Below are 44,858 nucleotides of genomic sequence, written 5' to 3'. Positions count from 1 at the left end.
GAGCCGTACGCCGGGGGTCTCGAGACGGTCGCCAGGGCGACCTCCTCGACCACCGGGGGTGCCGAGGAGCCGTACGCCGGGGGTCTCGAGACGGTCGCCAGGGCGACCTCCTCGACCACCGGGGGTGGCGTCGCCGTGCCTTCGTCGTACGACGCGGCCACCTACCTCCGCGTGCTCCAGGACCTCGGCTGCGAGGTGGACGCGTGGGAGACGACGTACCTCCACGTGCTCCACGGCGAGGACCCCGTGTTCGCCTGGGTGTCCGCAACCGGTGCGCGCCCGACCCTGCAGGCGCTGCCCGACGACCTGCGCCCTCGGTTCGAGGCGGAGTTCAAGCGCCGGCTGCGCGCGGCCTACCCCGACGACGGCCGCGGCGTCGTGCTGCCGTTCCGCCGGATCTTCGCGGTGGCGAAGAAGGCGTCGACGTGAGGCTCCATCGGGAACGGTCGTCGTTCGAGGGCTACCAGCGCTGCCACGCCTTCGACGGTGCGGGCAGCCGGGTCGAGGTGCTCGCTCCCGCGTGACGTGGCTCTCGGGCGAGGGGGTTGTGGCGCGTTGTTACCCACGAGTAATGTCACGCCCATGAGCCAGGTGGAAAAGCTGTGGAAGACGGTCTCCGGCCTCCCTGTCGTCGGTGACTCGGTCGGCAAGCGGGCCTTCTCGATCGCGTTCAGCCAGAAGGCGCCGTACTTCGCGACGATCCACCCGCGCTTCACGATCGTGGAGCCCAACCACGTCGAGCTGGTGATCCCGAAGCGGCGCAGCGTGCAGAACCACATCGGCACCGTGCACGCCATCGCCCTCTGCAACGGTCTCGAGGCCGCGATGGGCGCGCTGGCCGAGGTGACCATCCCCAAGGACAAGCGCTGGATCCCCAAGGGGATGGAGGTCGCCTACACCGCCAAGGCGAGCAGCGACATCACCTGCGTCGCCGAGACCGACCAGGCGCAGTGGGACACAGCCGACGGCGACCTCGCGGTCCGGGTCAAGGGCGTGCGCGACGACGGCACCGTCGTCGTCGAGGGCGAGATCCGGCTGTGGGTCACGCCCAAGTCGAAGTAGCCGCTACTTCACCGGCCCCTACTTCACCGGTGCAGCGCTCGGGTCTCCTTCGCCGACCATCGACACCTCGAGCACCTTCTTCTCGCCGACGAACTTCCTCTGCACCCAGGTGGCGATCACGGTGAGGATCAGGTTGAGCAGGACGTAGATCCCTCCGATCACGATGACGGTCGGGATCTGGTTCTGGCCGTGATCGGGGTTGGCGTAGATCAGTCGCATCACGAACGTGAGTCCGGGCGCCAGTACGACGTACCCGAGGGCCGTGTCCTTGAGCGCGACGACGCACTGGCTGATCAGTGCGGGCAGCATGATCTTGACCGCCTGAGGCAGCTGGATGGCCAGCATCACCTGGCTCTTGCGCATGCCGACGGCGTACGCCGCCTCCACCTGGCCCTTGGGCACGGCGTTGATGCCGGCGCGGAAGACCTCCGCCAGCACGGCGCCGTTGTAGAGCATGAGGGCGATGACGACCGCCCAGTAGCGGTTGGTGGTGCTGTCCAGGCCGAGCAGGATGCCGAAGAAGATGATGTTCAGCAGCACGGGGACGGCTCGCCAGAACTCCACGACCGCCCAGCACGGCCAGCGGACCCAACCGTGCTCGGAGAGCTTGCCGATGCCGAACAACACGCCGAACCCGACCGCGAGCAGGATCGCCGAGAACGCCATCTTGAGGGTCTCGAGGACCCCGTCCACCAGGATCGTCTCGATGAAGACCGGGCTGACGAACGGCTCCCACTTCTGGTACTCGAACTGGCCGTTCTGCTGGAGCCGCAGCACGGCGTACGCGAGCAGTGCCAGCAGCCCGACGCTCGCGATCACCGTGTAGACCCGGTGCCGGGCGATCGTCCGCGGCCCCGGAGCGTCGTACAGAACGCTTCCGCTCATGCGACCCTCACTCTCCGCTCGAGCCGGTTGGCGACGAACGACAGCACCTCGACCAGGACCACGAAGATGGCCGCGAACGCGATGAACAGGCTGATCCGGGCCGTGGGGTTGTCGTTGAGCAGCCCGCGCATCCTGATGAACGCCTCCGAGACGCCGAGCGCGCCGGCGACCGTGGTGTTCTTGAGCAGCGCGATCTGCACGTTGGCGAGCGGGGGGATCGATGCGCGGAACGCCTGGGGGAGCACGACGTAGCGCATCACCCCGGCGAACGGCATGCCGATCGCTCGCGCGGCCTCCGCCTGACCCAGGGGGACGGCGTTGACACCCGACCGCAGGGCCTCGCACACGAACGCCGCCGTGTAGACGGTGAGGCCGACGGTGCACGCCGCGAAGATGTTGTTGATCCGCACATCGCCGACCGTGGTCGGCAGGACGACATCGACGAAGTCGAACCTCAGGTCCATCTTCGGCGCGGCGAGCCGGAAGAAGAAGATGACGATGAGCAGCGGTGTGTTGCGCACCAGCGTCACGTAGATCGCTGCCGCCCAGCGGAGGACCTTGATCGGGCCGACCCGCATCGCGGTGAGCAGGGTGCCGCCGATGAGCGAGCCGACGCCCGCGAAGACGAACAGGAGCACCGTGTAGGCGAACGCAAGCGCGATCGCCTCACGGTGCTCCCATACGACGTCCACCCTTGCTCAGGCCTGGCACTCGTCCAGCGTGGGCGGCTCGGGGGCTTCTTCGTCCTCCGAGCTGAGGTGTGCGTTGAAGGACTCCTCCCAGGTGCCGTCCTCGAACGCCTCGGTGAGGACCTCGTTGATCCACTCGCACATCTCCGGGTAGTCCTTCGAGTAGCCGATGCCGATCCGCTCCTCGGAGAACTCGGGACCGACCACCTTCACCTCGCCCTCGTACTGCTGGGCGAGCCCGCGGAGGATCGAGCCGTCGGTCGACATCGCCGGGACCGTGCCGTTGACGACGTCCTCGGCGCACTGGCCGTAGTTCGCCGCAGGCACGCCGACGGCGCCGGCCGTGTTGATGTTCTCGAGGGACGTGGAGCCCTCGGCAGCGCAGACCTCCTCGCCCTGGAGGTCGTCGATCGACTCGACGTCGGAGTCGATCGGGACCAGGACCTGCTGGCCGGTGATCATGTACGGCCCGGCCTGGCCGACCAGCTGGCGACGGTCGTCGGTGATGGAGTACGACGCGGCCACCAGGTCGACGACGCCGTCCTGGAGGAACTGCTCCCGCTGCTCGGACACGGCCTCGGTCCACTCGACCGCGTCCGACTCGGGGTCGATGCACAGGTCGGCGATGAGCAGCTTCGCCATGTCGATGTCGAAGCCCTCCGGCACCGAGTCGGGGGTGTCCTGCTGGCCGAGGCCAGGCTGGTCGACACGGTTGCCGATTGCGATCTCGCCTGCGTCAGAGAGCTCGGCCATCCGCGAGCCCTCCTCGAACTTGTCGTCACAGTCGGACTCGGCCTCGACCTCGGGGGCGTCGTCATCCTCTCCGGCGTCTCCGCACGCCGTCAGCGATCCGGCAAGGAGAACCGCAACCGCGGCCATCCCGAGCTTCATCCTGCGCATATCCCTACTCCTTAGTGTTTGAGGATCTTGCCGAGGAAGTCCTTGGCACGATCGCTCTCGGGGTTGGTGAAGAAGGTCTCGGGGTCGGCCGACTCGACGATGGCGCCGTCGGCCATGAAGACGACCCGGTTGGCCGCCGTACGGGCGAAGCCCATCTCGTGCGTGACCACGATCATCGTCATGCCTCGCTCGGCGAGGTCGACCATGACGTCGAGGACCTCCTTGATCATCTCCGGGTCCAGGGCCGAGGTCGGCTCGTCGAAGAGCATGACCTTCGGGTCCATCGCGAGCGCCCGGGCGATCGCGACCCGCTGCTGCTGGCCGCCGGAGAGCTGGGCGGGGTACTTGGCTGCCTGGTGGGCGACACCGACCCGCTCGAGGAGCTCCTTGGCGCGTGTCTCGGCCTCGGCCTTCGACTTCTTGCGGACCTTGATCGGTCCGAGGGTGACGTTCTCGAGCACGGTCTTGTGGGCGAAGAGGTTGAAGCTCTGGAAGACCATGCCGACGTCGGCCCGCAGTCGGGCGAGGCCCTTGCCCTCCGCGGGCAGCGGCTCGCCGTCGAGGAGGATCTCGCCCTCGTCGATCGTCTCGAGCCGGTTGATCGCACGGCACAACGTGGACTTGCCGGCGCCCGAGGGGCCGATCACCACGACGACCTCGCCGCGGGCGACGTCGAGGTCGATGTCCTTCAGCACGTGCAGGTTGCCGTAGTGCTTCTGCACGCCGGCCAGGCGCACGAGCGCCTGGCCGGCGCCATTGGTAGGCGCGGCCTCGGCCCCCCGGTGAACCGTCATGCAGGGGACGCTAGCGCTGCTCTAGACCATTCGGCTAGACCAGTGGAGATCGCTGCGCCAATCTGTGACCTTGCCGGGACCCTCTCAGGTGGTCGTCGTCGTGGTGGTTTCTCGCATGCCACCGACGTCGCGCATGCCGAGCCCGATGAGGATGAACAGCACGCCCATCGCGATGGCCATCGCCGCGACGCCGTAGGCGACCACGGAGGTGAAGAGCGAGGCCTGGAGGAAGGCGCTGTTCATGGCGGTCTCGCGCAGCGGGTCCTCGCGGTCGAGCTCGGCGTAGGTCTTGCCGCCGGTGGTGTCGAGGGTGTGCTTGTCGATGATCTTCGCCTCGCAGTAGGCGGAGAACGGCCCGTTGACGTCGTCCTCGGCGAGGCAGTCGGCGTCCTCGGCAACCGTGATGTTCTGGTCGGAGAGGGTGTTGGTGACGACGAACCAGGTGGCGACGCCACCGATGATCATGATGGCGCCCAGGACGATGGCGACGAGAGAAGCGATCTTGCGCATCTGTTCCTCCGTGTTGGTCGAGCTCGTGGGGTCGAGCCGTCCCTGGTGACGCTAGCCCTCCGCGGCCTGCTTGTGTGCGATTGAGAAGCGGGGTCAGAGCGGGTCGCACGGAGCGAGGTTGTCGGGCTCGTGGGCGATCTGCGGGGCGAGGAGCTGGTTGAGCCGGTCGAAGGCCCACTTGTTGTAGAGGCCGACGGTCACCTGGTCCGACATCGAGCCGCCGCCCCCGTTGCCCCAGTCGTCGGAGCCGAGCCAGGCGGCGTACCGGGTCTTGCCGTCCTCGACCCAGGTCGCCGTCATCTCCTTGTCGTGGGTGTACGCGTACGGACGGGAGCGGCTGCCGGTCCGCCAGCAGCCGTCCTCCATCCGGGCGCCCGCGTTGCGCAGGGTCCGTACGACGGACGCGTCGACGTCGGGTCCGACGACGACGGTCAGGCGCGAGCCTGCGTTGACCATCCTGGCCAACCTCTGGGCCAGCCAGGCGCCCCGGTAGCCCTGCCAGGAGTACATCGAGATCACCATCCTGGTGCCCGGACCGCTGCGGATCGCCCTGAGCCGGTCCATCACCGGATCGTTGTCCCGGGTGATGGGCAGCGACGGCATGAAGTAGGCGTCCCACCCCTCGCCGGAGACGCGGCGCTGCGGGTTGCCGGGTGGCTTGCGGTCCTTGGCGGACTGCAGGAAGACCCGCTGGACGTCGTCGTACAGCTGGGGCAACGCCACCGTCACCATCGCGGAGTAGGCGCGGGCGTCGGCCGCATCGCTGTTGTTGTACGAGCCGATCATCGTGACCTTGCGGGTGCGACCGACTCTCGAGAACTGCCAGACCTTCGCATGCATCGTGGTCTTGCCGTCCCTGCCGCGGGCGGAGTTCTTGGTCCACACCACCCACGACCCCCGGCGTCCGTTCGCCCGTCCCTGCTGGATCAGCTTGGTGAGCTTCACGCCCCCGGAGGACACCCCCGAGAGCGGCTTCCCGGCCGGTCCGCCGTAGAAGATCGCGTGGATGTCGACGCCCCGCTCGTAGGCCGCCTTCAGCGCCGGCCAGGTGATGGACGACGCCATGTAGAACGACATGATCGAGATCGTGGCGCCGCGCGGCGTGTGCTTGATGAACGTCCGTAGCTGCCGCGCCACCTGGCCGCGGTTGTGGGTCGGGTCGTTCATCGACATCGCCCGGGTGACGGTGAAGGCAGCCTGCGCCCTCGGGAGCTCGCGTGAACCAGGGGAATCGCTGGCGGCGGGGGACGACGTCGAGCTCACGAGAACGACGAGCAGTGTCACGACTGCCGCTGCCACGCGGATCACAGCGGTGAGACTACGGCGCCGTACCCTTGAGCGGTCATGAATGCAGCCAGAACCTACGAGGTCCGCACCTACGGGTGCCAGATGAACGTCCACGACTCCGAGCGCCTGTCCGGGCTGCTGGAGGACGCGGGCTACGTCGCCTTCCGACCTAGCGCCGCGGGGGACCAGGCGGGCTGTGCTGACGTGGTCGTGTTCAACACGTGCGCCGTGCGCGAGAACGCGGACAACAAGCTCTACGGCAACCTGTCGCACCTGGCGCCGATCAAGGCCGCCAACCCCAGCATGCAGATCGCGGTGGGCGGCTGCCTGGCGCAGAAGGACCGCGCGACCATCACCGCGAAGGCGCCGTACGTCGACGTGGTGTTCGGCACCCACAACATCGGCTCGCTGCCGGTGCTGCTGGAGCGGGCGCGGGTGCAGGAGGAGGCGCAGGTCGAGATCCTCGAGTCGCTCGAGGTCTTCCCGTCGACGCTGCCGACCAAGCGGGAGTCGGCGTACGCCGCCTGGGTGTCGGTGTCGGTCGGGTGCAACAACACCTGCACGTTCTGCATCGTCCCGAGCCTGCGGGGCAAGGAGAAGGACCGCCGGCCGGGGGAGATCCTGGCCGAGATCGAGGCACTGGTGGCGGAGGGCGTCTCCGAGGTCACCCTGCTGGGGCAGAACGTCAACAGCTACGGCGTCGAGTTCGGCGACCGGCAGGCGTTCTCGAAGCTGCTCCGCGCCTGTGGCGGGATCGACGGGCTCGAGCGGGTGCGCTTCACCTCGCCGCACCCGGCGGAGTTCACCGACGACGTCATCGAGGCGATGGCCGAGACGCCGAACGTGATGCCGCAGCTCCACATGCCGCTGCAGTCGGGCTCGGACCGGATCCTCAAGGCGATGCGCCGGTCCTACCGGCAGTCGAAGTACCTCGGGATCATCGACCGGGTGCGGGCCGCGATGCCGGAGGCCGCGATCACCACCGACATCATCATCGGCTTCCCCGGCGAGACCGAGGACGACTTCCAGGCGACCCTCGACGTGGTGCGCCAGGCGCGGTTCGCCGGAGCATTCACGTTCCAGTACTCCAAGCGGCCCGGCACCCCGGCCGCCACGCTCGACGATCAGGTCGCGCCTGCGGTCGTCACCGATCGCTACAACCGGCTCGTCGAGCTGGTCAACGCCATCGCGTGGGACGAGGGCAAGCGACTCGTGGGCCGCGAGGTCGAGCTGATGGTCTCCGAGGGCGAGGGCCGCAAGGACCCCGCGACCCACCGGCTCTCGGGCCGTGGACCCGACAACCGGCTGGTCCACTTCGAGGCCGACTTCAGCCAGGTGGTCTCGACAGGCTCGACCTACGAGGGGGCGCGACCCGGCGACCTGGTCACGGTCGGCATCACGTACGCCGCCCCCCATCACCTGGTCGCCGACGGACCCGTGCGCGCGCTGCGTCGTACTCGCTCGGGCGACGCGTGGGAGCGGCGGACGGTTGCCCCTCCGACCGGTGTCACCCTCGGCATGCCGAGCGTCGGCGTTCCGGCGCCGCTGCCCGCCGCGCCCGCCTGCACCTGACGCAGACCCCTTTCGAAGGGGCGGCCCCGGTGCTGTCGATCGGGGCTGGGCGGGGGGCTGTGGATGGAGAGCTGGGGAGGCCGGCCTGCGATGGCAACCTGTCGTCGTGTCTCCCTTCGTCCGGCCAGACTCCGCCCGCCTCGACGAGATGCTCGCCGACGGGGCGGTCGCGCTCCTGCGCGATCGGAGCGTGGATGCGCTGAACGTCAGCGCGCTGGCGCGGTGGATGGGCGTGACGAGGCAGGCGCTGAGCGAGCGGCTCTGGTCCTCGGGCGGGACGCGGCGCCGGATCCTTCAGCTGACGGTGGTGGCCTTCGCGGATCGATGGGCCGGCTGGGTGCAGGCGGCACTTCTCGAGGACCCGCCGGTGCCCGCGCTTCCGCGCTCGGCGGAGGAGGTGCACGGGCTCAGGGTGTGGGCGGCGCTGGTCGAGCTCGCCCGCGGCGAGCTTGCGCGCGGGAACCCGGACCCCGCTGCCGCGATCGTCGCGACCCGTGAGCTCGAGCGCGAGGTGATGCGGGATCGGACCACGAGCTGGCTCGGCACGGACGTCTCGGATCAGGACGTGCTCGAGCTGGGCGCGCTGGCGGACGGACTCCGCGCGGACCTGATCCTCTCGGTGCCGCGATCGTCGTTCGACGACGCCCACCGGCTGCTCAGCCGACGCCTGGAAGCGATCCGCGTCTCGACCACCGGGATCGAGCAGCAGTGAGCTGGACGAGGGCGGCGAGGACGGCGAGGCGGCGGCCGTGGGGTTCTCGGATCCGCACCTTGCAGGACGTCAAGCAGCCAGGGTGTCCTGCTTGACAGCGCGCAGGGGCCCCGCCCAGGCGGCAGCCTGCAGGACGTCAAGCAGCCAAGGTGTCCTGCTTGACAGCACGCAGGGTCCGCCAGGCGGCAGCAGCCTGCAGGACGTCAAGCAGGCACGCTGCCCTGCTTGACAGCATGCAGGAGCGCTGCGCGGCCCCCGGGTGGCAGGATCGACAGGTGCCTGCTGACGCTCCCACGATCCTGGCCACCTCCGGTGGCGCCGTGCCCAGCGACCGGATCCGGTGGTCGGTCGGACCGCTGACCGACTACGCGGTCGAGCTGTCGGGCGTGTCCGGCCGGGCGCCGCGGGTGTGCTTCCTCGCCACCGCCTGCGGCGACAACCCGCAGGTGGTGCGCGACTTCTACGACATGGCGCAGGAGGCCGGCTTCCACGGCACCCACCTGCAGCTCTTCACGATGCCCAACGTCGACGACATGCGCGAGCTCCTGCTCGGCCAGGACGTGATCTGGGTGTGGGGCGGCAGCGTCGCCGGCCTGCTCGCGATGTGGCAGCTGCACGGGGTGGACGACCTGATGCGCGAGGCGTGGGAGGCCGGTGTCGTGCTGACCGGAGTTTCGGCCGGGTCGATCTGCTGGCACGTCGGCGGCACGACCGACTCGTTCGGCCCGGACCTGCGACCGATCACCAACGGGCTCGCGCTGGTGCCCTTCTCCAACGGCGTCCACTACGACTCTGAGGAGCAGCGGCGGCCGCTCTTCCAGTCGCTGATCGCCGACGGCACCCTCCCCGCCGGCTACGCGACCGACGACGGGGTCGGGGTGCACTACCGCGGCACCGAGTTCGTGGAGGCGCTGACCGAGCGGAAGGGCAAGGCCGCCTACCTCGTCGAGCGTGGCCCGGACGGGGCGGTCGAGACCCGCCTCGAGACCCGGCTCCTCGGCTGATGGACCCTTTCCTCGCCGCCGGCGCGTCGCTGACGCCGCTGGACGGCGGCTGGTCCGGTGAGACGTTCCTGGCCGAGGCGGGCGGGGAGCGGACCGTCGTACGCATCTACGCGGACCCGCGGCACCCCGCGCACGCGGCCGAGATCGCCGCGTCGCTGCTGCGGCTGGTGCGCGGGCTGCTCCCGGTGCCGCAGGTCCGGGAGGTACGACGAGCCGACCCCGACGCGGGCACACCGGCGCTCCTCGTCACCGAGCTGCTGCCGGGCACGCGGGGAGACCTGCTGCTGCCGACGCTCGACGACGCAGGGCTGCGCCGGCTCGGTGAAGGCGTGGGAGAGGTCGCCACCGTACTGGCGGGGATGCCGACGCTGCGGGGCGGCAGGTTCGCCGACGGCGAGCTGACCATCGAACCGTTCGAGATCGACCTCCCGGGCTGGGTCGAACGGAACCGGGCCGGCCTCGAGCGTCAGGACTGGTCGGCGGGCGACCTCGACCGGCTCACGACGATCGCCGGGCGCGCGCAGGCCCGGCTCGACTCCGTCGACCGCACCAGCCTCGTGCACTCCGACCTCAACCCGAAGAACCTGCTCCTCGACCCGGACACCTTGGCAGTCACCGGCGTGCTCGACTGGGAGTTCGCGCACAGCGGCCACCCCTTCACCGACCTCGGCAACCTGCTCCGCTTCGACCGCGAGCCCGCCTACCAGGCCGGGGTGCTCGCGTCCTGGACGTCCCGCTTCGGCACCGCCGCCGCCGAGGCGACCGACCTCGCCCGCTGCGCCGACCTCGCCGCACTCGTCGATCTCGCCGTCCGCAGCGGCTCCAACCCGGTCGCCACCCGGGCCGAGGCCCAGCTGCGCGCGATCGTCCGCGACAACGACTGGCACGCCACGTCGGACGCACCAGGGCCGCTCAGCCGCTAGCGATCGAACCCGAACTGCGTCAGCGGCGGTACGACGCCCTCCCGCAGCGCCTCGAGCACGGTGAGCTCGTGCGGCACCACCGGGTCGGGCAGGGCGTCGAGCGGGAACCAGCGCAGGTCGGCGCACTTGGCGGGCTCGACGATGCGCGGCTCCCCGCTCCACGAGCGCGCGGCGAAGAAGAAGTCGATCCGCTCGTCGATCGGCAGGTCGTGGGCGGTGCGCTGCATCGAGGTCAGGAACTCCAGCTCGACGTCGGTGAGGTCGACCTCCTCGGCCGCCTCGCGCGCCGCCGCAGCCGCGGCGCTCTCGCCCCGCTCGACGTGGCCGGCGGCGGCCGCTGCCCAGTGGTCGTCCATGTAGCCCGTGCCGCGGCGCAGCTGCAGCAGCACCTCCGTGCCGGCCGCACCGTCCGACCGCAGGAAGAAGACGTACGACGCCGGGACCACCACGAAGCGCTCGGCGCCGGTCTCGGGGTCCTGCACGGTCAAGGGAGGTGGGCCTTTCGTCGGTTCGTCCGTGAGCTGGCGGGTTGGTCCGGAGCGGGGCGCGACCTCAGCGGATGTCGTCGTTCTTGCCGTCGAGCCCGTCGAGGACGTCCTTGGCCTTGTCGGCACCCTTGTCGATCTGGTCGCTGTGCTTGCCGCCGGTCTTGTCGTCGACGAGGTCGGCGGCCTTGTCGAGGCCGTCGCCGATCTTGTCGCCCGAGCTGTCGACCGCCTTGGTCACCTTGCTCTTCACGCTGTCGAAGAAGCCCACGAGAAACCCCTTGCTGGATGGCCGGCCCCGCGGTGGGGCGCGTCCGATCCAACCTATACCGGTTGGCAGACTGCGCCCATGGACGAGCGCGGCGCCCCCCGGTCGGTGACCCCGATCGTCGCGATCGTCGGGCCGACCGCAGCCGGCAAGACCGGCCTGTCGCTCGATCTCGCGGAGCGGCTGCACGGCGAGATCGTCAACACCGACGCGATGCAGCTCTACCGCGGCATGGACATCGGTACGGCGAAGCTGCCGATCGCTGAGCGCCGCGGGATCCCGCACCACCTGCTCGACGTGCTGTCGGTGCGCGACCCGGCGACGGTGGCGGAGTTCCAGGGCTGGGCCCGGGAGGTGATGGCGGCGCTGCGTGCCGCCGGGAAGTCGCCGGTGCTGGTCGGCGGCTCGGCGCTCTACACCCGGGCCGTGCTCGACCGCTTCGAGTTCCCGGGCACCGACCCGGAGCTGCGCGCCCGGTGGGAGGCCGAGCTCGCCGTCCGCGGTGCGCCGGCGCTGCACACCCTCCTCGCCGAGCGCGACCCCGACGCCGCGGCCCGGATCCTGCCCGACAACGGCCGCCGGATCGTGCGGGCGCTGGAGGTCATCGAGCTCACCGGCCGGCCGTTCTCGGCGACCCTCCCGCAGCAGGAGTACGTCGATCCCGCCACGGTCCAGATCGGCATCCGGATCGACCGCGAGCTGCTCGAGCAACGGGTGGAGCAGCGGGTCGCCGAGATGTTCGAGGCGGGCCTGGTCGACGAGGTGCGCCGGCTGCTCGACGACGGTCTCGCCGAGGGCCGTACGGCGTCGCGGGCGATCGGCTACCAGCAGGTGATCGCGCACCTGGCCGGCGAGCTGACCCTCGACGAGGCCCGCGAGCGCACCGTGATCGCCACCCGCCAGTTCGCCCGCCGCCAGCTGGCCTGGTGGAAGGACGACCCCCGGATCACCTGGATCGAGCACGACGCCCCCGACCGCGTCGACCAGGCCCTTGCCGCGATTGCTTCGGTCGGGAGCTCGTAGGTCGAGGAGCTCGCTCTGGCGAGCGTCACGAGACCCGTTTCCGCCGCAGGTCTCGTGACGGCTGCTGCGCAACCTCCTCGACCAACGGAGCGGAGCAAGAACGGTCAGGCGCCGACCGGCGATCCCGGGTGAGACTGTCTGCATGGCCGACACTCCGCGCGACCGACTGCGCGAGCTGCTCGACGCCGTGCTCGACGAGGACCACCACACGCTCGACGAGATGGCGGGCGGCGCCTACGCGTCGCCGTACCACTTCAACCGGCTGCTCTCCCGCAACGCCTACGAGGCGCCGGTCGCGATGCGGCGGCGGGTGATGCTCGAGCGGGCGGCGTGGCAGATCCAGCAGGGGACGAGCGTCACCGACGCGGCGTGGGCGGCGGGCTACGGGTCCGTCGAGGGCTTCAGCCGCGCCTTCACCCGCGCGTTCGGCCGCCCCCCGAGCTCGCCCGCGACCACTCACTGGCTGCCGGCGAGGAACGGCATCCACTTCCATCCGCCCATGTCGCTGTGGGTGCACACCACGGAGCAGCCGATGAACCCACTGACCGAACAGCTCGTCGGGCACGACCTCGACGACACCCGCCGACTGCTCGAGATCGCCAAGGGCCTGCCGGACGAGGAGTACCGCAAGGAGCGGTTCCCCGCCCACACGGTGCTCCGCTGGGACGGCGAGGACTCCTCCATCGTCAACGTCCTCGAGCACCAGGTGTTCACCAAGGAGGTGTGGCTCGCGGCGATCGAGGGCACCGACTTCCCGCAGGACCGGGGCGACGACCCCGCCACCCTGCTCGAGCGGCACGACGCGGTCGCCGCGCGCTGGCTGGGCTTCGTCCGCGACACCGAGAGCCGCGGAGCCTGGGACGACCGCTTGATCGACGCGCTCTGCGACCCGCCCGAGAGCTTCCAGATGGGGAGCGTCGTCGCCCACGTGCTGACCTTCGCGTCCCACCGGCGCCAGCTGGTGCGGCAGATGCTGCGCGGCGCCGGCGTCGACCCTGCATTGTTTGGCGACGGCGACCCGATCAGTTGGCTGCGCGCCAAGCGCGGCGAGGACGCGGGGGCAGGGGCATGACAAAGCTGACCTACTACACGGCGACCACGCTCGACGGCTACATCGCCGATCCCGACGACTCGCTCGACTGGCTGTTCCGGCAGGACCAGGACGAGCAGGGCCCGCTCAACTACGAGGAGTTCATCAAGGACATCGGAGCGATCGTGATGGGCTCCACGACGTACGAGTGGATCCTGAACCACGAGCCCGACAAGTGGTTCTACCCGATGCCCGCCTGGGTGATGACCCACCGGGACCTGCCGCTGCCGTCCGTCGAAGGAGCGGACGTGCGGTTCGCGACCGGAAGCGTCCAGGAGGTGTACGACGCCATGGTGGCCGCCGCGGGTGGCACGGACCTGTGGGTGGTCGGCGGGGGAGACCTGGTCGGCCAGTTCGCCGACGCGGGCCTGCTCGACGAGGTGGTCACCTACATCGCGCCCGTCACCCTCGGCGCCGGCCGCCCGATCCTGCCGCGCCGCCTCGACCTCGAGCTGGTCGAGGCGACGCAGAACAAGGCGTTCATCGCCGCCCGCTACCGCTTCGTCGGTCCCCTGACCGAGGACCGCGCCTGAGTGCCTTGGTTTCGAGGCTCGCTGCGCTCGCACCTCAACCAGCGGCGGGGCTGCGGTGCGCTCGCACCTCAACCAGCGGCGGGCTGTGCTTGCGCTCGCACCTCAACCAGCGGCGGGCTGTGCTTGCGCTCGCACCTCAACCAGCGGCGGGGTCCATGCGAACCGTCGGTGTGCCGCCGCTGGTTGAGGTGCGACGAGCGCAGCGAGGAGCCTCGAAACCAAGGCCACCCTCTACCCTTGAGCAGTGACCGCCTGGACCGAGATCACCACCGCCGACGAGCTGAGCGCGCTGCTCGGCGAGCCCGCGGCGGCGGCGGTGGCCAAGGAGCGGTCCGAGCTGACCGACGTCGACCGCGACTGGCTGGCGGCCTCCCCGTTCTGCTTCGTCGCGACCGCTGACGCCGACGGCAACCTCGACGTCTCGCCGAAGGGCGACCCGGCCGGGATGCTGGCCCACGTCGTCGACGCCACGACGATCGCGATCGCCGAGCGGCCCGGCAACCGGCGGGCCGACGGCTACCGCAACATCCTCGCCAATCCGCGGGTCGGCCTGAACTTCCTGATCCCGGGTCGTGGCGACACCCTCCGCATCAACGGCCGGGCGCGGCTGGTCAGCGAGGCGCCGTTCTTCGACGCGATGGTCGTCAAGGGACACCGCCCGCTGCTCGCGGTGGTCGTCGACATCGACACCATCTTCTTCCACTGCGCGAAGGCGTTCCTGCGGTCGAAGCTGTGGGATCCCCAGACCTGGGACCCCGATGGCATCGTCCCCCGCCGGGCGGTCCTCTCCCACCAGCTGGAGAAGCCGGACCAGAGCATCGCCGAGCTCGACGAGTACTACGGCGCGAGCTACGAGAGGGGTCTCTATGAGCAGCGCTGAGACCTCGTCGGTCGAGGAGGTCGCGCAGCGACCGTCACGAGACCCGTACGCCTTCCTCAAGGGGCACGGCACGCAGAACGACTTCGTGCTGCTGCCCGACCACGACGGCACGGTGCACGGCGAGCTCGGCGCCGAGCGGGTGCGCGCGCTGTGCGACCGCCGGGCCGGGATCGGCGGCGACGGCGTGCTGCGGGTGATCCGGACCGCCGCCATCGACGCGGGTCGGGGTCAGCAGGCCGAGTGGTTCATGGACTACCGCAACGCCGACGGGTCGCTCTCGGAGATGTGCGGCAACGGGATCCGGGTGTTCGCGCGCCACCTCGCGCTCGAGGGGCTCGTCGATCCGACCGGTCCGGTGCCGATCGGCAGCCGCGACGGCGTGAAGACCCTGACCTTCGCCGGCGGCGTGGCCGAGGGCGAGATCACCGTCGACATGGGTTCGCCGAAGGTGCTGGAGGAGACCGAGGTCTGGGTCGAGGTCGCCGGGATCGAGCGGGAGTGGACCGCCCTCCACGTCGGCATGGGCAACCCGCACGCGGTGGCGTTCGTCGAGGACCTGGCCGACGTCGGTCCGCTGACCGACCCGCCGGCGTACCGCGAGGAGATCTACCCGGACGGGGTCAACGTCGAGTTCGTCGTACGACGGGGGCCGGGCCACGTCGCGATGCGGGTGCACGAGCGCGGCTCGGGCGAGACCCGCTCGTGCGGCACCGGTGCCTGCGCCGTGATGGTGGCCGCCGCCCTCGCCGACCGAGCGCCCCGCGACACCGACTACCGGATCGACCTCCCGGGCGGCACGCTGCGGATCAGCTGGACGGCCGACGACCGGATCCTCATGACCGGACCCGCCGTCCTCGTCGCGGCGGGCACCACCAGCCTGTAGGTCGACCAGGGACTTTGGTCCCAAGGCCCCTCGTTTCCGGGACGGGCGGTCGGGACCGCTGCGACCATCGAGAGCGGCACTGGGAGGTGCTGTGGCCGTCCGACTGGTGGGCGGTCGGGAGGGAAGCACATGAGTGCCATGGGGAGTGCTCGCTGGGCGTACATCGCGCTCGGGGGAGGGCTGTTGATCATCGCGCTGTTCGGCGTGTTGATCGACACCGCCGCGGGCTCTGTCGTCTACCTGCTGGGTGGGCTGTACGGCACGCTGCTGTCAGTGGTTGCGGCGTGGCGGATGCCGCCCGCGCGACGACGCATCTGGTGGGCGTTCGCGGTCGGGCAGGTGATGTGCCTGATCGGTGACTCGCTGTTCACGCTCTTCGAGGACGTGCTGCACATCGAGCCGTTCCCCTCGGTGGCCGACGTGGCCTACCTGGCGCAGTACCCCGCACTGGCGGTGGGCCTGCTGTGGCTGATCCGCAAGCAGCGCCGAGGTCGCGACCGCGCCGCCTTCCTGGACGCCGCGATCTTCACGACCGGCCTGACCGTCGTCGGGACGGTCTTCTTCGTCGGGCCGGCAGCGGCCAACGGCGGATCGACCCTGCTGAGCCAGGTCGTCGCGGCGGCGTACCCCGCCGGGGACCTGCTGGTGCTCGCGCTGGCGGTGGGCCTGTTCACGGCCGGCGTCGTGCGCAACGACGCCCTCTGGACGCTGGTCGTGGCGATCTTGGCGCTGCTGGTCGCCGACCTGGTCTACGTCGCGAGCGTGGTCAACGAGGCGGCGTACCCGTCCTGGATCGACTACGCCTACCTGATGTCCTACGTCGGGCTCGGGTTCGCTGCGCTCCATCCGTCCGCCCACCTGCTCTCCGAGCCGACGCTCGATCGACCGCCCCGGATCACCGTCACGCGGATGGTGCTGCTCGGCCTCGCGCTGATGCTGGCGCCGCTGACCAACCAGGTCGCCTTCCTGACGGGCGTCGACCACGGCACGTGGGTGGTGTTCGTCGGCGGCTGTGTCGCCGCGGTCCTCGTGGTGCTCCGGCTCGGCGACCTGGTGAAGGACCTCCAACGCAAAGCGGTCCAGCTGGCCGCGCTCGCCCGCAAGGACGGCCTCACCGGCATCCCGAACCGTCGTACGTGGGACCACGAGCTCTCGCGCGCCTGTGCGCTCGCCCGCGAGGAGGGCACCCCGCTGACGGCGGCGGTGCTCGACATGGACAACTTCAAGCTGTTCAACGACACCTTCGGCCACCTGAAGGGCGACCTGGTCCTCAAGGAGACGTCCGCCGCGTGGGCGTCGATCCTGCACGGACGGGGCTTCCTCGCGAGGTTCGGCGGCGAGGAGTTCACCGCCCTGATCCCCGCCGCGTCGACGGACGAGGCGGTGGCGCTGCTCGACCACATGCGGCGGTCGGTGACCCACGGTCAGACGTGCTCGATCGGGCTCGCGACCTGGGACGGCGTCGAGACCCCGGGCACCCTGGTGGCCCGAGCCGACCGCGCGCTGTACCACGCCAAGCACAACGGCCGGAACCGGATCGCGGTCGACGCGGACGGGACCTCCACGGTGGTGACCCGGCACAGCGACCTGAACCCGATGGTGGAGGCACTGCGGTCGGTCTACCAGCCGGTCGTGGACCTGCGCACCGGGACCGTCATCGGGAGCGAGGCGCTCAGCCGGTTCGCCGGCCAGAACCCGCGCGACGTGTTCGACGCGGCCGCTCGCGACGGGTCGTCGGCGGCGCTGGAGTCGGCCGCGATCCGCAAGGCACTGGACGGCTGGAACGGCGTCGGACTGCTCGGACTGAACACCAGCCCCAGCGCCCTCCTGACCCCGCAGCTGAACGAGGTGCTGCCCGCCGACCTCACCGGCATCGTCATCGAGATCACCGAGGCGGACCTGGTCGGCTACACGACGGAGGTGATGCTCGCGATCGACGCACTGCGCGCCCGTGGCGCCCTGATCGCGATCGACGACTTCGGCATCGGCTTCTCCAACATCCAGCGGGTCGTCACCCTCCGACCCGACTTCGTGAAGCTGGACATGTCGCTCGTCCGCGGCATCGACGCCGACCCGACGCTGCAGGCCGTGGTGGCCGCCGCTCTCCTCTTCGCCGAGCAGACCTCCTCAGTCGTCGTCGCCGAGGGCATCGAGACCGCCCAGGAGCGCGACTGCCTCGTCCGCCTCGGCATCGCCTACGGCCAGGGCTTCCTCCTCGGCGCCCCCGAGCCGTCGCGCGTCGACCACTGAATCGACCACTGATCCGCACGACGGGTGGTCCCGCTCGCGCCGCTGCCCGCCCTCGCTAGAGTCCGCGGCATGGAACTCACCGGATCATCCGCCATCGTCACCGGCGGCGCGTCGGGCATCGGCGCCGCCTGCGCCCGTCAGCTCGCCGCTCGCGGGGCCACCGTCGTCGTCGCCGACCTCCAGGCCGACAAGGGCGAGGCGCTCGCTGCCGAGATCAACGGCGTCTTCGCGCAGGTCGACGTCACCAACACCGAGCAGATCGCCGCGGCGGTCAAGACCGCTGCCGAGATCGCCCCGCTGCGTGCCGTGGTCAACTCGGCCGGCATCGGCTGGGCCCAGCGCACCATCGGCCGCGACGGCTCGGTCGAGTCGGCGCACTCGCTCGAGGCCTTCCAGAAGGTGATCGCGATCAACCTGGTCGGCACCTTCGACATGGTCCGCCAGGCCGCCACCGCGATGAGCCTCAACGAGCCCGACGAGGACGGCTGCCGCGGCGCGATCGTCAACATGGCGAGCGTGGCCGCCTTCGACGGCCAGATCGGCCAGGCGTCGTACTCCGCCTCGAAGGGCGGCGTCGTCGGCATGACCCTCCCGGTCGCCCGCGACCTCTCGGCCGCCGGCATCCGGCTCAACACCGTCGCCCCCGGCCTGATCGACACCCCGATCTACGGCGAGGGCGAGGCGTCGGAGGCGTTCAAGGCCAACCTCGGCCAGAACGTGCTGTTCCCCAAGCGCCTCGGCTCGGGCGACGAGCTCGCGTCGATGGTGATGGAGTGCCTCACCAACTCCTACATGAACGGCGAGGTCGTCCGCGTCGACGGCGGCATCCGGATGCCCCCGAAGTAGCGCGGCGCCCGGATCAGTCGGCGAGCGTGGCCCTCTCCTCGGCGGTGTAGGCCTCCATCGCGGGCGCGGGCGCGCCTGCCAGGTGCGCGGCCATCCGGTCCTTGCGCAGCTTGCCGACCTTGCCGGCGCTCATCGCCATCGCCTCGCGCGTCTTGCCGCGGCCGTAGGTGACCGACGCCGCGGCGCTGACGCCGAGCGAGACCCCGACCTCGATGGCGTCCTGGTCGGCGCCCATGTAGAGGAACTGCCAGGAGTAGTCGTTGGTCTGCTGCTCGACCAGCGCCTTGATCGCCGGGTGGGTCCACTCGTGGCTGGCGTTCTCGTAGCCGTCGGTCATCACGGCGACGATGACGGTGGCCGGTCGCTCGTCCTCCGGCAGTGCCGCGAGCTCCGCACCCGCGGAGGTGACCAGCCGGCCCATCGCGTCGAGCAGGGCGGTCGAGCCGCGCGGCTGCAGGTCGAGCGGCGGCACGTCGGCCAGCACCTTGTCGGAGTAGACGACGTCGTACTCGTTGTCGAACTGCGCCAGCGTCACCCGGCACTCGCCGGGGGTCTTGCGCTGCTCGTCGATGAACGCGGCGAACCCGCCCTCGGTGTCGGTCTTGATGGACTGCATCGAACCGCTGCGGTCGAGCAGGAAGTACAGGTGGGTGAGGTCCGCTCGGGTCATCGTGACTCCGTCCCGGGAGCGGCCTGCCGACAGCTCCCTACTTGGTGGGTCGACGCGGCTTGAACCGCATCGGGGCCGGCGCCGCGGCCGGTTGCCGCGGCACCCCTGACTCCAGGTCGTACTTCGCCCGCTCGACTCCCGAGGCGGTCACCCGGCCCCGCTCGTCGGCGTAAGCGCTGAGGGTGCGGGTCCGGGCCAGCCGCGGTCCGACGGCGTTCTCCGTCAGCCCGGCTTGGGCACCGGCGCTCCGGAGAGACGCCTGGCCGGTCAGGACGGCGGCCGCCATCGACTCGTCGATCAGCTCGGTCAGCCGGTCGGCCGCTTCCCGAAGGTAGGGGAGGGCTCCGACGGAATCCTTGCCCTCTGCTTCGTCGAGAGCGCGGCGTACGTCCGCCAGACCTGCCAACCCCTCCCTGTCGGGCCCTCCCGCAACATCGGACGGGTGCGGGTCGACCGGTGGATCCTGGGTCATGCGGCGACGATACCGCACAAACTGCGGATACGCAAGAAGTGCGGCAGCGCACTTCATGCGTCCCGGGGGCGGTCCGGGGGTGGATCGAAGGGTTTTCCCCGCTGCTGCGCCCGCACCGCCCGCAGCACGCTGCTGCCGTGGGAACGGGTCTGCACGTCACCGACATCTGGGTGAGCGAGCACTACTGGCCGGCGATGGCGGCCGAGCTGGTGACCGCGCACGCGCAGCGGCTGGCGTACTCGGGTGCGCTGGCGACCGTCGTACTCCCCGGCGAGCGAACCGCGTTCGGCCTCCACGTGGCCGGCGGCGCGGCCGACGTACGGCGTGCGCTGGCGGAGGTCGGCCTCGGCAGCGGCTCGATCGGGCCGGGCTGGCTCCTCGACCGGGACCCGGGCTGAATTCTCCAGATTTCGTGGTGACAGGCCCTGACTCGGAGCAAACTGCCTTCCGTGGGGGTCGTCGTGGGGCGAGAGGCGGAGCTTGCCGCTTTGCTGGCTTGCGTGGATCGCCTCGCGGAATCCGGGCCTGCGACGGCGACGGTCGTCGCGCCCGCCGGGATGGGCAAGAGCGCGCTGGCCGTGGCGTTCCGCGATGCGTTGGTCGGACGCGAGCTGACCGTCCTGACCGCCCGTCCGTTGATCGCCGAGCGCCGGTTGTCCTTCTCGGCGCTGACCGAGCTGCTCGGCCCCGTCCCGCACGAGGAGTACGACGCCCTGCCGGGTCCGCAGCGGGCGGCGATCCGCTCCGCGCTGCTGCTCGACGACGGCGACGGCGCCGACCCGCGGGCAGTGGCCGCCGCGGTGCGCGGGGTCCTGCACGCGCGTGCCTCGGTGAGCCCGGTGGTCGTCCTGGTCGACGACGCCCAGTGGCTCGACGACGCCTCCGCCGGCGCCCTGGGCCAGTCCCTGTCCCGGCTCGCCGGTGCGCCGATCCTCGTGGTGGCGTGGGCCCGGCCCGGGGGCCGGGCGTTCGACGAGTGGCTCCCCGACTGGCCGAACACCGAGATCGGGCTCGAGCCGCTGCCGATCTCCGTCCTCTTCCACGTGGTCCGCGAGCACCTCGACGTCCAGCTCACCCGCAGCGAGCTGCGCGCCGTCGCGGAGGCGTCGGGCGGGAACCCCTTGCACGCCCTGGAGTTCGCCCGGCACCGGGCGCTCGGCCCCGGCGCGAGCTTCGAGGGGTTGCTGAGCGACCGGCTGCTCGCCCTGTCGCGACCGACCCGCAGCGCGCTGCTGGCGGCAGCGCTGTGCGCGGCGCCGACCGCGTCGCGGCTGGCCAGGGCGCTGGGACGCAACGTCGACCAGCTGCTCGACGACCTCGAGCCCGCGGTCGCGGGCCGGCTGATCCGGGTCGGCCGGTCGATCGGCTTCCTGCACCCGCTCTACCTCGAGGCCGCGGTCGACAGCGCGGCGCCGGAGGAGCGGGTGGCCATGCACGCGGCGCTCGCTCCCGTCGAGCCGTTGGAGGAGGCCCGGGTCCGGCACCGGGCGCTGGCCGACGACGCGCCCGACGAGCCGCTCGCCGTGGAGCTCACCGACGCCTCGCGCAAGGCGTGGGCCCGGGCGGCGTGGCTGTCCGCGACCGAGCTGCTCGAGCTCGCTGTCGAACGGAGCGAGGACCCCGCTGCGCGGGACCGGCGGGCGCTCGAGCTCGCCCAGCGACTGGTCACCAACGGCGATCCCCGCGACGCGGAGGAGATCCTGCACCGGCTGCGCGCGGACCCGGCAGGTCCGTCGTACTGGCCGGCGACGGTGGAGCTGTGCAAGCTCTACACCCTCGACGAGCGGTACGACGACGCGCGCGCCGTCGCTCGTGAGCTCGACGCCGCGGAGCTCTGTCCCGAGGACTACGCCAGCGCCGTCGTGCACGCCGAGGTCGACATGCTGCTCGGCCGGATGGATCAGGTCGCGCAGAGCTACGCCGAGGCACACCGCCGGCTGGCCGAGGTGCCCGACCGGCCGGGCCTGAGCCGCCTGCGCGCCGAGGTGCTGGTGCCGTACGCGTACAGCCGCTACCAGCAGGCGGAGCCGTTCCAGCACCTGCTCGACGAGGCGATCGAGCACGACCGCCGCGAGCCGGGCGAGCGGATGCTCTACCGGCCGGTGATGCTCGAGGCGGTGCGCCAGATGACGAGCGGCCGGTTCGCGGAGTCGCGGGCCAACTTCGAGGCGATCCTCCGCGACACCGCGGAGTCGGGCGACGACCTGTCGCTGCCGGTGATCTACTCCTACCTGGCGTCGCTCGAGGTGAGGGCGTGCCGGTTCGACGAGGGGCGCAGGCGGGCCGAGGAGGGCCTCGCCGTGGCCTCGGCGTCGATGCCGGCGTTCCTGCCCATGCTCACCAACGTCCTGGTCTCGGCGGACGCGCACGTGGGTGACGCGGCGCGGGCGCTCGAGCGGTCCGAGGAGGTGCGGGAGCTCCTCGGCCCGCTCGACGACCCGTCGCAGGAGGTCACCTGGGCCGTCGGGAGGCTGGCCGCGCTGGCGGCTGCGGGCCGCACGGAGGAGACCTACGAGCTGTCGGTGCGGGTGCGCGAGCTGGTCGCGATGCTCGGTTGGCGGCACCCGGCCGACCCGATGATCCATCCGAACGTCCTCGACGTGCTGGTCGAGACCAGCCGGCTCAACGAGGCGGAGGAGTACCTCGCCGACGTACGGACGCGGGCGCAGCAGATCGACCTCCACGCAGTCGTCGCGGAGCTGGCCCGGGTCGGCGTGGCGCTGGCCGCGGCGCGTGGCGACCTCGAGGGCGCCGCGGCGGCGGTGCCCCCGATGCTGGCCGGGCTCGACGACCTGCCGCCGGGCGTGGAGGTGCAACCCGTCGAGCGGGCGCGGGCCTGGTGGACCGCGGGCAAGGTCTACCGGAGGGCGCGGATGCGGCGGCAGGCCACGGACGCGCTGCAGACCGCAGTCGCGCTGTTCGAGGAGATCGGCTGCGCCGGCCGTGCCGAGCAGGCGCGCGCCGACCTGGAGCGCGCCGGAGGTCGCCGCAACGGGCAGGTGCTCACCCCGACCGAGCTCGGGGTGGCGCGGGCCGCGGCCGGTGGTCGGCGCAACACCGAGATCGCCGAGGAGCTCTTCTTGTCGGTCAAGACCGTCGAGTCCCTGCTGACCCGCTGCTACCGCAAGCTCGGCATCCGGTCGCGGGTCGAGCTCGCCGCTGCGCTCGAGCGGGTGACCACCGAGGATTAATCGGGAAGCCTTCGGCGCGCTGCGTGGTTACCCTGGACAGACCTATGACGAACCACGCAGAAGAATTCTCCCTCGACTCCGAGCTCGCGCAGACGACCGGCTGGGAAGCCGACGACTTCGACGAGGCCGACGACTTCGAGTCGGGCTACGCCGACCTCGACGGTGCCGACCCCGAAGAGCTCACCGCCGGTGAGCTCGACCTTGCGGCGCGCCACGAGCTGCGCCGGGTCGCCGGCCTCCGCACCGAGCTCGAGGACATCACCGAGGTCGAGTACCGCCAGCTGCGCCTCGAGCGCGTCGTCCTGGTCGGGGTCTGGACGTCCGGCACGATCGAGGACGCCGAGAACTCCATGGCCGAGCTCGCGCTGCTCGCCGAGACCGCCGGCTCGGAGGTGCTCGACGCGATCTATCAGCGCCGCCAGAACCCCGACCCCGCGACGTACGTCGGTCGCGGCAAGGTCGACGGCATCCGCGAGATCGTCCAGGCCTCCGGCGCCGACACCGTGATCTGCGACGGCGAGCTCGCGCCCAGCCAGCTGCGCAACCTCGAGGACAAGATCAAGGTCAAGGTCGTCGACCGCACCGCGCTGATCCTCGACATCTTCGCCCAGCACGCGAAGTCCAAGGAGGGCAAGGCGCAGGTCGAGCTGGCCCAGCTCAGCTACATGAAGCAGCGGCTGCGCGGCTGGGGCGGCAACCTCTCCCGCCAGGTCGGCGGTCGGGTCGCCGGCGGCGCCGGCATCGGTGGCCGTGGCCCCGGTGAGACCAAGATCGAGACCGACCGGCGGCGCATCAACGACCGGATCGCCAAGCTGCGTCGTGAGCTGAAGGCGATGGCCGGCACCCGGTCCACGATGCGTCAGGAGCGGCACCGCAACCACGTGCCGTCGGTCGCGATCGCGGGCTACACCAACGCCGGCAAGTCCTCGCTCCTCAACAAGCTCACCGGCGCGGGGATCCTCGTCGACGACTCGCTGTTCGCGACCCTCGACCCGACGACGCGGCGCACCACCGCCTCCGACGGCCGGGTGTACACGATGAGCGACACGGTCGGCTTCGTGCGCCACCTCCCGCACCAGCTGGTGGAGGCGTTCCGCTCCACGCTCGAGGAGGTCGCCGAGTCCGACCTCATCGTCCACGTGGTCGACGGCTCCCACGCCGACCCCGAGGGCCAGATCGCCGCGGTGCGCGAGGTGCTCGCCGAGATCGGCGCCTCGGGCATCCCCGAGCTGATCGTGATCAACAAGGTCGACGTGGCCGACCCGATGGTGGTGTCGCGGCTCAAGCAGCGCGAGCCTCACTCGGTGGCCGTCTCCGCGCGCACGGGTGCGGGCATCGCCGATGCCCTCGCCGCCATCGAGGCTGACCTGCCGCGACCGCAGGTGGCGTTCGACGCCCTGGTGCCCTACGCCCGCGGCGACCTGGTCGACCAGATCCACCGCCTCGGCGAGATCACCTCGCTCGAGCACACCGCCGACGGCACCCGCATCGCCGGGCGTGCCACCGAGGCACTGGCCGGCGAGCTGGCGGCGTACGCCGTCTGAGCAACGATCTGGCCATTCGCCGGACAGGGTCGTCCTGAGCGTCGCACCATCTCCTCGTGCGCATCCGGGGAGCATGGTTCGTGGCGGTCGGCCTGACCGTTGCTGTGGTGACGGCCGGGCTGCTGGTGATGACGCGGGCGGGCGCTGACGCCGACCGGTGCACGGGGTTCCGCGTCGCAGCCCGGGAGCGCGCGGAGCTCGTGACCGGATCCGGTGACGAGCTCCTGGTGATCGGCGACTCCTACTCGGTCGGGCTCGGCGTCCGGGCCTCGGAGAGCTGGCCGACCCGGCTCCCCGGTCGGGTCGTCGTCAACGGGTTCTCGGGGTCGGGGTTCAGCCGCGACGCGAGCCCCTGCGGTGACGTGTCGTACGGCGCCCGCGCGGCCCGTGCTCTCCCCGAGGGGACGTCGTCCGTGGCCGGTCCGGTCGTAGTCGAGGGCGGGCTCAACGACGTCGACCAGCCTCGGCGCGCGATCGTCGACGGCTTCCAGCAGCTGATGTCCGAGCTCGCCGGCCGCCCGGTGCTCGTGGTCGGCCCGGCGCCGGCGCCGGAGCGGGCGGGCGCCGTACCTGAGGTGGATGCGCTGCTCGCCCGCCTCGCCCTCGCGCACGGGGTCGGCTACCTCTCGATGCTCGACGCCGACCTGTCCTACCTCGACGATGGCCTGCACCTGACGCCCGAGGGCCATCGGCGGTTCGGCGACCTGGTCGCCCCGGCTCTCTCCACAGCCCGCGCGCCCGGGCGCTGACCTGTCCGACCTGCGGTCTAGGGTTCCGGGCATGTCCGGGGTCGACCACGAGGCGCTGCGCGCCACGCTTGCGGCGGCTGTCGAGGCGCTCGGGGGCCGGGAGCGGACGGGTCAGATCGCGATGGCCGAGGCGGTCGCGGAGGCGATGACCGAGCACCGCCACCTCCTGGTCCAGGCCGGCACCGGCACGGGCAAGTCGCTGGGCTACCTCGTGCCCGCGCTCCGCCACGACAAGCGGGTCGTCGTCGCGACCGCGACCCTCGCCCTGCAGCACCAGCTGGTCGAGCGTGACCTGCCGCGGCTGACCAAGGCCGTCGAGGGGCGCACCGGCGTCGACACCAGCTATGCCGTGCTCAAGGGGCGCTCCAACTACGCCTGCCTCCACCGGATCCGCGAGGGCGTGCCCGACGAGCAGGGCGTGCTGGTCGAGGTGCCCGAGGGCTCGCTCGGCAAGAAGGTGCTCGAGCTGCGGGAGTGGGCCGAGGGCGAGGTCAAGGCCAAGGGCACCGGTGAGAAGGACGCCGCGCCCCGCCACACCGACCGCGAGTGGCGCCAGGTCAGCGTCAGCGCCCGCGAGTGCCTGGGCGCGACCAAGTGCCCGTTCGGCGAGGAGTGCTTCGCCGAGCGCGCCCGCGAGAAGGCGCACAAGTCCCACCTCATCATCACCAACCACAGCCTGCTCGCGATCGACGCGATCGAGGGCGTGCCGATGATCCCCGAGTACGACGTCGTGGTGATCGACGAGGCCCACGAGCTCACGGCGCGGGTCACCCAGGCGGCCACCGACGAGCTCTGGGCGTCGGAGGTCGAGCGCGCCGCGCGCCGGTCCGCGCGCCACACCCGGTCCGACAAGGGCGAACCGGCCGGCGACCTCGAGGACGCCGCCGTGGCGCTGCGCGCGGCCGTCGGTGAGGCCAACCCCGGCCGGTTCGACACGGTCCCCGACGATCTCGCCGACGCGCTGGCGCTGGTTCGCGACGCCGCGCGGGCCCTGGTCAGCGCCTTTCCGAAGGCCGACGCCGGCGACGAGGCCGACGCCGGGCTGACCCAGGCCAAGGGGTCGGTCCAGGAGGTCTTCGTGACCGCCGACCGGATGGCCGCCAACGCCGACTCCGACGTGCTCTGGCTGACCGAGGGCACCGAGCGGCTCCCACCCCGGCTCTGCATCGCGCCGCTCCAGGTGTGGGGTCCGCTGCGCGACAAGCTGCTCTCCGACAAGACCGTCGTGATGACCTCGGCCACCTTGATGCTCGGCGGCGACTTCACCTCCGTCGCCACCTCGGTCGGCCTCAAGCCCGCCGAGCGGGTGCCGCTCGGCAACGTCGAGACCGAGGCAGACGAGGACGCCGAGCCCTGGGTCGGCCTCGACGTCGGCAGCCCGTTCGACTACGCCCGGCAGTCGATCCTCTACGTCGCCCGCCACCTGCCTCAGCCGGGTCGCGACGGCCTCGGCCCGGCCCAGCTCGACGAGATCACCGAGCTGGTCGACGCCGCCGACGGACGCGCCCTCGGCCTCTTCTCGAGCCGGCGGGCGGCCGAGACCGCGGCCGAGCACGTCCGTGCGAAGCTGCCCCACCTCACCACCCTCGCGCAGGGCGACGCCCAGCTCCCCGAGCTGGCGCGGCAGTTCGTGGCCGACCCCCACACCTGCCTGTTCGGCACCCTCGGTCTGTGGCAGGGGCTCGACGTCCCCGGCGACACCTGCCAGCTGGTGATCATCGACCGGATCCCGTTCCCGCGACCCGACGACCCCTTGATGAGCGCCCGTCAGCGCGCGGCCGACCAGAGCGGCGGCAACGGCTTCATGCAGGTCGCCGCCACCCACGCCGCGCTGCTGCTCGCGCAGGGGTCCGGCCGGCTGATCCGCACCCATGACGACAAGGGCGTGGTCGCCGTTCTCGACCCACGGCTGGTCACCGCCCGCTACGGCAGCTTCCTCAAGGCGAGCCTGCCGCCGATGTGGATGACGACCGACCCGGCCGTCGTCCGTAAGGCGCTGACCCGGCTGTCTGCCTCCGCCGGCGACTGAGACACGCCTGCCGCCGCTGGTTGAGGTGCGAGCGCCGCTGGTTGAGGTGCGTCCGCCGCTGGTTGAGGTGCGAGCGCCGCTGGTTGAGGTGCGAGCGCCGCTGGTTGAGGTGCGAGCGCCGCTGGTTGAGGTGCGTCCGCCGCTGGTTGAGGTGTGTCCGCCGCTGGTTGAGGTGCGAGCGAAGCGAGCCTCGAAACCAAGGCGCTGCGATCAGCTGCGCTCGGCCCGCGCCACCACCCGCTGCGCGACGTCCTGGTCGAGCGGACGGCCGTGGCAGCTCCACCGGGTGCCGAAGCCGCAGCGGTAGCGGGTGCTCGCGTTGACCACGGTCAGCTCGACCGCGGTCACGTCGGTCGCCGAGAACGCCACGGTGCCGTCGTGGTCACCGGTCTCCGACAGGTCGAGCACGACGGTGCGCACCCCCCCTGCCTTCAGGAACACCCGCGCGAGCGCCCGGCTGCCGCGCCGCTCGGGCGCGAGGTCGAGGATGAGCCGCAGCTGCCAGTCAGCGGCGGCCATGCCCGACGCGGGCTCGAACCGGTAGGTGTCGGAGGTCAGGTGGTCCTGGACCAGGCGGATGTCCGCCACCGGATCGGTCCGGGTGAGCCACCACGTGCCGGCGAGCGGAGCGCGGGGGTAGCGCCGACCCTCGGCGTACCACCGGGTGGGGTGCTGGTTGGCGGCCGACATCCGCAGGAATTGGTCGGCCACGCTCGAGCCCTGGTCGGCGAGAGCGCGGTCGACCGCGGCCAGCGAGTAGTGGTCGGGCGCGCCGGACCGGGCCGCGTCGGCGTACCGCCACATGGTGCGGACGATCTCCGGCAGCCCCGCCTGCGAGGTGCGGAACCGCTCGGTCAGGTGGCGGAAGAAGATCCAGGCGCCGTAGTAGTAGCCGTCCTGGAGCGAGTCGAGCGGCAGGTCGGGCTGTCCGAGCGGTCCCCACGACAGATAGCTGACGTTGTCGTCGACCCGGTCGAACACCTCGTCCTCGACCCAGGTCGCGGTGGCCTCCATGAACCACGCGTCCTCGCCGACGTCGTAGCCGAACTGCACGGCGTGGAAGTACTCGTGCGCCGCCGTCACCTGCATGTTCTGGATCGGCGTGTGCAGCGGGAACTCGCGCTTGCGGTAGTCGTTGTCGAGCACGCAGTAGGCCCAGGTCGCGCCGTGCTGCGGCACCGCGGCCGCGTCGGTCGCGCAGTAGCCGTAGAGGGCCTGGTCGCCGATCTGGGCGAGGTAGACGTCGGGGCGCGCGTCACCACCGCGGGTTCCGTCGCCGAGCGGACGGCGGTAGCCCGCGTCGACGTACGTCCGGTGCACCCGCACCATGCTCGCCAGGACGGTCTCGACGTAGTCCGGGCGCCCGTCGTCGTCGCGGTCGCGGGTCGGCACGCCGTTGGCGCGGTCGTCGGCGCGCTCCACGTAGTGCACGCACAGCAGGGCCGTGCACACCCGGCGGACGTCGCGGGTCGTGTAGCAGGAGAAGTCGGCGCACCTTTCCGGGTTGCCCGTCGGGCGGGAGAGGTACGACGCCGCGCGCCGCTGCAGCTCCGCCGGCAGCGCGTCCTTCAGCTGAGCCAGGTCGCGCAGCGCCAGCGTCCGGTCGCCCGCGAGTGTCTCGACCCGGTCCAGCGTCGCGACCGCCCGCGCCTCGCGGCCGTTCACCGGCACCGGGTCGGCTGCAGTGGGCGCGGCGGGCACCGCTGTGACGAGGGCCGAGCACACGAGCAGCGCCAGCGCGCGACGGATCATGCGCTGACCCTAGAGCGAAGCGCGCCTGGCCGCTGGTTGAGGTGCGAGCGAAGCGCGCGTGGCCGCTGGTTGAGGTGCGAGCCAAGCGCGCCTGGCCGCTGGTTGAGGTGCGAGCGAAGCGCGCGTGGCCGCTGGTTGAGGTGCGAGCCAAGCGAGCCTCGAAACCCGGCCTACACCCGCCGCAGCACGGCCGTCACCTTGCCGAGGATCGTGGCGTGGGTGCCGTCGATCGGCTCGAACGCATCGTTGTGGGGGAGCAGCCAGACCTGGTCGCCCTTGCGCTGGAAGGTCTTGACCGTGGCCTCGCCGTCGATCATCGCGGCGACGATCTCGCCGTTCTCGGCCGTGGGCTGCTGGCGGATCACGACGTAGTCGCCGTGGCAGATCGCTGCGTCGATCATGGACTCACCGCTGACCTCGAGCAGGAACAGCTGGCCGTCGCCCACGAGCTGGCGGGGGAGCGGGAAGACGTCCTCGATCCGCTCCTCGGCGAGGATCGGTCCGCCGGCGGCGATCCGGCCGACCACGGGCACGTTGGTGGGGATGGGGGCGGAGTCGCCGAACCCGGTCTCGTCGTACGTCGACTCCTCGGCCGCGCCGATCGACCGCCGCTGGCGCATCGCCTCGGGCAGCACGACCTGCAGCGCGCGGGGGAGGTTGGGGTCGCGCTTGAGGAACCCCTTCTCCTCCAGCACCTTCAGCTGGTGGGTGACGCTCGAGGTGCTGGTCAGGCCGACGGCCTTGCCGATCTCGCGCATGCTCGGCGGATAGCCGCGTTGGTCGATGCAGTCCTTGATGTGCTGCAGGACCCGCTGCTGGCGAGGGGTGAGCCCCGTCGCGTCCGGGGGTCCGTCGGGCAGCTCGCTGACCTTCTTGCCGGCTGGGTTGTCCGCCTTGGTGTTCGGCATGACGTCGACGGTAACGCCGATCACGCTCCGATTTCAAACATCTGTTCGAACTGGCGTGTCGCGACACGCCGTCGAACATCTATTCGAACAGGTCCTTGATTCGTTCGAACAGGTGATCTACTCTCGTACATGTGTTCGATCGAACGTTTGATCGGACGGCCGCCGAGATCATCTGTCGGGGGTCCTCGATAGACATCGGGTCGAACACGAAGTCCAGAGATCTCACCCTTCCCCGGAGGTCACCATGAGCACCATCACCTTTGCCCCGCACGTCACTCTCTCCAGCCCGCGCCCGGTGCGTCTCACCCGCCGCGGTCGACTGGTGGTCTTCGCCTTCGGGGTGCTCCTGGCCTTCGCGCTCGGCGTGTGGTTCGCCGCCGGCTCCGTCGCCACTCACGAGGCCGGCGTCGAGCAGGTCGAGGTCGTGACCGTCGCCCCGGGCGACACCCTGTGGGACATCGCCGCCGACGCTGCCGCCACAACCGGCGAGAGCAACGTGGGCGACATGGTCGACCGCATCAAGAGCCTCAACAGCCTCGACTCGAGCATGGTCTACGCCGGCCAGACGCTCCGCATCCCGACCGACTAGGTCGTCGACTTCGTCCGCGACCTCGACCCTCGCGGACGGCAGGGCCCACTGCCCGGGCCCGAAGGGGAAGACGAAGGGCGGACCCGCGACCCCGGGTCCGCCCTTCGCGCTTTTCGCCACTGTCGGTCGAGGAGGTCGCGCAGCGACCGTCGTGGGGCCCGTTGGTCGAGGAGGTCGCGCAGCGACCGTCACGAGACCCGTTGGTCGAGGAGTCTGGAGACCCGTTGGTCGAGGAGGTCGCGCAGCCTGCTCGTTGGTCGAGGAGGTCGCGCAGCGACCGTCACGAGACCCGTTGGTCGACGAGGTCGCGCGGTCGAGGAGTCTGGCGACCCGTTGGTCGAGGAGGTCGCGCAGCGACCGTCACGAGACCCGTTGGGTCGAGGAGTCGGGAGGCCCGTTGGTCGAGGAGGTCGCGCAGCGACCGTCACGAGACCTACTCGTAGCCCACCAACGTCGGCCTCGCCTCGATCGCCCTGAGGTCGGTGGGTTCGCCGGCGATGTTGGCGGTGCCTGCCACCGGCCTCCACGGGCCGCTTTCGACGCGCCACTCGGCCGTGTAGGTGGTTGTCACCCGGGGCCGGTACGCGCCCTTCTCGAGGTAGTTGTGGGTGACCTCCAGATCGGGGTAGCGGGCACCCGGAGACTCGGTGGTCACTGACTCTCCGTCGCCGAAATGCCACGTGTAGCTCGTCGGCCAGATCCGAAGCTGGACTGCCCGGCCGAGCAACTGGACTGTTCGGGTGAACGGCTGGTCGTTCGTCGTAAAGAAGTTTGTCTCGAAGTTGACGAGGGTGCGTCCACCTGGCGGCTGGACATGGAGACTGCTAGCGGGCAGTTCGATTCGGCGGAGCACTCGCGCGACCATTCCGTCAGTCACTATGGGTGCTGCGGCGTCAGTCGAACCGCCGCACACGTCTTCGGGCGGAAGGCCGAGCACTGCCGCCGCGGCTAGGCACGCGGCAGACCCCACTGGTGGCGCGGCATTCTGCTCGTCCGCTGTTTGCTCGGCAGACTCGCTGTGCTCCGGACAGACGCGGACGATCGTCGTGATGACCTGCCCGTGCGATATCCGAGTTCGCTCCACCTCATAGCAGTGACCGGCGCGCGCGGCAGGCGCAGGTATGACTTGGATTAGTGCCGCCAACGCTCCGCCGGCCAGCGTCATGGCCGTTCGCCGGTCGGAAATCACGACAGGTACACGATCTCTGCGATGAGCCAGCCCTCGCCCGACCGCTCGAGGCGGATGTCGAGCACGAACTTCTCAGGTCCGTACCTGACCGGCTCGGCGCCTCGGCGCGAGAGTGTCACACCACCTGCCGACGATATCGCCGAGTACACCGAGGCGGTCTTGCCGTCTCTGTCTGATACTCGGGCACGGACGACCGACCATCTCCCACCGCGGAACCAGCCGCCACTTTCGAGAGCCTTGATGACCGGATCGACATGTTCAGCGCATGTCCAACAGTCTGCGGTCGTGAGATCCGTCGCCTCTCCTGGGTCTCCCCCGCGCAGGGTTGCGTTGAACGCGGTCACCCAAGCGCGCACGACGTCGACAGGTTCCTCGAGGGTGGTGGCGTCGGACGTGCCGGCGGTCGGCGCCGTCGAAGGGCTCGTCGCGGACGGGATCGGCTTGCCGGTGGGGGTGACCGGATCCGCCGGCTCGGCTTCCTCGCACCCGGCAACAGCGAGAGTGAGCAGCAGCGTGGCCGCGCCGATAGCGGCTCGCGTGGGCGATGACTTCATGCAGGCCTCCCGAGATGGTGCGCCGCCCCGACCCAGTGGCGGCGCTCGAAGGTACCCCGCAGGCGTGGGGTTCCGACAGCCCCCCGCACTGCCCTGTGGACGCTCACGGGACCCGGCGGATCTCGGTGATCGCCGACTGGCCGGCGACCCGCCCCACCTCGAACTCGAGCGCAACGCGCGCCCGGCGCCGGGTGTCCTCGATCGACGCCCGCACCGTCGCCGTCCGGACGGTGTGACGGGTGACCCGTGCACCAACGACCACCCAGCGGCCGCCGTCGAGGTAGCTGTCGCAGGCATCGCATCCGGGTCCCGTCAGGTCGTCGACGGCCGTGGCGCTGCCGGTCCGCACCGACCGGTTCCGGGCGTCGATCCACGCCTGGACAGTCGCCACCGCCGACAGCTCGGCACCCTTGGCGGCCGCGCTTCCGACTGGCGCCCCCGGATAGGGACTCGACTCGACCAGCGTCGCGACCACGGTCGCCGGCCGGCGTTCCTGCTCGTTGCATCCGGCCAGCACACCGACCAGCAGGCCGGCCAGCAGCAGCGCAGCGATCCCTGTCGCCGACCGTGCACGAAGTGACGCATTCATGGGGCCTCCCGAGACAGATCGAGCCGCCCTGACCCACGGCGGCGCGCCGAACGTAGCCCCTCGCCGCCCGCCCTCGACACCCCTCGATCCGAGGGTTGTGGATAACCATCGGACACGCCCGTGGGACTGCCGGTGGCGGATGTGCTGGCGGACGTCATGCGGCCGCCCATCCATGGATCAACTGACGTATGACGTCCCGCCGGACGTCGTACGCCCTGCCACCGATAGGTCTACTTGCGTATGACGTCCCGCGGCTGTGGACGACCGGTCAGGCCGGCCCGCAGTGGACCGTTCCCGGCCTCAGCGAGCGGCGCGCTTGCCACCCTTGGGGACGCTCGGGTCGCGCTTCGGCCGCGGCTCGGGGGCGTGGGTGAAGCCGAGCGCGCGGGAGAAGCGGGCGACCAGCATGAAGCCGAGGAAGAGGCAGGCGACCGCGCCGACGGCGGCGACCGCGAGGAAGCCCCAGGCGGCGGAGTTGCCGTCGTGCCGGGCCTCGGAGCCGAAGTCGATGGCGGCGTACACGAGGTAGCCCCACGCGACGACGCAGAGGGTGATGCCGACGGCGAGGAGGAGCAGCACGGGTCGGAATCCCCGCTTCTGCCGCGCTCCTCCGTGCTTGCCGCTGCTCACGGCGGTCATTGTGTCCGATGTTCAAAGGCGGCAAGGGCAAGACCCGCCAACCGATCCGAGCCGCCCAGCGTCCCCACGATGCTGAGCGGCCCCGGACCGGCCGGCCCTGTGGTCGCGGCCTACTTCGGCGAGACCAGGTAGTTGACGACGATGCCGTTGGAGTCGGTGACCGCCAGGGACACCGTGTAGGTCGCCGTGGCGTAGACGCCGCTGATCGACGTGCCGTTGTCGACGGGCTCCTGGACCACGTCGGCGCCGAGGGTCGAGGCCGCCTCGTCGTACGCCGCCTGCTTGTCGCCGCCCGGCTCGCCGACCTCGATGGTGGCGTTCCAGGTGGCGGGGTTCTTGGTGTAGGTGCCGCCGAGGATCTCGCCGTCGACGACCGGGACCTCGTCGGTCGGGAAGTCCTTGGGCAGCTTGCCGGTGGTGGCGCCACCGTCGGTGGTGTCGATGTTGATCTCGCCGTCCTCGAGGTCGTCGAGGTCGAGGTCGACCCCTTCGCTCTTGGCGGCGTCCTCGGCCTTGTTCTTGACGGCGTCTTCGATGGCGTCGCCGCAGCCCGTGAGGGACAGCGCCAGCAGCAGCGTGGGTGCGGCGACGAGCAGGCGAAGAGTACGACGGGGCTGGTGCATGGGAGCCTCCGGGCAGGGTTCAGTGACGGATGGATCGAAAGGTGGGCCCCGAGGCCTGACTTCGAGCTAGCCCAACGCTAGTGACGAGACTGTTCCTCCGGTACCGCCGTCCGAACCATTTGCTGGTGGTGTGAGACGGATCTGAGACGGCGACACGCCCGGCGTCGCGCCGTACTTCTGGCGGCGAAGGAGCCCCTGACCTGCGCAAACGTGACGCACTCAACATTCGTGCCAACTCTTTCGCCACTCCACTTGCACGCCTGGTGGTGGCGGCGTAAGGTCACCACTACATCTAGTAGTTACAAGCGTGTAGTTCCTCCACATCTAGTCCACAGAACCAGTGCCGGAACTGCACAGATTCTGCTCCGATTTCCACAGGCACGGCCCGTTCGAGGGTCTGTTTCGCCATGCCCAGGCACCCCGACCACGAGAGGAGGGCCGCCCGATGCACTGCCCCTACTGCAAGCACATCGACACCAAGGTCCTCGACTCCCGGGTCTCCGACGACGGCTGCTCGATCCGCCGCCGCCGGGTGTGCCAGAGCTGCGAGAAGCGGTTCACGACCGTCGAGCTGATGCAGCTGACGGTGCTGAAGCGCTCGGGCGCCACCGAGCCGTTCAACCGCGACAAGGCCGTCGCCGGCGTCCGGAAGGCCTGCAAGGGCCGGCCGGTCAGCGAGGACGACCTCGCCCGGCTCGGCCAGGAGGTCGAGGACCAGCTGCGGCTGGCCGGGAGCCCGGAGATCGCGGCCCACGAGGTGGGTCTCGCGATCCTGGCTCCGCTGCGCCGGCTCGACGAGGTCGCCTACCTCCGGTTCGCCTCGGTCTACCGCGGGTTCGAGTCCGCGGCCGACTTCGAGAACGAGATTTCGTTGATGCGGGCCGAGCGCGAGCTCACCACAGCCCCTTCGGGCTGACACAGACCGCCCGGGCGAGGCGTGGGGAAGCGTCCTCGCCCGGGCGCACCAAACGCAGGCATCCGATGTCGGTGCCACGAGCAACACTGGAACTAGAAGACCCAGCCACGGGGGATCAGGAGAAACATGACCGAGACGGTGAGCAACAAGGCCGGAAGCCCGAGCACGGAGCCGAAGGGTCTCGGCATCGAGCGGGTGTTCAGCACCGAGGGCGTGCACCCGTACGACGAGATCACCTGGGAGCGACGCGACGTCGTCCAGCAGAACTGGAAGACCGGTGAGACGGTCTTCGAGCAGCGCGGCGTGGAGTTCCCCGACTTCTGGTCGGTCAACGCGAGCACCATCGTCACGACGAAGTACTTCCGCGGCGCCGTCGGCACCCCCGAGCGCGAGACGGGTCTCAAGCAGCTCATCGACCGGGTCGTGAAGACCTACACCAAGGCCGGCATCGAGCACGGCTACTTCGCGAGCCCGCAGGCCGCCGACATCTTCGAGCAGGAGCTCACCTGGCTGCTCGTCCACCAGTACTTCTCGTTCAACTCCCCGGTCTGGTTCAACGTCGGCACGAAGTCGCCGCAGCAGGTCTCGGCCTGCTTCATCCTGTCCGTCGACGACTCGATGGACTCGATCCTGAACTGGTACAAGGAAGAGGGCTTCATCTTCAAGGGCGGCTCCGGCGCCGGCCTCAACCTCTCCCGCATCCGCTCGTCCAAGGAGCTGCTGAGCAGCGGCGGTACGGCGTCCGGCCCGGTCTCCTTCATGCGCGGCGCCGACGCCTCGGCCGGCACCATCAAGTCGGGCGGCGCGACGCGTCGGGCGGCGAAGATGGTCGTGCTCGACGTCGACCACCCCGACATCGAGGAGTTCGTCGAGACCAAGTGGCGCGAGGAGGACAAGATCCGCGCCCTGCGTGACGCCGGCTTCGACATGGACCTGGGCGGCAAGGACATCACGTCCGTGCAGTACCAGAACGCCAACAACTCCGTCCGGGTCACCGACGAGTTCATGCGTGCTGTCGAGGACGGCTCCGAGTTCGGCCTGCGCGGCCGCAAGACCGGCGAGGTCATCGAGACCGTCGACGCCCGCTCGCTCTTCCGCAAGATCAGCGAGGCCGCGTGGGCCTGCGCCGACCCCGGTCTGCAGTACGACGACACGATCAACGACTGGCACACCAACCCGGAGACGGGCCGGATCACCGCGTCCAACCCGTGCTCGGAGTACATGTCGCTCGACAACTCCTCCTGCAACCTGGCGTCGCTCAACCTGCTCAAGTTCCTCAAGGACGACGACACCTTCGACGCCCCGCTCTTCGCGAAGGCCGTCGAGCTGATCATCACCGCGATGGACATCTCGATCTGCTTCGCAGACTTCCCGACCGAGCCGATCGGCAAGACCACTCGCGACTACCGCCAGCTCGGCATCGGCTACGCCAACCTCGGCGCGCTGCTGATGGCGATGGGTCTCGGCTACGACTCCGACGGCGGTCGCGCGATGGCGGCCACCATCACGAGCCTGATGACCGGCACGTCGTACCGTCGCTCGGCGGAGCTCGCCGCGATCGTCGGCCCCTACGCCGGCTACGCCCGCAACGCGGAGGCGCACAACCGGGTGATGCGCAAGCACCAGGCAGCCAACGACACCGTGCGCACGCTGCACATCGCCGACGCCGAGGTGCACAGGCTGGCGACCGACGAGTGGGCGCAGGTCGTCGAGCTCGGTAAGGTTAACGGCTTCCGCAACGCGCAGGCCTCGGTGCTCGCGCCGACCGGCACCATCGGCTTCATGATGGACTGCGACACGACCGGCATCGAGCCGGACTTCTCGCTGGTCAAGTTCAAGAAGCTCGTCGGTGGCGGTTCGATGCAGATCGTCAACCAGACGATCCCGCGGGCGCTGAAGAAGCTCGGTTACGACGAGGAGAAGGTGGAGGCGATCGTCGCCTACATCGCCGAGCACGGTCACGTGGTCGACGCGCCTGGTCTGAAGCCGGAGCACTACGAGATCTTCGACACCGCGATGGGTGAGCGGGCCCTCAAGCCGATGGGCCACGTGAAGATGATGGCTGCCTGCCAGCCGTTCCTCTCCGGTGCGATCTCGAAGACGGTCAACCTGCCGGAGTCGGCCACGGTCGAGGAGATCGAGGACATCTACCTGCAGTCGTGGAAGCTCGGCCTCAAGGCCACCGCGATCTACCGCGACAACTGCAAGGTGGGTCAGCCGCTGTCCGACGGTGGCGGCAAGGCCAAGAAGGACGCCGCCGACGCCGCGGAGACCGCTGGTCGAGGTGCGAGCGAAGCGAGCCTCGAGACCAAGGTCATCGAGAAGGTTGTCTACGCGCCGACCCGCAAGCGGCTCCCGAAGTCGCGCCAGGCCCGCACCACGTCGTTCACCGTGGGTGGCGCCGAGGGCTACATGACCTCGGGTGCCCACGACGACGGCTCGCTGGGCGAGATCTTCCTCAAGCTCGGCAAGCAGGGCTCGACCCTGGCCGGCGTGATGGACGCCTTCTCGATCGCGGTCAGCATCGGCCTTCAGTACGGCGTGCCCCTGGAGACCTACGTCTCGAAGTTCACCAACCTGCGCTTCGAGCCCGCCGGCCTGACCGACGACCCCGACGTCCGGATGAGCCAGTCGATCATGGACTACATCTTCCGCCGCCTGGCCCTCGACTACCTCGACTTCGAGGCCCGCTCCGCCCTCGGCATCTTCTCCGCCGAGGAGCGCCAGCGCCACCTCGAGACGGGGAGCTACGAGCCGATCGAGGAGACCGGCAGCGCGTCCGAGCTCATCGACGACTCCGTTGGTCGAGGAGGTCGCCCTGGCGACCGTCACGAGACCAAGGACGAAGCCGACGACGAGGTCGTCATCACCGACAAGGCCCCCGACGCCCCCCAGGCCCGTACGTCGGCCGAGCTTCTCGAGCAGATCACCGGCCACGCCGTCGACAGCCCGCTCTGCATGACCTGCGGCACCAAGATGCGCCCGGCTGGGTCGTGCTACGTCTGCGAGGGCTGCGGCAGCACCAGCGGCTGCAGTTGATCGGGGCATAGACACGAAAAGCCGACGGCCGGCACCTTCGGGTGCCGGCCGTCGAGCGTATCCGCGGCCCAAGGGGTCGCCCTTGAGCTGGCAAGAGTCGAGCGCCCGCGCCTGAGTGGAATGGGCGGCTCCGGCCTACTGGGCTGCGACGGCGGCCGAGTTGTAGAAGTCGATCGGCATGGCGTGCTCGAGCTTCCATGTGATCGCGATTGGCCGCTCGCCCTGGTGGCTGACGTAGGTCGCCGGTCCCAGGAAGAGGTACGGCGCGGTGCCGAAGTCGTTCGTCCTTGCCTCGCGTACGAAGAACAACACTGTGCTCCGACGGTTGAGGTAGCGCTGACCGGTCGGTGAGTCGATGCTCGTGACTGACTGAGATTCCCAATGGAAGAGCGTCGGGCTGATCGGGTAGTCGCGATACATCGTCGTGGGGGAGAACTCCTCCTCCGACTTCTTGAGGTTGACGAAGAAGGCGTCGACTTTGCGCTCGGGCACGAAGAGGACCCCTTCGCGGAACGAGTTCGGCTTGCGATCCAGGGAGGCGTAGCCGAGGGCCGCGAGAACCTCTTCGCGCTGATAGCGCGCATGGATACGGAGGGGCACGTCGATGAGCGATCCGGTGAGTTCGATGGCCTGATGACGTGCGGCGTCGAAGGAGATGTCGATGACGCTGCGAAGCTCCTCACGTGTCGCGTGCTCGTGACGGAGAGCAGTGAGTCCCTCGTCGATCGTCTTGAAGCCGCCGCCGTCCGGCCAGAGGGAGAAGAAGAGCATCTGCGCGACGCGTTGCTCGACCGCTGACATCTCGGAGAAGCGCGTCCCGTCGTCGTTCAGAAGACGGCGATATCCCTGAGTACGCAGCCTGTCGTCGACGTGAGCGAACGCGCGTACGCGCCGAAGGAGTCGATCCTCCAGCGCACTGCCAGTAGGCGTCGGCAGACCGGCATCGCGTCGGGCCCGGGTCCATGAGTGGCTCCCGCGACGCAGAATGTCTGCCAGTTCTATTCCGGACTCGTCAAGGAAGGCCGCGAGGTCGGTGTCGCCGGAGGTTCTGAGTTCGCCGACGATCTGGCTCCACCTCGTCGTGATCTGCGACTTGACGTTGTCGAGGATCATCTGCTGCGCCTGACGGTCCAGCACGATCTGGCAGCCCGAAGGGAGGAAAGGGAACCCATCCTCGACGCCCTTGACCAGCCGCTTCTTCGTGTGGCCGGTCAGTGCGCGAAGCTTCTGATCCCACCTGAACTGGCGGTGTTGGTAGCCCACGAAGTCGAGCACCGTAAGGACGGCCTTCTCCCGAGTGCGTCTCAGCCCGCGCCCCAACTGCTGCAGGAAAATCGTCGCGCTATCGGTCGGTCGGAGCAGCAGCACCGTGTCGACGTCGGGGATGTCCAAGCCCTCGTTGAAGACGTCCGCTGAGAAGAGGATCTGGAGCTTCCGTTGCCGAAGATCGGATAGGGCTTGCTGGCGTTCGGCAGCGGGCGTCTCACCGCTGACGGCAGCGGCTGGGATGCCTGCCTCGTTGAAGACCTCGGCCATGTACTTCGCGTGCATCACCCCCACGCAGAAGCCGAGTGCTCGCATGCTGCTGACGTCAAGCACCTTGTCTTGAAGCTCGCGAATGACGATCTCAGCGCGTGCACGGTTGCCGGTATAGAGGTTCGACAGCTGAGTCTCGTCGTACCGTCCGCGGGACCACCTGATCGCCGAAAGGTCGGTGTTGTCGGCTACAGCGAAGTAGTGGAATGGGCACAGCAGATCCGCTCCGAGGGCATCCCATAGGCGCAGCTCAGCGGCAGTCCGCCCACCGAAGAACTCGCGCACATCGATCCCGTCGGCACGCTCGGGCGTTGCGGTGAGACCGAGGAGCTCACGGGGGCTCAGATGGCTGAGAAGCTGCCGGTACGTCGCCGCCGCGGCGTGGTGGAACTCATCGATCACCACGATCTGAAAATGGTTTGGCGGAAGGTTCGCCACGCCATACGAAGTCAAGGACTGAACGCTGGCAAACACGTGCTGCCACCGTTCCGGTCGGGCACCACCGACATAGAGCTCACCGAAGCTGCCGTCAGCAAGCACCTCGCGGTAGGTCCGCAGCGACTGCTCCAGGATCTCCCTGCGATGGGCAACGAAGAGAAGCGATGGGCGGGGTCCGGGCTGGGCTTCACAGAGCCGTCGATAGTCGAGTGCAGCGATGACCGTCTTGCCGGTGCCTGTCGCCGCGACGACGAGGTTGTGGTGGCGATCATGCACCACGCGCTCGGCCTCGATCGCTTCCAACATCTCGGCTTGATAGGGGAATGGACGTACCTCCAAGCCTGAGATCGAGATGGTGACGGAGTCGTGCTGTCGAGTGCCGGCCGCATCAGCGAGGGCGTCGTCGAGTCGATCACGGTCACGATCGGGGTGGTAGGGCTCGAAGCTCGAGTCATTCCAGTACGAGTCGAATGTGGCCTCGAACTTCTGTAGCAGGGTCGGTGTCGACACTCGGGAAAGGCGGACGTTCCACTCCACGCCGTCGAGTAGCGCTGCCCGCGACAGATTCGACGAGCCGACATAGGCGGTGTCAAAGCCGGTTCGGCGTCGGAACAACCACGCCTTCGCATGCAGACGGGTGCGTTGGGCGTCGTACTGGATGCGGACTTCGGCCCCGAAGTCGCGGATCATCCGGTCCAGCGCGCGTCGCTCGGTTGAACCCAGGTAGGTCGTCGTGAGGACTCGGAGCGGTACGCCCGCATCGCGCAGCGCCAGAAGGTCGTGCTCGAGCAGACGAACGCCGTACCACTTGACGAATGCGCACAGCAGATCGACGGAGTCGGCTGATGTCATCTCCGTCTTGAGTTCCGCGGCAAGGCTTGGCTCGTCCGGGGAGTTCGTCAGAAGCGCAGCCTCTGAGAGCGGAGTTCGCGGCCGCGCAGTTCGACCTGGCCGGACCCCCTCGAAGCCGTCGCTCCGAACTGCGAGCAACTGGCGCGCCGGCGGGTCGACGGCGAGGTCTGGGTCGAGGGCGTGAAGGACATCGTTGACCAATGCCAGCCGTTCGTCTGCGCCACTAATCGCTACCAGACGGGCGGCAACCGCATCAGCGACGTGGCGCGCAAGTATGTGCGGCTCCTCCGCGTGATCGATTGCGGCCTCGTCGTGTGTCAGGCCCGCCAGCGAATCGATCTTCGTCTGCAGCTCATGGCTGATCAGCGACTCGTAAAGACCTTCTTCCACCCGCGGGAGCTTGCCACGAGCTCCCGACTGAGTCCGGTGAATGAGTAAAGGGATTGTGCTGCGCCGACGGCTTGAGCAGAAGTACCGTCCGGGCCTGGAGGGAATAGGGAGGAATCGTGGCCGGAGAATCGGCAGGCCGTTCGGCGCGGCGGATGAGGGAGAAGGCGGACCGGCTCGGCCGCGCCGCTGAGAAGTGGGAGCGCGGCGCGGAAGGGGAGCGACGTACAGCGCACGCCCTCTCGACGTTGCCTGCGGAGGAGTGGACCGTTCTCCACGACCTGCCCTGGCCGGGCAGGCCTCGCGCGAACATCGATCACGTCGCAATCGGGCCGCCTGGGGTCTTCGTAATCGACTCGAAGAACTGGACCGGCAGCATCACCGTCACGGATGGAATCCTTCGGCAGAACGGTCGGCGACGCGACACCGCTGCCGCCTCCTCGGGAGACGCGGCGGCCGCGATTCGCCATTTGCTCCAGACTCCGCCTGCGGTGCCGGTTTATGGGGTGCTCTGCTTCGTGCGGGACGCGGAGGTCCTCGGTCGAGCAGCCGACGCCCTCCTGTGCTCTACCGCCAACGTCACAAAGATGTTGCAGACGCGGCACCCCGTACTCGACTCCGCAGCACGCGCGGTCGTCGTGAGTCGAGTGGCGACGGAACTATCCAGCTCGACCCGGCCGAGCACCGCGCAGCTCACACTCGGGGAGCGGGTGACAACAGCGCGGGAAAGCAGAGAGCGATCCGGAACGAGCCGTCGGTCCCGCGGGCGCAGAAGGCAGAGTGTTATGTCGACGCTCGTGGGCGCGTCGATCGCGATCGGGTTCCTCGGAGTTGCAGTGGGACAGCCACAGGTTCTCGATCGCATCGGCGAGACGCTTGTGTCGTTCATGACCGATGGCACCGATCCCGAGGCGCCGGTCGAGCCGCCGGCACGGGAGCCCAAAGACCAACCGGCGAAGGAACGGCGGAGCGAGTAGCACCGCTCCGCCGCCCGGGTCAGCCCTGCAGGCACGTCAGTGCGGAAGCGAAGCCGGTGCACACACTCGGCGCGTTCCGCCGGAGGACGGCGAGGGCCGCTACCGCACGATCTCCGCGGTCATGGTCATGTCGCCGATGGAGCTCGTGAGCACCATCGAGACGGATATCCGCTGCGCACCCTCGCTGACAGTGACCGCCCACGGGCCCGTGTCGGAGTAGCAGTAGAAGAGGTCGGAGTCCTCGCCGAGGTCTAGGTAGTCCTCTTCGTACGTCGGCGCGGCGCCCGCTGCGTCGCGCTCCTGCGCGATCGCCAACAGGTCGTAGCTTCCGTCGCCGATGTAGCCCGGCACCTGGAACCGCCAGCTGGCCAGCTGATGGCTCGACAGCGACACCGAGTTCCCGGACTGGGGGTACAGCTCAACCGACAGGTAGGGACGGTGCGCGTAGGGGTCCGGGTCGGGATACTCCGGATCCGGCTCCTCCGGTGTGATCACCTCCCAGCGCAGGCGCATGGGGCCGAACCAGGCGTCCTCCGCCCAGCCGGTGACCCGCATCTGCACCTGAGCCACGGGGAGGGCCGCGATCTCGTCGCGGTGCTTCTGCAGGCGGTCCTCCTCGGCCTGGCGCTGGTTCTCCTCCTGCTTGTCCTGCCACTTCGCGAGCCCGGGGAACGCCGTGCGCATCAGCTGTTCGCCCGCGTCGCTCTTGGCCTGCCGCTCGGTCGCGTCTGCCTGAGCCGAGGCGCTCTGCGCCTTCTGGCTATCACTCGACAGCAGCTCGGTGGCCTTCGACTTCGCCCACTGCTTGGCCAGGTCTCCCAGTCCCACGTGTTCCTCCCCGTCTCTGCGCTTCCTCGGGGACACGCTATGTCCGGAATCGGGCGCCCGCCTTGGTTTCTGCGCGTCTCCGTCGTCCGACCGGACAGAGCTCCGCCGAGGGTCAGTCAGTCGGCTCGGCGGGTGGAACGAGGCCGGACGAGACGAGGAAGCGGTCGACGTCGATCCGCAGGGCTACCCGCGACGGGTTCGGGCGCGGGATCCGGTAGCGCGCGGCGTACCGCTCCTCGGCGCGTACGACGGACTCGCGGTCGGTCCTGACTTCCGCGGTGCCCTCGAGGGTGGACCACCGCCGACCGTCGACCTGGCACGCCGCCATCCGACCGTCAGCCGCGGCGTGCACGGCCTTGAGCGAGTCCCTCGAGGTGATGACCCAAGCGCACTGGCGTTCCAGGTCGAGCGCGACGCCGACCGGAGTCACGTGGGGCCGCCCGTCCGCGCGGAGCGTGGTCAGGGTGCAGAGGTGTCGTTCGCTCCAGAACTCGAGGAGCGCCGACGGAAAGCTGTCCCACCCAGGAGTCCACGAGGTCACGCCGCCATCCTCACACCCGACCTGGTGTCCATCGTGCCCGGGATCAGGCCGTCCTCACCGAGACCGGCGCCGCGGTTCGCTCGTCCAACCGGTCACTCGCAAGCAACTCCGTCGCCGTCCGCGTCCAGGTCGTAGGGGTCGTAGCCGGTCACGCGGACGAACCCGGTGTACTTCGGACCGTCACCCGAGCCGCCGGCGCAGTCGTAGTCGGACGCGGGTGTCAGGCACGGGTCGTATCCGGGCGTGCAGTTCTGCGGCGGTGCCACCGGGCGGATGACGGACGAGACCACGATCGTGATGGAAGAACCCGGCTTGGCACGCGCGGTGCCGGACGGGCTCTGGCGGAGGACGACGCCGTCCTTGCCGGACGTTCGCGACTCAGTCGTGACGCTGACCTTGAACCCAGCGTCCTTGAGGCGCTCCACTGCAGCGGCCTTCAGTCGTCCGACAACGCCCGGCACCTGGGGGTAGGCCTTCGCTACCACGAGCACCACGGTCGTGCCCGCCAGGAGCGATGCGCCGACCCTCCTGCTCTGGCTCAGCACCGTGCCGGGCGCTTTCGGGGAGAAGACCTGACGCACCTCACCTAGCTGCAGTCCGGCGGTCGTCAAACGTTCCTCGGCCTTGTCGCGAGTCATCCCGGTCAGGCGCGGCACCACTGACTTCGGCGGCTCGGTCTCCGTCGGCGTCGGTGTCGGTGTTGGTGAGGGCGCCGACGTGGACGCCTCTGCATCCGACGGCTCCGAGGCGGCCGGAGTGCTGTTGTCGTTCGAACTGCGACCAGCGCTCTCCGTTGGCTCCGGCGTCGAAAGCACGGTGCCGATCACGGCAAGGGTGGCCACACCAACGAACACGACCAGCGCGACGACCGCCCAAGCCGGAAGTCCCGTTCGAGTCGACCCTTTGTCGGGAACGCGCTGGGTGCGAGACGGCTGCGAGTAGGGCGACCACTCCTGACCACCCCAACCCGCGGGTCGTGGCGATGTGTGCGCCGTCCACTGGTGACCGTCCCAGTACCGCAGCAAGGCGGGGTTGCGGGGGTCGGGGTACCAATCGGCGCGCGCGCTCGGCCCGGAACTCGAGATGGTCATTGCGTTGTGCTCCCTGTGTCTTCGTCCACAAATATCAAGCGGCGAAGGGAGCGTCTGGGAATCGCGATAAGTCAGCGGGGAGGTACCAGCCTGGCGATAATGCGGGCTCGCGCTGGGTCGTCCGTGTGAGCGTGACCGACAGGCCACGCTCACACGGAC

At 69.9% G+C, this 44,858-nt stretch carries 42 protein-coding genes and 1 pseudogene; 22 read left to right on the top strand and 21 right to left on the bottom strand.

Annotated elements, in window-relative coordinates:
- Both H0488_RS23595 and H0488_RS05550 read left to right on the top strand, forming a co-directional pair.
- Window positions 1-429, top strand: a pseudogene (locus H0488_RS23595) (hypothetical protein); the annotation flags it as partial.
- A 153-nt stretch (window positions 430-582) separates the two neighbouring features.
- Complete coding sequence (locus H0488_RS05550) at window positions 583-1,062, top strand: hotdog fold domain-containing protein (protein ID WP_183098291.1); 480 nt, start codon at window positions 583-585, stop codon at window positions 1,060-1,062.
- An 18-nt stretch (window positions 1,063-1,080) separates the two neighbouring features.
- On the opposite strand, the gene H0488_RS05545 is transcribed toward H0488_RS05550, so the two are convergent.
- From H0488_RS05545 to H0488_RS05520, 6 genes are all read right to left on the bottom strand, one after another.
- Window positions 1,081-1,947: an amino acid ABC transporter permease gene (locus H0488_RS05545; protein ID WP_183098290.1), complete on the bottom strand. Its 867-nt coding sequence runs from the start codon at window positions 1,945-1,947 to the stop codon at window positions 1,081-1,083.
- Window positions 1,944-2,639 (bottom strand): amino acid ABC transporter permease, encoded by a 696-nt coding sequence (locus H0488_RS05540; RefSeq protein WP_183098289.1) that lies wholly within the window; start codon window positions 2,637-2,639, stop codon window positions 1,944-1,946. The genes H0488_RS05545 and H0488_RS05540 overlap by 4 nt, the downstream gene beginning before the upstream one ends.
- Window positions 2,640-2,645: 6 nt before the next feature.
- On the bottom strand, window positions 2,646-3,536 hold the full coding sequence (locus tag H0488_RS05535) for a glutamate ABC transporter substrate-binding protein (protein WP_183098288.1): 891 nt from the start codon (window positions 3,534-3,536) through the stop codon (window positions 2,646-2,648).
- 11 nt (window positions 3,537-3,547) lie between these two features.
- Complete coding sequence (locus tag H0488_RS05530) at window positions 3,548-4,330, bottom strand: amino acid ABC transporter ATP-binding protein (protein ID WP_183098287.1); 783 nt, start codon at window positions 4,328-4,330, stop codon at window positions 3,548-3,550.
- An 84-nt stretch (window positions 4,331-4,414) separates the two neighbouring features.
- Window positions 4,415-4,840: an aromatic ring-opening dioxygenase LigA gene (locus tag H0488_RS05525; RefSeq protein ID WP_183098286.1), complete on the bottom strand. Its 426-nt coding sequence runs from the start codon at window positions 4,838-4,840 to the stop codon at window positions 4,415-4,417.
- A gap of 93 nt (window positions 4,841-4,933) precedes the next feature.
- Window positions 4,934-6,148 (bottom strand): phospholipase D-like domain-containing protein, encoded by a 1,215-nt coding sequence (locus tag H0488_RS05520; protein ID WP_183098285.1) that lies wholly within the window; start codon window positions 6,146-6,148, stop codon window positions 4,934-4,936.
- A 36-nt stretch (window positions 6,149-6,184) separates the two neighbouring features.
- Here H0488_RS05520 and miaB point away from each other — a divergent pair, with 36 nt between their 5' ends.
- The 4 genes from miaB to H0488_RS05500 all read left to right on the top strand — a co-directional run bounded on the left by miaB (window position 6,185) and on the right by H0488_RS05500 (window position 10,338).
- Window positions 6,185-7,699 (top strand): tRNA (N6-isopentenyl adenosine(37)-C2)-methylthiotransferase MiaB, encoded by a 1,515-nt coding sequence (miaB, locus tag H0488_RS05515; RefSeq protein WP_183098284.1) that lies wholly within the window; start codon window positions 6,185-6,187, stop codon window positions 7,697-7,699.
- A 106-nt stretch (window positions 7,700-7,805) separates the two neighbouring features.
- Window positions 7,806-8,411 (top strand): hypothetical protein, encoded by a 606-nt coding sequence (locus H0488_RS05510; RefSeq protein WP_183098283.1) that lies wholly within the window; start codon window positions 7,806-7,808, stop codon window positions 8,409-8,411.
- 275 nt (window positions 8,412-8,686) lie between these two features.
- Entirely contained in the window at window positions 8,687-9,415 is a 729-nt protein-coding gene (locus H0488_RS05505; protein WP_183098282.1) for a Type 1 glutamine amidotransferase-like domain-containing protein, read from the top strand.
- Window positions 9,415-10,338 (top strand): phosphotransferase family protein, encoded by a 924-nt coding sequence (locus tag H0488_RS05500; RefSeq protein WP_183098281.1) that lies wholly within the window; start codon window positions 9,415-9,417, stop codon window positions 10,336-10,338. Before H0488_RS05505 ends, H0488_RS05500 begins: the two co-directional genes overlap by 1 nt.
- On the opposite strand, the gene H0488_RS05495 is transcribed toward H0488_RS05500, so the two are convergent.
- Together H0488_RS05495 and H0488_RS23930 are read right to left on the bottom strand one after the other, a co-directional pair.
- Window positions 10,335-10,820, bottom strand: a complete 486-nt coding sequence (locus H0488_RS05495; protein WP_183098293.1) for an NUDIX domain-containing protein — start codon at window positions 10,818-10,820, stop codon at window positions 10,335-10,337. The two genes, H0488_RS05500 and H0488_RS05495, sit on opposite strands and share 4 nt — an antisense overlap.
- 70 nt (window positions 10,821-10,890) lie before the next feature.
- Window positions 10,891-11,076 carry an antitoxin gene (locus H0488_RS23930; protein ID WP_376768454.1) on the bottom strand — a complete coding sequence of 62 codons (186 nt, stop codon included), beginning with the start codon at window positions 11,074-11,076 and terminating at the stop codon, window positions 10,891-10,893.
- A 96-nt stretch (window positions 11,077-11,172) separates the two neighbouring features.
- Here H0488_RS23930 and miaA point away from each other — a divergent pair, with 96 nt between their 5' ends.
- From miaA to H0488_RS05455, 7 genes are all read left to right on the top strand, one after another.
- Window positions 11,173-12,114 (top strand): tRNA (adenosine(37)-N6)-dimethylallyltransferase MiaA, encoded by a 942-nt coding sequence (gene miaA, locus H0488_RS05485; RefSeq protein WP_183098279.1) that lies wholly within the window; start codon window positions 11,173-11,175, stop codon window positions 12,112-12,114.
- A gap of 142 nt (window positions 12,115-12,256) precedes the next feature.
- Window positions 12,257-13,186: a helix-turn-helix domain-containing protein gene (locus H0488_RS05480; protein ID WP_183098278.1), complete on the top strand. Its 930-nt coding sequence runs from the start codon at window positions 12,257-12,259 to the stop codon at window positions 13,184-13,186.
- Window positions 13,183-13,737, top strand: a complete 555-nt coding sequence (locus H0488_RS05475) for a dihydrofolate reductase family protein (RefSeq protein WP_183098277.1) — start codon at window positions 13,183-13,185, stop codon at window positions 13,735-13,737. The genes H0488_RS05480 and H0488_RS05475 overlap by 4 nt, the downstream gene beginning before the upstream one ends.
- Window positions 13,738-13,981: 244 nt before the next feature.
- Window positions 13,982-14,617: a pyridoxamine 5'-phosphate oxidase family protein gene (locus H0488_RS05470; RefSeq protein ID WP_183098276.1), complete on the top strand. Its 636-nt coding sequence runs from the start codon at window positions 13,982-13,984 to the stop codon at window positions 14,615-14,617.
- Complete coding sequence (gene dapF, locus H0488_RS05465) at window positions 14,604-15,500, top strand: diaminopimelate epimerase (RefSeq protein WP_183098275.1); 897 nt, start codon at window positions 14,604-14,606, stop codon at window positions 15,498-15,500. Before H0488_RS05470 ends, dapF begins: the two co-directional genes overlap by 14 nt.
- 129 nt (window positions 15,501-15,629) lie before the next feature.
- Window positions 15,630-17,750, top strand: a complete 2,121-nt coding sequence (locus H0488_RS05460; protein WP_183098274.1) for a GGDEF domain-containing protein — start codon at window positions 15,630-15,632, stop codon at window positions 17,748-17,750.
- A gap of 69 nt (window positions 17,751-17,819) precedes the next feature.
- Entirely contained in the window at window positions 17,820-18,596 is a 777-nt protein-coding gene (locus H0488_RS05455; RefSeq protein ID WP_183098273.1) for an SDR family NAD(P)-dependent oxidoreductase, read from the top strand.
- Between the two features lie 13 nt (window positions 18,597-18,609).
- Here H0488_RS05455 and H0488_RS05450 read toward each other — a convergent pair whose 3' ends face one another.
- Both H0488_RS05450 and H0488_RS05445 read right to left on the bottom strand, forming a co-directional pair.
- Complete coding sequence (locus tag H0488_RS05450; RefSeq protein ID WP_183098272.1) at window positions 18,610-19,266, bottom strand: vWA domain-containing protein; 657 nt, start codon at window positions 19,264-19,266, stop codon at window positions 18,610-18,612.
- A 37-nt stretch (window positions 19,267-19,303) separates the two neighbouring features.
- Window positions 19,304-19,738, bottom strand: a complete 435-nt coding sequence (locus tag H0488_RS05445; RefSeq protein WP_220794227.1) for a hypothetical protein — start codon at window positions 19,736-19,738, stop codon at window positions 19,304-19,306.
- 137 nt (window positions 19,739-19,875) lie between these two features.
- Between H0488_RS05445 and H0488_RS05440 the strand changes: the two genes are divergently transcribed.
- From H0488_RS05440 to H0488_RS05420, 5 genes are read left to right on the top strand one after another with little or no spacing between them, the layout of a single operon-like run.
- The gene (locus tag H0488_RS05440; protein WP_183098271.1) at window positions 19,876-20,136 is read left to right on the top strand and encodes a hypothetical protein; all 261 of its coding nucleotides are present in this window, start codon (window positions 19,876-19,878) and stop codon (window positions 20,134-20,136) included.
- Between the two features lie 51 nt (window positions 20,137-20,187).
- Window positions 20,188-22,929, top strand: coding sequence for a helix-turn-helix transcriptional regulator (locus H0488_RS05435; protein WP_183098270.1), 2,742 nt, complete (start codon window positions 20,188-20,190; stop codon window positions 22,927-22,929).
- A 44-nt stretch (window positions 22,930-22,973) separates the two neighbouring features.
- Window positions 22,974-24,473 (top strand): GTPase HflX, encoded by a 1,500-nt coding sequence (gene hflX / locus H0488_RS05430; RefSeq protein WP_183098269.1) that lies wholly within the window; start codon window positions 22,974-22,976, stop codon window positions 24,471-24,473.
- Window positions 24,474-24,529: 56 nt separating this feature from the next.
- The gene (locus H0488_RS05425) at window positions 24,530-25,222 is read left to right on the top strand and encodes an SGNH/GDSL hydrolase family protein (RefSeq protein ID WP_183098268.1); all 693 of its coding nucleotides are present in this window, start codon (window positions 24,530-24,532) and stop codon (window positions 25,220-25,222) included.
- 31 nt (window positions 25,223-25,253) lie between these two features.
- Window positions 25,254-27,251 carry an ATP-dependent DNA helicase gene (locus tag H0488_RS05420; RefSeq protein WP_183098267.1) on the top strand — a complete coding sequence of 666 codons (1,998 nt, stop codon included), beginning with the start codon at window positions 25,254-25,256 and terminating at the stop codon, window positions 27,249-27,251.
- A gap of 210 nt (window positions 27,252-27,461) precedes the next feature.
- Here the strand turns inward: H0488_RS05420 and H0488_RS05415 are convergent, their stop codons facing one another.
- Window positions 27,462-29,003, bottom strand: coding sequence for an MXAN_6640 family putative metalloprotease (locus tag H0488_RS05415; protein WP_183098266.1), 1,542 nt, complete (start codon window positions 29,001-29,003; stop codon window positions 27,462-27,464).
- Between the two features lie 170 nt (window positions 29,004-29,173).
- Window positions 29,174-29,911 (bottom strand): transcriptional repressor LexA, encoded by a 738-nt coding sequence (lexA, locus tag H0488_RS05410; RefSeq protein ID WP_183098265.1) that lies wholly within the window; start codon window positions 29,909-29,911, stop codon window positions 29,174-29,176.
- Window positions 29,912-30,155: 244 nt separating this feature from the next.
- Between lexA and H0488_RS05405 the strand changes: the two genes are divergently transcribed.
- Window positions 30,156-30,500: a LysM peptidoglycan-binding domain-containing protein gene (locus H0488_RS05405; RefSeq protein WP_183098264.1), complete on the top strand. Its 345-nt coding sequence runs from the start codon at window positions 30,156-30,158 to the stop codon at window positions 30,498-30,500.
- A gap of 433 nt (window positions 30,501-30,933) precedes the next feature.
- Here the strand turns inward: H0488_RS05405 and H0488_RS05400 are convergent, their stop codons facing one another.
- From H0488_RS05400 to H0488_RS05380, 5 genes are all read right to left on the bottom strand, one after another.
- A complete protein-coding gene (locus tag H0488_RS05400) occupies window positions 30,934-31,665 on the bottom strand; it encodes a PKD domain-containing protein (RefSeq protein WP_183098263.1) in 732 nt (243 codons plus the stop codon).
- Between the two features lie 20 nt (window positions 31,666-31,685).
- Entirely contained in the window at window positions 31,686-32,243 is a 558-nt protein-coding gene (locus H0488_RS05395) for a hypothetical protein (protein ID WP_183098262.1), read from the bottom strand.
- A gap of 103 nt (window positions 32,244-32,346) precedes the next feature.
- Entirely contained in the window at window positions 32,347-32,832 is a 486-nt protein-coding gene (locus tag H0488_RS05390) for a hypothetical protein (RefSeq protein WP_183098261.1), read from the bottom strand.
- Between the two features lie 300 nt (window positions 32,833-33,132).
- Window positions 33,133-33,462, bottom strand: a complete 330-nt coding sequence (locus tag H0488_RS05385) for a hypothetical protein (RefSeq protein WP_183098260.1) — start codon at window positions 33,460-33,462, stop codon at window positions 33,133-33,135.
- Window positions 33,463-33,581: 119 nt separating this feature from the next.
- The gene (locus H0488_RS05380) at window positions 33,582-34,094 is read right to left on the bottom strand and encodes a hypothetical protein (RefSeq protein ID WP_183098259.1); all 513 of its coding nucleotides are present in this window, start codon (window positions 34,092-34,094) and stop codon (window positions 33,582-33,584) included.
- Between the two features lie 445 nt (window positions 34,095-34,539).
- Here H0488_RS05380 and nrdR point away from each other — a divergent pair, with 445 nt between their 5' ends.
- Window positions 34,540-35,010, top strand: a complete 471-nt coding sequence (nrdR, locus tag H0488_RS05375) for a transcriptional regulator NrdR (RefSeq protein WP_183098258.1) — start codon at window positions 34,540-34,542, stop codon at window positions 35,008-35,010.
- 126 nt (window positions 35,011-35,136) lie between these two features.
- Window positions 35,137-38,049 (top strand): vitamin B12-dependent ribonucleotide reductase, encoded by a 2,913-nt coding sequence (locus H0488_RS05370; RefSeq protein ID WP_183098257.1) that lies wholly within the window; start codon window positions 35,137-35,139, stop codon window positions 38,047-38,049.
- 135 nt (window positions 38,050-38,184) lie between these two features.
- Here H0488_RS05370 and H0488_RS05365 read toward each other — a convergent pair whose 3' ends face one another.
- Window positions 38,185-41,265: a DEAD/DEAH box helicase gene (locus H0488_RS05365; RefSeq protein ID WP_183098256.1), complete on the bottom strand. Its 3,081-nt coding sequence runs from the start codon at window positions 41,263-41,265 to the stop codon at window positions 38,185-38,187.
- Between the two features lie 152 nt (window positions 41,266-41,417).
- On the opposite strand from H0488_RS05365, the gene H0488_RS05360 reads away from it, so the two are divergent.
- Window positions 41,418-42,239 carry a nuclease-related domain-containing protein gene (locus H0488_RS05360; protein ID WP_183098255.1) on the top strand — a complete coding sequence of 274 codons (822 nt, stop codon included), beginning with the start codon at window positions 41,418-41,420 and terminating at the stop codon, window positions 42,237-42,239.
- Window positions 42,240-42,338: 99 nt separating this feature from the next.
- Here the strand turns inward: H0488_RS05360 and H0488_RS05355 are convergent, their stop codons facing one another.
- From H0488_RS05355 to H0488_RS24595, 3 genes are all read right to left on the bottom strand, one after another.
- Window positions 42,339-43,067, bottom strand: a complete 729-nt coding sequence (locus H0488_RS05355; RefSeq protein ID WP_183098254.1) for a hypothetical protein — start codon at window positions 43,065-43,067, stop codon at window positions 42,339-42,341.
- A 112-nt stretch (window positions 43,068-43,179) separates the two neighbouring features.
- Window positions 43,180-43,608: a pyridoxamine 5'-phosphate oxidase family protein gene (locus H0488_RS05350; protein ID WP_183098253.1), complete on the bottom strand. Its 429-nt coding sequence runs from the start codon at window positions 43,606-43,608 to the stop codon at window positions 43,180-43,182.
- Between the two features lie 92 nt (window positions 43,609-43,700).
- The gene (locus H0488_RS24595) at window positions 43,701-44,699 is read right to left on the bottom strand and encodes a PASTA domain-containing protein (protein ID WP_281369523.1); all 999 of its coding nucleotides are present in this window, start codon (window positions 44,697-44,699) and stop codon (window positions 43,701-43,703) included.
- Window positions 44,700-44,858 lie beyond the last annotated feature (159 nt).

It is taken from the genome of Nocardioides pelophilus, from assembly GCF_014180685.1.
GTDB lineage: Bacteria > Actinomycetota > Actinomycetes > Propionibacteriales > Nocardioidaceae > Nocardioides > Nocardioides pelophilus.
Note: the sequence above shows the minus strand (reverse complement) of the source record. Positions and strands in the feature narration are given on the sequence as shown.

What these genes read in the sequence shown, in the direction of transcription:
- H0488_RS05370 (WP_183098257.1), top strand. Translation starts at nt 35,137, where the DNA reads ATGACCGAGACGGTGAGCAACAAGGCCGGAAGCCCGAGCACGGAGCCG.
- H0488_RS05380 (WP_183098259.1), bottom strand. Translation starts at nt 34,094, where the DNA reads ATGCACCAGCCCCGTCGTACTCTTCGCCTGCTCGTCGCCGCACCCACG.
- H0488_RS05445 (WP_220794227.1), bottom strand. Translation starts at nt 19,738, where the DNA reads ATGACCCAGGATCCACCGGTCGACCCGCACCCGTCCGATGTTGCGGGA.
- H0488_RS05360 (WP_183098255.1), top strand. Translation starts at nt 41,418, where the DNA reads ATGAGGGAGAAGGCGGACCGGCTCGGCCGCGCCGCTGAGAAGTGGGAG.
- H0488_RS05550 (WP_183098291.1), top strand. Translation starts at nt 583, where the DNA reads ATGAGCCAGGTGGAAAAGCTGTGGAAGACGGTCTCCGGCCTCCCTGTC.
- H0488_RS05480 (WP_183098278.1), top strand. Translation starts at nt 12,257, where the DNA reads ATGGCCGACACTCCGCGCGACCGACTGCGCGAGCTGCTCGACGCCGTG.
- H0488_RS05530 (WP_183098287.1), bottom strand. Translation starts at nt 4,330, where the DNA reads ATGACGGTTCACCGGGGGGCCGAGGCCGCGCCTACCAATGGCGCCGGC.
- miaB (WP_183098284.1), top strand. Translation starts at nt 6,185, where the DNA reads ATGAATGCAGCCAGAACCTACGAGGTCCGCACCTACGGGTGCCAGATG.
- H0488_RS05455 (WP_183098273.1), top strand. Translation starts at nt 17,820, where the DNA reads ATGGAACTCACCGGATCATCCGCCATCGTCACCGGCGGCGCGTCGGGC.
- miaA (WP_183098279.1), top strand. Translation starts at nt 11,173, where the DNA reads ATGGACGAGCGCGGCGCCCCCCGGTCGGTGACCCCGATCGTCGCGATC.
- H0488_RS05395 (WP_183098262.1), bottom strand. Translation starts at nt 32,243, where the DNA reads ATGAAGTCATCGCCCACGCGAGCCGCTATCGGCGCGGCCACGCTGCTG.
- H0488_RS05390 (WP_183098261.1), bottom strand. Translation starts at nt 32,832, where the DNA reads ATGAATGCGTCACTTCGTGCACGGTCGGCGACAGGGATCGCTGCGCTG.
- H0488_RS05475 (WP_183098277.1), top strand. Translation starts at nt 13,183, where the DNA reads ATGACAAAGCTGACCTACTACACGGCGACCACGCTCGACGGCTACATC.
- H0488_RS05450 (WP_183098272.1), bottom strand. Translation starts at nt 19,266, where the DNA reads ATGACCCGAGCGGACCTCACCCACCTGTACTTCCTGCTCGACCGCAGC.
- H0488_RS05405 (WP_183098264.1), top strand. Translation starts at nt 30,156, where the DNA reads ATGAGCACCATCACCTTTGCCCCGCACGTCACTCTCTCCAGCCCGCGC.
- H0488_RS05545 (WP_183098290.1), bottom strand. Translation starts at nt 1,947, where the DNA reads ATGAGCGGAAGCGTTCTGTACGACGCTCCGGGGCCGCGGACGATCGCC.
- lexA (WP_183098265.1), bottom strand. Translation starts at nt 29,911, where the DNA reads ATGCCGAACACCAAGGCGGACAACCCAGCCGGCAAGAAGGTCAGCGAG.
- H0488_RS05460 (WP_183098274.1), top strand. Translation starts at nt 15,630, where the DNA reads ATGAGTGCCATGGGGAGTGCTCGCTGGGCGTACATCGCGCTCGGGGGA.
- nrdR (WP_183098258.1), top strand. Translation starts at nt 34,540, where the DNA reads ATGCACTGCCCCTACTGCAAGCACATCGACACCAAGGTCCTCGACTCC.
- H0488_RS05420 (WP_183098267.1), top strand. Translation starts at nt 25,254, where the DNA reads ATGTCCGGGGTCGACCACGAGGCGCTGCGCGCCACGCTTGCGGCGGCT.
- H0488_RS05500 (WP_183098281.1), top strand. Translation starts at nt 9,415, where the DNA reads ATGGACCCTTTCCTCGCCGCCGGCGCGTCGCTGACGCCGCTGGACGGC.
- H0488_RS24595 (WP_281369523.1), bottom strand. Translation starts at nt 44,699, where the DNA reads ATGACCATCTCGAGTTCCGGGCCGAGCGCGCGCGCCGATTGGTACCCC.
- H0488_RS05400 (WP_183098263.1), bottom strand. Translation starts at nt 31,665, where the DNA reads ATGACGCTGGCCGGCGGAGCGTTGGCGGCACTAATCCAAGTCATACCT.
- hflX (WP_183098269.1), top strand. Translation starts at nt 22,974, where the DNA reads ATGACGAACCACGCAGAAGAATTCTCCCTCGACTCCGAGCTCGCGCAG.
- H0488_RS05535 (WP_183098288.1), bottom strand. Translation starts at nt 3,536, where the DNA reads ATGCGCAGGATGAAGCTCGGGATGGCCGCGGTTGCGGTTCTCCTTGCC.
- H0488_RS05415 (WP_183098266.1), bottom strand. Translation starts at nt 29,003, where the DNA reads ATGATCCGTCGCGCGCTGGCGCTGCTCGTGTGCTCGGCCCTCGTCACA.
- H0488_RS05525 (WP_183098286.1), bottom strand. Translation starts at nt 4,840, where the DNA reads ATGCGCAAGATCGCTTCTCTCGTCGCCATCGTCCTGGGCGCCATCATG.
- dapF (WP_183098275.1), top strand. Translation starts at nt 14,604, where the DNA reads ATGAGCAGCGCTGAGACCTCGTCGGTCGAGGAGGTCGCGCAGCGACCG.